This is a genomic window from Halovulum sp. GXIMD14793 (assembly GCF_054457435.1).
This window is the reverse complement of sequence record NZ_JBTLNE010000018.1, coordinates 1-54,565: the sequence shown is the minus strand read 5'-3', so window position 1 is coordinate 54,565 and position 54,565 is coordinate 1. Positions and strand designations below refer to the sequence as shown.

The 54,565-nt window shown below is 59.1% G+C and carries 57 protein-coding genes and 1 pseudogene (1 of these 58 cut by a window edge); 21 read left to right on the top strand and 37 right to left on the bottom strand.

What is annotated here, in order from left to right:
• The 9 genes and pseudogenes from ACW9UQ_RS06960 to ACW9UQ_RS06920 form a co-directional block, all read left to right on the top strand.
• Window positions 1-67 carry the final stretch of a rcc01693 family protein gene (locus ACW9UQ_RS06960; protein WP_458930282.1) on the top strand. The gene continues 134 nt to the left of window position 1, outside the view, so only the last 67 of its 201 coding nucleotides appear in the window; its start codon lies off the left edge, out of view; it ends in the stop codon at window positions 65-67.
• Between the two features lies 1 nt (window position 68).
• Window positions 69-728, top strand: a complete 660-nt coding sequence (locus ACW9UQ_RS06955; protein WP_458930281.1) for a phage tail tape measure protein — start codon at window positions 69-71, stop codon at window positions 726-728.
• Window positions 729-749: 21 nt separating this feature from the next.
• On the top strand, window positions 750-1,382 hold the full coding sequence (locus tag ACW9UQ_RS06950) for a phage distal tail protein, Rcc01695 family (protein ID WP_458930280.1): 633 nt from the start codon (window positions 750-752) through the stop codon (window positions 1,380-1,382).
• The gene (locus tag ACW9UQ_RS06945; RefSeq protein ID WP_458930279.1) at window positions 1,379-2,284 is read left to right on the top strand and encodes a DUF2163 domain-containing protein; all 906 of its coding nucleotides are present in this window, start codon (window positions 1,379-1,381) and stop codon (window positions 2,282-2,284) included. The genes ACW9UQ_RS06950 and ACW9UQ_RS06945 overlap by 4 nt, the downstream gene beginning before the upstream one ends.
• On the top strand, window positions 2,274-2,711 hold the full coding sequence (locus ACW9UQ_RS06940; RefSeq protein ID WP_458930278.1) for an NlpC/P60 family protein: 438 nt from the start codon (window positions 2,274-2,276) through the stop codon (window positions 2,709-2,711). The genes ACW9UQ_RS06945 and ACW9UQ_RS06940 overlap by 11 nt, the downstream gene beginning before the upstream one ends.
• Window positions 2,711-6,621, top strand: a pseudogene (locus tag ACW9UQ_RS06935) (baseplate multidomain protein megatron). Before ACW9UQ_RS06940 ends, ACW9UQ_RS06935 begins: the two are co-directional and overlap by 1 nt.
• A complete protein-coding gene (locus ACW9UQ_RS06930) occupies window positions 6,614-7,327 on the top strand; it encodes a DUF2793 domain-containing protein (RefSeq protein ID WP_458930277.1) in 714 nt (237 codons plus the stop codon). Before ACW9UQ_RS06935 ends, ACW9UQ_RS06930 begins: the two are co-directional and overlap by 8 nt.
• 334 nt (window positions 7,328-7,661) lie before the next feature.
• Window positions 7,662-8,465, top strand: coding sequence for a serine O-acetyltransferase (gene cysE / locus ACW9UQ_RS06925; RefSeq protein WP_458930276.1), 804 nt, complete (start codon window positions 7,662-7,664; stop codon window positions 8,463-8,465).
• Window positions 8,466-8,559: 94 nt separating this feature from the next.
• Window positions 8,560-10,038, top strand: coding sequence for a DUF2125 domain-containing protein (locus ACW9UQ_RS06920; RefSeq protein WP_458930275.1), 1,479 nt, complete (start codon window positions 8,560-8,562; stop codon window positions 10,036-10,038).
• A 235-nt stretch (window positions 10,039-10,273) separates the two neighbouring features.
• On the opposite strand, the gene ppk2 is transcribed toward ACW9UQ_RS06920, so the two are convergent.
• The 14 genes from ppk2 to tkt form a co-directional block, all read right to left on the bottom strand.
• Window positions 10,274-11,149, bottom strand: coding sequence for a polyphosphate kinase 2 (gene ppk2 / locus ACW9UQ_RS06915; RefSeq protein ID WP_458930293.1), 876 nt, complete (start codon window positions 11,147-11,149; stop codon window positions 10,274-10,276).
• Between the two features lie 365 nt (window positions 11,150-11,514).
• Window positions 11,515-12,813: a pyruvate dehydrogenase complex dihydrolipoamide acetyltransferase gene (locus tag ACW9UQ_RS06910; RefSeq protein WP_458930274.1), complete on the bottom strand. Its 1,299-nt coding sequence runs from the start codon at window positions 12,811-12,813 to the stop codon at window positions 11,515-11,517.
• 12 nt (window positions 12,814-12,825) lie between these two features.
• Complete coding sequence (locus tag ACW9UQ_RS06905) at window positions 12,826-14,199, bottom strand: pyruvate dehydrogenase complex E1 component subunit beta (protein WP_458930273.1); 1,374 nt, start codon at window positions 14,197-14,199, stop codon at window positions 12,826-12,828.
• Between the two features lies 1 nt (window position 14,200).
• Window positions 14,201-14,590, bottom strand: coding sequence for a VOC family protein (locus tag ACW9UQ_RS06900; protein WP_458930272.1), 390 nt, complete (start codon window positions 14,588-14,590; stop codon window positions 14,201-14,203).
• An 81-nt stretch (window positions 14,591-14,671) separates the two neighbouring features.
• Window positions 14,672-15,220: a hypothetical protein gene (locus tag ACW9UQ_RS06895; protein ID WP_458930271.1), complete on the bottom strand. Its 549-nt coding sequence runs from the start codon at window positions 15,218-15,220 to the stop codon at window positions 14,672-14,674.
• Window positions 15,217-16,242: a pyruvate dehydrogenase (acetyl-transferring) E1 component subunit alpha gene (pdhA, locus tag ACW9UQ_RS06890; protein WP_458930270.1), complete on the bottom strand. Its 1,026-nt coding sequence runs from the start codon at window positions 16,240-16,242 to the stop codon at window positions 15,217-15,219. Before pdhA ends, ACW9UQ_RS06895 begins: the two co-directional genes overlap by 4 nt.
• A 143-nt stretch (window positions 16,243-16,385) precedes the next feature.
• Window positions 16,386-16,691 (bottom strand): FtsB family cell division protein, encoded by a 306-nt coding sequence (locus ACW9UQ_RS06885; RefSeq protein WP_458930269.1) that lies wholly within the window; start codon window positions 16,689-16,691, stop codon window positions 16,386-16,388.
• Between the two features lie 103 nt (window positions 16,692-16,794).
• A complete protein-coding gene (locus tag ACW9UQ_RS06880; RefSeq protein WP_458930268.1) occupies window positions 16,795-18,138 on the bottom strand; it encodes a phenylacetate--CoA ligase family protein in 1,344 nt (447 codons plus the stop codon).
• Between the two features lie 4 nt (window positions 18,139-18,142).
• Window positions 18,143-18,832: a GNAT family N-acetyltransferase gene (locus tag ACW9UQ_RS06875; protein WP_458930267.1), complete on the bottom strand. Its 690-nt coding sequence runs from the start codon at window positions 18,830-18,832 to the stop codon at window positions 18,143-18,145.
• Window positions 18,829-19,758, bottom strand: a complete 930-nt coding sequence (locus tag ACW9UQ_RS06870) for a class I fructose-bisphosphate aldolase (protein WP_458930266.1) — start codon at window positions 19,756-19,758, stop codon at window positions 18,829-18,831. Before ACW9UQ_RS06870 ends, ACW9UQ_RS06875 begins: the two co-directional genes overlap by 4 nt.
• A 148-nt stretch (window positions 19,759-19,906) precedes the next feature.
• Entirely contained in the window at window positions 19,907-20,686 is a 780-nt protein-coding gene (locus ACW9UQ_RS06865; RefSeq protein ID WP_458930265.1) for an SDR family NAD(P)-dependent oxidoreductase, read from the bottom strand.
• A gap of 67 nt (window positions 20,687-20,753) precedes the next feature.
• Window positions 20,754-21,944: a phosphoglycerate kinase gene (locus ACW9UQ_RS06860; protein ID WP_458930264.1), complete on the bottom strand. Its 1,191-nt coding sequence runs from the start codon at window positions 21,942-21,944 to the stop codon at window positions 20,754-20,756.
• A gap of 9 nt (window positions 21,945-21,953) precedes the next feature.
• Window positions 21,954-22,097 carry a glyceraldehyde-3-phosphate dehydrogenase gene (locus ACW9UQ_RS06855; RefSeq protein ID WP_458930263.1) on the bottom strand — a complete coding sequence of 48 codons (144 nt, stop codon included), beginning with the start codon at window positions 22,095-22,097 and terminating at the stop codon, window positions 21,954-21,956.
• A gap of 6 nt (window positions 22,098-22,103) precedes the next feature.
• Window positions 22,104-24,122 carry a transketolase gene (tkt, locus tag ACW9UQ_RS06850; RefSeq protein WP_458930262.1) on the bottom strand — a complete coding sequence of 673 codons (2,019 nt, stop codon included), beginning with the start codon at window positions 24,120-24,122 and terminating at the stop codon, window positions 22,104-22,106.
• Window positions 24,123-24,336: 214 nt separating this feature from the next.
• Here tkt and ACW9UQ_RS06845 point away from each other — a divergent pair, with 214 nt between their 5' ends.
• Window positions 24,337-24,576, top strand: coding sequence for a hypothetical protein (locus ACW9UQ_RS06845; RefSeq protein WP_458930261.1), 240 nt, complete (start codon window positions 24,337-24,339; stop codon window positions 24,574-24,576).
• The gene (locus tag ACW9UQ_RS06840) at window positions 24,576-24,962 is read left to right on the top strand and encodes a cell division protein ZapA (RefSeq protein WP_458930260.1); all 387 of its coding nucleotides are present in this window, start codon (window positions 24,576-24,578) and stop codon (window positions 24,960-24,962) included. Before ACW9UQ_RS06845 ends, ACW9UQ_RS06840 begins: the two co-directional genes overlap by 1 nt.
• Here the strand turns inward: ACW9UQ_RS06840 and grxD are convergent.
• Genes grxD through ACW9UQ_RS06825 form a run of 3 tightly spaced genes read right to left on the bottom strand, consistent with a single transcriptional unit; the run spans window position 24,950 to window position 25,792 of the window.
• The gene (gene grxD / locus ACW9UQ_RS06835) at window positions 24,950-25,321 is read right to left on the bottom strand and encodes a Grx4 family monothiol glutaredoxin (RefSeq protein ID WP_458930259.1); all 372 of its coding nucleotides are present in this window, start codon (window positions 25,319-25,321) and stop codon (window positions 24,950-24,952) included. The genes ACW9UQ_RS06840 and grxD overlap by 13 nt on opposite strands.
• 55 nt (window positions 25,322-25,376) lie before the next feature.
• Window positions 25,377-25,550 carry a hypothetical protein gene (locus ACW9UQ_RS06830; protein ID WP_458930258.1) on the bottom strand — a complete coding sequence of 58 codons (174 nt, stop codon included), beginning with the start codon at window positions 25,548-25,550 and terminating at the stop codon, window positions 25,377-25,379.
• Window positions 25,547-25,792 carry a BolA/IbaG family iron-sulfur metabolism protein gene (locus ACW9UQ_RS06825; protein WP_458930257.1) on the bottom strand — a complete coding sequence of 82 codons (246 nt, stop codon included), beginning with the start codon at window positions 25,790-25,792 and terminating at the stop codon, window positions 25,547-25,549. The genes ACW9UQ_RS06830 and ACW9UQ_RS06825 overlap by 4 nt, the downstream gene beginning before the upstream one ends.
• Window positions 25,793-26,001: 209 nt before the next feature.
• Between ACW9UQ_RS06825 and ACW9UQ_RS06820 the strand changes: the two genes are divergently transcribed.
• A complete protein-coding gene (locus ACW9UQ_RS06820; protein ID WP_458930256.1) occupies window positions 26,002-26,214 on the top strand; it encodes a MerR family transcriptional regulator in 213 nt (70 codons plus the stop codon).
• Window positions 26,215-26,460: 246 nt separating this feature from the next.
• Here ACW9UQ_RS06820 and purL read toward each other — a convergent pair whose 3' ends face one another.
• Window positions 26,461-28,641, bottom strand: a complete 2,181-nt coding sequence (purL, locus tag ACW9UQ_RS06815; protein ID WP_458930255.1) for a phosphoribosylformylglycinamidine synthase subunit PurL — start codon at window positions 28,639-28,641, stop codon at window positions 26,461-26,463.
• Between the two features lie 65 nt (window positions 28,642-28,706).
• The gene (locus ACW9UQ_RS06810) at window positions 28,707-28,841 is read right to left on the bottom strand and encodes a hypothetical protein (protein WP_458930254.1); all 135 of its coding nucleotides are present in this window, start codon (window positions 28,839-28,841) and stop codon (window positions 28,707-28,709) included.
• A 226-nt stretch (window positions 28,842-29,067) separates the two neighbouring features.
• On the opposite strand from ACW9UQ_RS06810, the gene ACW9UQ_RS06805 reads away from it, so the two are divergent.
• Window positions 29,068-29,976: a LysR family transcriptional regulator gene (locus ACW9UQ_RS06805; protein WP_458930253.1), complete on the top strand. Its 909-nt coding sequence runs from the start codon at window positions 29,068-29,070 to the stop codon at window positions 29,974-29,976.
• Window positions 29,977-30,106: 130 nt separating this feature from the next.
• Here ACW9UQ_RS06805 and ACW9UQ_RS06800 read toward each other — a convergent pair whose 3' ends face one another.
• Window positions 30,107-31,021 carry a LysR family transcriptional regulator gene (locus ACW9UQ_RS06800; protein ID WP_458930292.1) on the bottom strand — a complete coding sequence of 305 codons (915 nt, stop codon included), beginning with the start codon at window positions 31,019-31,021 and terminating at the stop codon, window positions 30,107-30,109.
• A gap of 198 nt (window positions 31,022-31,219) precedes the next feature.
• Here ACW9UQ_RS06800 and ACW9UQ_RS06795 point away from each other — a divergent pair, with 198 nt between their 5' ends.
• Window positions 31,220-34,636, top strand: coding sequence for an indolepyruvate ferredoxin oxidoreductase family protein (locus ACW9UQ_RS06795; protein WP_458930252.1), 3,417 nt, complete (start codon window positions 31,220-31,222; stop codon window positions 34,634-34,636).
• Between the two features lie 140 nt (window positions 34,637-34,776).
• On the top strand, window positions 34,777-35,580 hold the full coding sequence (locus ACW9UQ_RS06790; RefSeq protein ID WP_458930251.1) for a cyclin family protein: 804 nt from the start codon (window positions 34,777-34,779) through the stop codon (window positions 35,578-35,580).
• A 100-nt stretch (window positions 35,581-35,680) separates the two neighbouring features.
• Here the strand turns inward: ACW9UQ_RS06790 and ACW9UQ_RS06785 are convergent, their stop codons facing one another.
• A complete protein-coding gene (locus ACW9UQ_RS06785) occupies window positions 35,681-35,914 on the bottom strand; it encodes a sulfurtransferase TusA family protein (protein WP_458930250.1) in 234 nt (77 codons plus the stop codon).
• A 117-nt stretch (window positions 35,915-36,031) separates the two neighbouring features.
• Here ACW9UQ_RS06785 and ACW9UQ_RS06780 point away from each other — a divergent pair, with 117 nt between their 5' ends.
• Genes ACW9UQ_RS06780 through ACW9UQ_RS06770 form a run of 3 tightly spaced genes read left to right on the top strand, consistent with a single transcriptional unit; the run spans window position 36,032 to window position 39,417 of the window.
• Window positions 36,032-36,775, top strand: coding sequence for a cytochrome c biogenesis CcdA family protein (locus ACW9UQ_RS06780; RefSeq protein ID WP_458930249.1), 744 nt, complete (start codon window positions 36,032-36,034; stop codon window positions 36,773-36,775).
• Between the two features lie 57 nt (window positions 36,776-36,832).
• Window positions 36,833-38,047, top strand: coding sequence for a hypothetical protein (locus ACW9UQ_RS06775; protein WP_458930248.1), 1,215 nt, complete (start codon window positions 36,833-36,835; stop codon window positions 38,045-38,047).
• The gene (locus ACW9UQ_RS06770; protein ID WP_458930247.1) at window positions 38,044-39,417 is read left to right on the top strand and encodes a cytochrome P450; all 1,374 of its coding nucleotides are present in this window, start codon (window positions 38,044-38,046) and stop codon (window positions 39,415-39,417) included. Before ACW9UQ_RS06775 ends, ACW9UQ_RS06770 begins: the two co-directional genes overlap by 4 nt.
• A gap of 30 nt (window positions 39,418-39,447) precedes the next feature.
• Here the strand turns inward: ACW9UQ_RS06770 and ACW9UQ_RS06765 are convergent, their stop codons facing one another.
• The 9 genes from ACW9UQ_RS06765 to ACW9UQ_RS06725 form a co-directional block, all read right to left on the bottom strand.
• Window positions 39,448-39,717: a ribbon-helix-helix domain-containing protein gene (locus ACW9UQ_RS06765; protein WP_458930246.1), complete on the bottom strand. Its 270-nt coding sequence runs from the start codon at window positions 39,715-39,717 to the stop codon at window positions 39,448-39,450.
• Window positions 39,695-39,871 carry a DUF4169 family protein gene (locus ACW9UQ_RS06760; RefSeq protein ID WP_458930245.1) on the bottom strand — a complete coding sequence of 59 codons (177 nt, stop codon included), beginning with the start codon at window positions 39,869-39,871 and terminating at the stop codon, window positions 39,695-39,697. The genes ACW9UQ_RS06765 and ACW9UQ_RS06760 overlap by 23 nt, the downstream gene beginning before the upstream one ends.
• Window positions 39,871-41,265 (bottom strand): class II fumarate hydratase, encoded by a 1,395-nt coding sequence (gene fumC / locus ACW9UQ_RS06755; RefSeq protein WP_458930244.1) that lies wholly within the window; start codon window positions 41,263-41,265, stop codon window positions 39,871-39,873. The genes ACW9UQ_RS06760 and fumC overlap by 1 nt, the downstream gene beginning before the upstream one ends.
• A gap of 59 nt (window positions 41,266-41,324) precedes the next feature.
• The gene (locus ACW9UQ_RS06750) at window positions 41,325-41,879 is read right to left on the bottom strand and encodes a class I SAM-dependent methyltransferase (RefSeq protein WP_458930243.1); all 555 of its coding nucleotides are present in this window, start codon (window positions 41,877-41,879) and stop codon (window positions 41,325-41,327) included.
• Between the two features lie 9 nt (window positions 41,880-41,888).
• Window positions 41,889-42,353: an SspB family protein gene (locus tag ACW9UQ_RS06745; RefSeq protein WP_458930242.1), complete on the bottom strand. Its 465-nt coding sequence runs from the start codon at window positions 42,351-42,353 to the stop codon at window positions 41,889-41,891.
• Between the two features lie 195 nt (window positions 42,354-42,548).
• Window positions 42,549-43,157 carry a LysE/ArgO family amino acid transporter gene (locus ACW9UQ_RS06740; protein ID WP_458930241.1) on the bottom strand — a complete coding sequence of 203 codons (609 nt, stop codon included), beginning with the start codon at window positions 43,155-43,157 and terminating at the stop codon, window positions 42,549-42,551.
• The gene (locus ACW9UQ_RS06735) at window positions 43,157-43,870 is read right to left on the bottom strand and encodes a DUF502 domain-containing protein (RefSeq protein WP_458930240.1); all 714 of its coding nucleotides are present in this window, start codon (window positions 43,868-43,870) and stop codon (window positions 43,157-43,159) included. The genes ACW9UQ_RS06740 and ACW9UQ_RS06735 overlap by 1 nt, the downstream gene beginning before the upstream one ends.
• 34 nt (window positions 43,871-43,904) lie before the next feature.
• A complete protein-coding gene (locus ACW9UQ_RS06730; protein ID WP_458930239.1) occupies window positions 43,905-44,843 on the bottom strand; it encodes a pseudouridine-5'-phosphate glycosidase in 939 nt (312 codons plus the stop codon).
• Window positions 44,840-45,727: a PfkB family carbohydrate kinase gene (locus tag ACW9UQ_RS06725; RefSeq protein ID WP_458930238.1), complete on the bottom strand. Its 888-nt coding sequence runs from the start codon at window positions 45,725-45,727 to the stop codon at window positions 44,840-44,842. The genes ACW9UQ_RS06730 and ACW9UQ_RS06725 overlap by 4 nt, the downstream gene beginning before the upstream one ends.
• 198 nt (window positions 45,728-45,925) lie before the next feature.
• On the opposite strand from ACW9UQ_RS06725, the gene rpsB reads away from it, so the two are divergent.
• Both rpsB and tsf read left to right on the top strand, forming a co-directional pair.
• On the top strand, window positions 45,926-46,753 hold the full coding sequence (rpsB, locus tag ACW9UQ_RS06720; protein ID WP_458930237.1) for a 30S ribosomal protein S2: 828 nt from the start codon (window positions 45,926-45,928) through the stop codon (window positions 46,751-46,753).
• A gap of 106 nt (window positions 46,754-46,859) precedes the next feature.
• Window positions 46,860-47,735, top strand: coding sequence for a translation elongation factor Ts (gene tsf, locus ACW9UQ_RS06715; RefSeq protein ID WP_458930236.1), 876 nt, complete (start codon window positions 46,860-46,862; stop codon window positions 47,733-47,735).
• A 234-nt stretch (window positions 47,736-47,969) separates the two neighbouring features.
• On the opposite strand, the gene upp is transcribed toward tsf, so the two are convergent.
• Genes upp through ACW9UQ_RS06680 form a run of 7 tightly spaced genes read right to left on the bottom strand, consistent with a single transcriptional unit; the run spans window position 47,970 to window position 53,855 of the window.
• Window positions 47,970-48,602 carry a uracil phosphoribosyltransferase gene (gene upp, locus ACW9UQ_RS06710; protein WP_458930235.1) on the bottom strand — a complete coding sequence of 211 codons (633 nt, stop codon included), beginning with the start codon at window positions 48,600-48,602 and terminating at the stop codon, window positions 47,970-47,972.
• Window positions 48,599-49,594: an adenosine deaminase gene (locus ACW9UQ_RS06705; protein WP_458930234.1), complete on the bottom strand. Its 996-nt coding sequence runs from the start codon at window positions 49,592-49,594 to the stop codon at window positions 48,599-48,601. Before ACW9UQ_RS06705 ends, upp begins: the two co-directional genes overlap by 4 nt.
• Complete coding sequence (locus tag ACW9UQ_RS06700; RefSeq protein WP_458930233.1) at window positions 49,591-50,790, bottom strand: phosphopentomutase; 1,200 nt, start codon at window positions 50,788-50,790, stop codon at window positions 49,591-49,593. Before ACW9UQ_RS06700 ends, ACW9UQ_RS06705 begins: the two co-directional genes overlap by 4 nt.
• Window positions 50,787-51,374: a hypothetical protein gene (locus tag ACW9UQ_RS06695; RefSeq protein WP_458930232.1), complete on the bottom strand. Its 588-nt coding sequence runs from the start codon at window positions 51,372-51,374 to the stop codon at window positions 50,787-50,789. Before ACW9UQ_RS06695 ends, ACW9UQ_RS06700 begins: the two co-directional genes overlap by 4 nt.
• A gap of 24 nt (window positions 51,375-51,398) precedes the next feature.
• A complete protein-coding gene (deoA, locus tag ACW9UQ_RS06690; protein ID WP_458930231.1) occupies window positions 51,399-52,706 on the bottom strand; it encodes a thymidine phosphorylase in 1,308 nt (435 codons plus the stop codon).
• The gene (gene deoC, locus ACW9UQ_RS06685) at window positions 52,706-53,464 is read right to left on the bottom strand and encodes a deoxyribose-phosphate aldolase (RefSeq protein ID WP_458930230.1); all 759 of its coding nucleotides are present in this window, start codon (window positions 53,462-53,464) and stop codon (window positions 52,706-52,708) included. The genes deoA and deoC overlap by 1 nt, the downstream gene beginning before the upstream one ends.
• On the bottom strand, window positions 53,457-53,855 hold the full coding sequence (locus tag ACW9UQ_RS06680) for a cytidine deaminase (RefSeq protein WP_458930229.1): 399 nt from the start codon (window positions 53,853-53,855) through the stop codon (window positions 53,457-53,459). Before ACW9UQ_RS06680 ends, deoC begins: the two co-directional genes overlap by 8 nt.
• 89 nt (window positions 53,856-53,944) lie before the next feature.
• Here ACW9UQ_RS06680 and ACW9UQ_RS06675 point away from each other — a divergent pair.
• A partial coding sequence (locus ACW9UQ_RS06675) for a hypothetical protein (RefSeq protein ID WP_458930294.1) occupies window positions 53,945-54,565 on the top strand: 621 nt, incomplete at its 3' end.

Here is a 54,565-nt window from a genome sequence, read left to right as displayed (position 1 = left end):
CCTGAGCCGATCCGGATTGGATGATTTGATGGCGCGTTTTCCCGATGCGCCGAAGGGAGACGGCTGAGATGGCTGATATCGAAACCGATTTCGAGGTTCTGGACCAACGTCTGGCAGAGCTGGAAAGCAGCGTGCAGGGCGCGCAGACGATGACGGCAGTTTTTACGACCGAGATGACGGAAGCTGCGGGTGCGATGCGGTCCGCTTCGCGCGATGCGTCGGGGCTGTCGCGGTCGCTGGGGTCGAGCTTAAAGGGCGCGTTTGATGACCTGATCTTTGATGGCGCGCGGCTGTCGGATGTGCTGGGCCAGGTGGGGCGCAGCATTGCCGGCAGCGTGTTCAATTCGGCCATTCGCCCGGTGACCAATGCGCTGGGCGGGCTGCTGACCGAAGGGATCGGCGGGCTGTTCAGTGGTGTCTTTGGGAAGGGGGCTGCCTTTAGTCAGGGCAAGGTTACGCCGTTTGCCAATGGCGGGATCGTGAACAGCCCTACGAGCTTTCCTATGCGTGGTGGCATGGGGCTGATGGGCGAGGCGGGGCCAGAGGCGATTATGCCGCTGACACGCGGGGCCGATGGCCGCTTGGGTGTGCAGGCGCAGGGCGGCGGACGCGCGGTGAATGTGACGATGAACATCACGACGCCGGATGTGGCCGGGTTCAGCCGGTCGCGCAGCCAGATCGCGGCACAGGTCAGCCGGGCGCTGAGCCGCGGTAATCGTAATCTTTGATCAGGCGGGCGGAGGAAGCAGATGAATTTTCATGAAGTACAGTTCCCGACGAACCTGTCCTTCGGCTCGGTCGGTGGACCGGAGCGACGGACAGAGATTGTCACCCTGTCCAACGGGCATGAGGAACGCAACTCCCCCTGGGCGCATTCGCGGCGGCGGTTTGATGCCGGGTTGGGGATGCGGTCGTTAGACGATCTGGAGGTGCTGATTGCGTTTTTTGAGGCGCGCAATGGGCAGCTGTTCGGGTTCCGCTGGAAGGACTGGACGGATTTCAAATCCTGCGTGCCTTCGGACGAGGTGCATGAAACGGATCAGGTCTTGGCTATTGGCGATGGGGAGACAACGGAGTTTCAGTTGTCCAAGACTTACCGGTCAGGTGAGTATACCTATCAGCGGCCCGTTACCAAGCCGGTGGATGGCACAGTGCGGGTGGCGATTTCCGGCGATATCAAAACCGAGGGTGCGGAATACACGATTGACCATGCGACGGGGCTGATCAGCTTTGTTTCACCGCCGCCGCAGGATGCGCAGGTAGAGGCCGGGTTTGAGTTTGATGTGCCGGTGCGGTTTGAGACGGACCGGATTGAAACATCGGTCGCGGGGTTCTCGGTCGGCGAGGCTCCGTCGGTTCCGGTGGTGGAGATCCGGGTATGATCTCAGAGGACTTTCAGGCGGTTCTTGATACCGGGGCGACGCGGTTGTGCCGCTGCTGGCGGTTGACGCGCGAGGATGGGGTCGTGTTCGGGTTTACCGATCACGACCAGGGCTTGCAGTTTGATGGAACGGAGTTTCTGGCGCGCACCGGCATGACGGCGAGTGCGATTGAAAGCTCGACGGGCCTCAGCGTTGACAATGCGCAGGCGGTAGGGGCGCTGACCTCGGACACGTTGCGCGATGATGACATTCTGGCCGGGCGCTTTGATGGCGCAACGGTGGAGCAATGGCTGGTGCATTGGGAAGTGCCGGAGAACCGGGTGCTGCTGTTTCGCGGCTATCTGGGGGAAATCCGGCAGTCGAATGCGACGTTCGAGGTGGAGTTGCGGGGTTTGGCGGAAAAGCTGAACCGACCATTGGGGCGTGCCTATGTGAAGACCTGTGATCGGGAGCTTGGCGATGGGAAATGCGGGGTGGATTTGTCCGGTCCGGCGTTCTTGACGCTTAGCACTGTTGCAGAGGTGCGCGACAACGGGCTGTTCGTGCCGGGTGATCTGAGCGGGTATGCAGAGGGGTGGTTCACCAATGGGAGTGTTGCTTGGCAGAGTGGGGCGAATGCCGGGTTGATTGGCCTGGTGAAGCAGGACGTGACGCTGAATGGGGTTCGGCGGATTGAGCTGTGGCAGGAAGCGCCGTTTGATGTTGCCGCTGGTGATGAGCTTCGTTTGGTTGCCGGGTGCGACAAGAGTGCGGCGGCTTGCAAGACGAAGTTTGATAATTTTCTGAACTTTCGGGGCTTTCCGCATATGCCGGGTGAGGATTGGGTGACGGCCTATCCGCGCCGGGGCGAGGTGCATGACGGGTCCTCGGTCGGGTTTCTGGATCATTTCGATGAGTTCTGAGATCGTTGAGGTAGCGCGTCGCTGGATCGGCACGGCCTATGTGCATCAGGCGTCGTCGCCTGCGGGTACGGATTGTCTGGGGCTTTTGCGGGCAATCTGGCGGGAGCTTTATGGCAGAGGGCCTGAGACGGTGCCGGCCTATTCGCCGGATTGGTCTGAGACGGACGGCCAGGAAAGGCTTTTGGAAGCGGCGGCGCGCCATATGGAGCCTGTCGAGCCAGCGGCCATACAGCCTGGCGATGCGCTGGTCTTTCGTATGCGCGATGGCAGTGTTGGCAAGCATCTGGGCATTCTGGCCCGCGCGCCCCAGGGGCATTTCACATTCATTCATGCCTATTCCCGGCACGGCGTTGTCGAGTCGCCGCTGACTGAGGCTTGGGCGCGCCGGATTGCCGGTGTTTTCAGATTTCCTGACAGGAGTTCCTGATGGCAACAGTTGTACTGGCAGCGGCGGGCGCGGCTGTCGGATCCTCAATCGGTGGGGCGGTGCTGGGGGTGTCCAGTGCCGTGATTGGCAAGGCAGTCGGTGCCACGCTGGGCCGGGTTCTGGACCGCAAGCTGATGGGCAGCGGGGCTGCCCCGGTGGAGGTTGGCCGGGTCGATCGCTTCCGAGTGATGGGATCGCGCGAGGGCACCCCTATTCCGCGCTTGTACGGGCAGATGCGGCTGTCGGGTCAGGTTATCTGGTCCAGTCGGTTTCTGGAAAGCGTCTCGACCAGCGGGGGCGGCAAAGGTGCGCCGCCGACGCCCAGGACCAACACGTATAGCTACTCGATCAGCTTTGCCGTGGCCTTGTGCGAGGGCGAGATTGCGCGGGTTAACCGCATCTGGGCGGATGGCAAACTGATGAGCCTGAAGGGCGTGCAGTACCGGGTTTATCGTGGCACGGAAGATCAGTTGCCTGATCCGCTGATTGCGGCCCTGGTTCCAGGTGGTGATGCGCCAGCCTATCGTGACACGGCCTATGTGGTGTTCGAGGATCTGGACTTGGCCGCCTTTGGCAATCGGATCCCGCAGATGAGCTTTGAGGTGATGCGTAAGGCGGGGGCTGGCACGGGCATTGCCGTGGATGACCCGACGGCGAATATTGCCGGGGTCGCTTTGGTGCCGGGGACGGGGGAGTACGCGCTGGCGACAGAGCCGGTGAAGTTCGTTCGGGGCAAGGGCGTCTCGCATCTGGCGAATGTGAATAATGATCGGGAGGTGCCGGATCTGGTTGCCTCTCTTGGTCAGTTGCAAACCGACTTGCCGCAAGCCGAGGCGGTTTCGCTTGTGGCTACTTGGTTCGGTGATGATCTGCGCGCGCCGTTTTGTCAGATCAGGCCGAAGGTCGAGCAGGAGCAGACTGATGCGGATATGCCCTGGCGGGTTTCCGGGCAAACGCGTGGAACGGCGGATGTTGTGTCTTATGTCGATGGGCGTCCAGGCTTTGGCGGGACGCCGACGGATCAGTCGGTGATCCAGGCCATTCAGGCGCTGCAAGCGGCGGGCAAACATGTCATGTTTTATCCGTTTATTCTGATGGATATCCGGGCCGGGAATGGGTTGGTCGATCCCTATACCGGCGCGGCGGAACAGCCGCCTGTGCCATGGCGCGGGCGGATCACGACGGGGCTTGCGCCGGGGATGCCGGGCAGTGCGGATAAGACCACGGCTGCGGTGGCTGAGGTTGGTGCGTTTTTTGGTGCGGCTGCGGTTGGTGATTTTGCAGGGGCCGGGGATACCGTGGGGTATTCGGGGCCAGCGGAATGGTCGTATCGACACTTTATTCTGCATTATGCGCATCTTTGTGCATTGGCTGGTGGCGTGGAAGCGTTCTGTATCGGCAGCGAGATGCGCGGGCTGACGCAGGTTCGCAGCGGGCCCGAGGACTTCCCGGCAGTGGATCAGCTGATCGCACTGGCCGATGATGTGCGGGCCATTCTGGGGCCTGAGACGAAGATCGGCTATGCGGCGGATTGGTCTGAGTATTTCGGCTATCACCCAAGCGACGGTTCGGGCGATGTGCTGTATCACCTTGATCCGCTTTGGGCGCACCCGGAGATCGATTTTGTCGGGATCGATAATTACGTGCCGCTGTCTGACTGGCGCGAAGGTGATGATCATGCGGATACCGGGGCCGGGTCGATCTATAACATTGATTACCTCAAATCAAACATTGAGGGGGGCGAGGGCTATGACTGGTATTACGCCAATCAGGCGGCCCGCGATGCCCAGCTTCGTTTGCCGATAGAGGATGGCGCTTATGATGACCCTTGGGTTTTCCGCTACAAGGATATCCGAAACTGGTGGGCCCGCCCGCATTGGAACCGGGTCGGTGGTGTCCGAAACGCCGACACCACACCCTGGGTGCCGGAGGGCAAGCCGATCTGGTTTACGGAATTTGGTTGCCCGGCTGTGGACAAGGGGACCAATCAGCCGAATGTGTTTGCGGATCCGCAAAGTTCGGAAAATGCGGTGCCGTATTATTCAACCGGTGGGCAGGATGATTTCATTCAGTCGCGCTATCTTCAGGCGGTAACGGAGTATTGGGCTGATCCGGAGAACAATCCGGTCTCGTTCCTTTATGACGCGTCGATGATCGACATGACAAAGGCGCATGTCTGGGCCTGGGACAGTCGGCCCTGGCCAGATTTTCCGCAGCGGCTGGAAACCTGGGCCGATGGGGTGAATTATGGGCGGGGTCACTGGATCTCGGGCCGGACGCATTTGGTGCCATTGGCGGATGTGGTGACAGAGGTCGCACAAGAATCTGGTGCTGAGTGGTTGGATGTAAGCGGTCTGGATGGCGCGCTGAAGGGCTTTGCCATTGGGGATACGGAGACCGCGCGGCAGAGTTTGCAGGCGCTGATGCTGGCCTATGGCTTCGATAGTTTTGAGCGTGAGGGTGCGCTGACATTCCGCACGCGTACGGGCCGGTCCGAATATCTGCTGGACCGCGATTGGATGGCGGTTGAGGTCGGTGAGACAGAGAGTGCCGTTCTGACCCGAGAGCCGGATGCCGAAGTGCCGGAGCGGGTGCGTGTTGAGTTTGTGGCCCCTGATCAGGACTATCAGGCAGTGGCGGCTGAGGCCGCATACCCTGGCGGCGATCGATTGAACACGGCCATTTCGGATCTGCCGATTGCGCTGGGGCCGAAGGAGGGGCAGGCGGTTGCGGAACGCTGGCTGACAGAGACCAGTGTTGCGCGGGACAGCATGAGTTTCTCTTTGCCTCGTTCGGATCAGTCGATTGGTGTCGGGGATGTCGTTGAGTTGCGTCAGAGCGGGCGCGACATGGTGTTTCGTATCGACCGGGTTGAGGAAACCGAGGCACGAGCCTTTGAGGCTGTGCGGATCGAGCCGGGGGTTTACCGACCCAAGGTGCGTCTGCCTGATCTGGTGCGTAGGCCGGTCGTGCGGCCAGCCTCGGGGGTCTATGCAGAATTCATGGACCTGCCGCTTTTGACCGGCAATGAGCTAGAGGATGCGCCGCATGTAGCCGTGGCCGCAGACCCATGGCCCGGGCCTGTGGCTGTCTATGCCGCCAATCAGGACGCGAACTATCAGTTGAACGGGCAGGTTTTGCGGCCTTCGATCATGGGGGAAACGATGACCTCGTTGGCGGCGGCAATGCCTTCGCTTTGGTCGCGGGCGACCTTGCGTGTGAGAATTGATGCGGGGGAGCTTCAGTCGGCCCCCAGGATTGATGTGCTGAACGGTATGAATGCGGCGGCTTTGCGCCAGGGGGCAGGTGACTGGGAGGTGATCCAGTTCGAGGCTGCAACGCTTGTGGCGCAAGGTGAATATGAATTGACCGGGCTGTTGCGCGGGCAGGCTGGAACGGACGCAGTGATGCCGCCAGTCTGGCCCGTCGGCACGGATTTTGTGCTGCTGGATGGAGCGGCGCAACAGATCAGCCTGCCGTCTTCGGCCCGGGGGCTGGAGCGGCACTACCGGGTGGGGCCTGCGCATCTGTCTTATGACGATGCAGCCTTTTTGCATCAGGTGCAGGCGTTTGACGGGGTCGGGTTGCGGCCCTATGCGCCTGCGCATCTGCGGGCGGTCCGCAAGCCGAACGGCGATATTGAGATCGGCTGGATCAGGCGCACCCGCATCGATGGTGATGCCTGGCGCGAGGCGGAGGTGCCCCTGGGTGAGGCGTCAGAGCGCTATGAGCTGAGGATTATCAGCGGACCGACCGTGATCCGGGTGTTCAGCCCGGATGCCCCATGGTGACTTACACCGCGGCAGAGCAGGCGACGGATGGTGTGCCGCCAACATTTGAAATTGAAGCAGCGCAGGTTTCGGACCGGTTTGGGTCTGGGCCTTATACGAGGATCACATTTGATGGTTGAGACATATCAGTTTGGCCTGCCACTGATGCAGGCGGCACAGGCGCAGAAGCATGTGACGGTCAATGAAGCGCTGGCGCGACTGGATGCTATGGCGCAGTTGCGGGTGGTGTCATCGGCGTTAACCACGCCGCCGGGTGGGGCGGTGGATGGTGCGGCTTATGTCGTGGCTGGCGGCGGTTCAGGCGATTGGGCCGGGCACGGAGGCGAAATTGCGATCTGGGTCAATGGCGGCTGGGCCTTCATTTCACCCAAGCTGGGCTGGCGGCTATGGGATGAGGCGGCTGGAGTAACAGCCATGTTCGATGGTCAGGGCTGGGTAAGGGATACGGTTGCGCTATCACCCGGCGGGGCGGCAACGCAGCAAAGAGTTGTCGAGATTGATCACCTGCTGTCTGCCGGGGCAAGTTCAACGGTTGTCGGAGCGATACCGCCTTTTGCTCAGGTAACTGGTGTGACAGGGCGGGTTTTGCAGGCTGTCACAGGCACATTGACGGGGTGGCGGCTGGGTGTGTTGGGGGCGGAGGACCGCTATGGCTCTGGTTTGGGTTTGGGCGTTAACAGCTATGTTCTGGGGGTGAGTGGGACACCTGTGACTTACTACGGTGCGACGGACCTTTTACTGACAAGCGAGGCAGGAGACTTTGCGGGGGGTGAGATCCGGCTAGCAATCCATGTCACCATGTTGCGCCCGCCGGTCGCCGTTTGATGATGTATCTTTGGGTCTTGTTGACAGGCATTGTTGGCGGTCTGGCAGCCACCGCCATCTTCGGATTGTTGCGCGCACGGGTGTTGGCGCGGCGATCTGGGTCTCAGGCTATTCGGCGTATTGTTCCACGCTGAGAACCCGATAGGTGGGTTTCACCCACCCTACCACATGCGCACCGTAGGGTGGGTGAAACCCACCATGGATTCCTATCAGTTTGCGGTATTTTATATGAAGAATGTACGATTGCAGTTGTCTGGTCGGCTAATCTGCTTGAAATTGTCAAGGAACAAACCATCTCGACGCCTAAGCATCGGGATCAGACCGGAGAGCCGTTTTGGCAAAAGGTGAATCGCATTTAGCAGAGCTTGATCCGCTATGGTCGCAATTGCGGGCGGAAGCTGAACAGATCTCCATTGATGAGCCGCTCATGGCGTCTATGGTGCATGCTGGCGTGCTTTATCATTCTGATCTTGCCGGTGTTTTGAGTTTCCGCCTTGCGCAAAAACTTCAGTCCGAAGAGATGTCACAGCTTATCTTGCGTGAAATCCTCGACGATGCGTATACCGCTTCAGATGGCCTGGTGGCTGCTGCCCGAGCGGACATGCTGGCCACGCTCGACCGTGATCCGGCCTGCCACCGGCTGATCCAGCCACTGCTTTTTTTTAAAGGGTTTCAGGCGCTACAAGCTTATCGAATAGCGCATCATCTTTGGCAGCATGGACGTCGGGATTTGGCATCTTTTTTGCAGATGCGTTGCTCAGAGTGCTTTGGCATCGACATTCATCCCGGCGCGCGGATCGGTGTCGGTATCATGATCGACCATGCCCATTCCATTGTGATCGGAGAAACCGCGGTTGTGGGCGACAACGTATCCATGTTGCATTCAGTTACCCTTGGCGGGACCGGCAAGCAGGAGGAAGACCGCCACCCGAAGATCGGCGATGGCGTTATGATTGGTGCAGGTGCTAAAATACTCGGCAATATTCGGATCGGTGACTGCAGCCGCATCGCTGCAGGGTCTGTGGTTCTACAGCATGTGCCCCCCTGCAAGACCGTCGCCGGGGTGCCTGCCAAGATCGTGGGAGAGGCTGGTTGTGCGGAGCCGTCGCTTTCGATGGACCAGCTTCTGAACAGTTAGGACTGGGCAGAAACAACCTGGCTTTGGCCTTGAAAATCTGACCCTTATATCCCACATTCAGCCTGTCTTTGATCCCAGAAGAGGCTTGAAAATCATGTATGCTTCGCTGAGGGCGGCCAGCCTGACCGTCTGCATTACCACCGCATCCGTTTGTTCAGCACAGACTACGCCGGCTGAACTTTATCAGGAATTGCAGAATTTCTATGAAATGAGCGGCATGTCGCTCGTTGCGGACAGCACCGAGATGGACGGTGACACGCTGGTCCTGAAGGGGCTGACGTTGGATGCCAGTCAGCCTGAGGTGGAGATCAGCGTCAAGATGGGCGACTACAAGATCATGCCGATCGATGATCCGGACTTTGATCTGGAACTTGTGATGCCAGAAACAATGCCGATCTCGATCTTGTTCGATGTCGTTGGGCGGGACGATATATCGGGGTCTGTCGGCGGCGTGATAAAGATGAATGGTCGAACGCGCTTCGGTGGCACGGCCGAGCAACGGGTTATTCAGTCTGATGTAGAGAGCTTCAGCTTTAGTCTGGATACCGTTGACATTCCTGAACTGGACATACCGCCCTTCGACTTGGTCATGTCGGGTAGCAATGTGGGCGCACGCTACGAGCTGTTACCAACACAGAAATCCTATAACTATACCAGCAATATCGGTGACTTCTCGATTTCCGGTAAGATGACTGTCGAGGGAACTACCTTTGATCTGGCCCTGACAGAACGTAACATTAAATCGAATGGTTCTGGCCCGATTGTCGATAACCGCGATGCTGCAGCGGTCTTTGGAAACGATAAACTGACAGTTATCGAAGCCACCGATGAAGGGGTCGAGATGACATTGACCGGGTCCGGTGAGGTTCCGTTTTCTGTCGTGATGAAAAGCGAGTCCGGTTCTTTCGACATGGCGTTTGGACAGGGCGGAATGGACTTTTCCGGTGTTCTCAAAGCTTATAGCACGACCGTAAGCTCTGCGGCCATGCCCATCCCACCTGTAGATATGGCTGCGGATACCTATGGATTTAGATTGGCGTTTCCCTTGGTTCCATATGACGCCCCGGGTTTGACCGCGCTACGGCTGGACCTTGATGGGCTTACGGTATCGGAAAGCCTCTGGTCACTGATTGATCCGGGACAGGAAATTCCGCGCGATCCGGCCGCAGCGCGGATTGATATCACCAGCAAGTCAAATGCTCTGTACGATATCACCGATCCCGATGCAGCGATGGCTGCGCGTGGCATGCCATTCCGATTTGACGATGTGAAGCTGAACGATCTGACATTGCGTATCGGCGGTGCTGAGATCACAGGTAGCGGCGAGGCCGAGATTAATAATGACGGTCCGTTCCCCATGCCTGTTGGCGGTGCTGATTTCCGTATTGTTGGGGTCAACGGTCTGATCGAGAAACTGATTGGCATTGATCTTTTGCAGCCCGAGCAGGCGATGCCCGTGCAGATGATGATGGGCATGTTCGCAAAGCCGGGTGATGAGCCGGATGTTTTCACCAGCCGTGTGGAGATGACCGCAGATGGTTCCATCACTGCCAATGGTGTGCCCCTGCAGTAGTTCGTCTACTTGATCGTACTAAAGCCCCGCCGTCTGGCGGGGCTTTTTCGTTATACGGTTTCCTATTGATCTGAGCCGCACGTCCCGAGGTCGTCAAACTACGCCCCAATTGAGTGCATTTCCGACGCAACGGCACCGAGGGTAAAGAGAAGCGTAGTTTTGACCGGGGTGCAGAAGGTCGCGGCACTGCTTTCTAATGTCGCATGGCGAGTTGAATCCCTATCGGCGCGTGGCTTTATTTTCTAAGCCCTATATCGGGATGCAGTGGGCGTCCCAGGATACGCTCTGAATTGCCGATCACGGCCGCACTTGAGCCAAGGATCAGTGGATCCGGCGGGCGGACAACATGTGTGTCTTTGTTCGGATATGGGAGCGACCAGAGAAAGTGGCGCATACAAGCTAAGCGAGCGCGCTTCTTGTCATTGGATTTCACCACCGTCCAGGGAGCGTCGGCGGTGTCTGTGTAAAAGAACATGGCTTCCTTCGCCTCGGTATAGTCGTCCCACTTGTCAAGCGATTGCTTGTCAATCGGTGACAGTTTCCATTTCTTCAGCGGCTGAAGCTTGCGCGATTCAAACCGGCGGCGCTGCTCGTCCTGAGTTACAGAGAACCAATATTTAAACAGCAGAATGCCAGAGCGGACCAGCATACGTTCGAAGTCCGGGGTTTGGCGCATGAACTCGAGATATTCCTGCGGGTTGCAGAACCCCATGACCCTTTCGACACCGGACCGATTGTACCAGGATCGGTCAAACAGAACGATTTCACCAGCAGCCGGTAAATGCTGGATGTAACGCTGATAGTACCATTGCGAGCGTTCTCTTTCGCTGGGCTTGTCCAAGGCCACAACCTTGGCGCCACGCGGATTGAGATGCTCCATGAAACGCTTGATGGTGCCACCCTTGCCGGCGGCATCACGGCCCTCAAAAATGATGACAACTTTCTTACCCTGTGCTTTGACCCAATCCTGAAGTTTCAGAAGTTCTATCTGCAATTCGGCCTTGTGTGTTTCATAACTGCGACCATCAATCTTGGTTTTGTAGGGATATTCGCCGGTCTCAAAAACTTCGCGGATTGCTTCGGGGTCATGGCGGCGCTCAGACAGGGACATGTGCTGGTGTTCTGTCGTCGGCGATTGAGTCTCAACCTCAGCCTCCGCTTTGGTGACTGCAGTTGGCTTTTTGGCTTCAGAATTGGACGCCGACGGTAATGTTGTCACGGAGGAACTCTCTTCTTGTTTCGGGAGAGTGTGCGGCATTTTGATCTTATGTGCATTGATCCGGATCAACTGCTGAATGGCCCATTCAGGCCATGCCTCCGGCGGGGATATTTGGGGAACAATGAAGGGGAGGTGCCGTCCCCATCTTCACTGTTCTTCAAATATCCGCCCCCGGCAGGGCCGCCCCGGAGGGGGCCGCCGGCAGGCTCGGGCCGAAGGCCACTGACTGTCTTGCCGCCGCTAGGCGGCGCATTTTATCAGGCCAGCATCGTCATTGGATTGGTTATGTAGGCACCAAAGGCCTGCAGCAGCTCTGCGCCCAGTGCACCGTCGATTGCCCGGTGGTCGACAGAGAGGGTGACGGACATCATCGTGGCAACAGCGACAGCACCGTCAGCGTTTACGAGTGGTCTTTTGATACCTGCGCCGACGGCAAGGATCGAGGCGTGTGGCGGGTTTATGACGGCGTCGAAATTCTCGATGCCCATCATGCCGAGGTTGGAGACTGCTGTTGCACCGCCCTGATATTCATGTGGGGCAAGTTTGCGGTCGCGGGCGCGGGCGGCGAGGTCTTTCATCTCGGCGGAGATGGTTGACAGGGTTTTGCTGTCTGCATCGCGGATCACTGGCGTGAAGAGGCCACCTTCGATGGCGACGGCAACAGCGACATCGGAGGCGTTGAACTTAAGCAGTCGGTCGCCCGCCCAGACCACGTTGCAGTCAGGGACATCCTGCAGTGCCATGGCCATGGCCTTGATGATGAAATCGTTGACTGAGAGTTTGACGCCGCGTGTTTCCAACCCTTTGTTGAGCTGGGCGCGGAAGGCGAGCAGGTCGTCCAGGGCAAATTCGCGCCGCAGGTAGAAATGCGGGATGGTTTGTTTGGCTTCCTGCAGGCGTGCCGCGATGGTTTTGCGCATACCGTCAAGAGAAACTTCCTCGTGGGTGCGGTCTGCGTAGAGCTTCCTGACGGTTTCTGTTGTGGGGCCTGTCGGTGCGGTAGCCGGAGTGGCGGTGCTGCTGGCCGGGGCGGCACCCGGCTGGGCGTTCTCGACATCTGCCTTGACGATGCGGCCTTTGGGGCCTGAGCCTTTGATGGTGCTGAGATCGATACCCTTGTCCTTGGCGATGCGCCGGGCCAGGGGGGATGCGAAGACGCGGTCGCCTGGATTGACCGTGGGTGCAGATGGCGTCGGCGTCGGTGTTTGGGGGGCAGGGGCGGGCGCCTCGGCGCCCCCGCTGGGGGCCACCTCGTTATCTGCGGCGGCTGGGGCCGCCGGGATGGGGGTGTCGCTGATATCGTCAGCGTTTTCGCCATCTTCCAACAGCACGGCGATCAGGTCGTTGACCTTCACGCCTTCGGTGCCTTCTGCGACGAGGATCTTGCCGATCACGCCTTTGTCGACGGCTTCGAACTCCATCGTTGCCTTGTCGGTTTCAATCTCGGCGATCACGTCACCGGAGGCAACGCTGTCGCCTTCCTTGACGGTCCATTTGGTCAGTGTGCCCTCTTCCATTGTGGGCGACAGGGCGGGCATCAGGATATTGATGGGCATAGTGCGCGCTCCTTACCGGTAGGTGACGGCTTTGACCGCCTCGATGACTTCAGCAGTGGTGGTCAGCGCCAGTTTTTCGAGATTGGCTGCGTAGGGCATGGGGACATCCTTGCCGGTGCAGTTGATCACCGGAGCATCCAGATAATCAAAGGCGTCCTGCATCAGCACGGCAGAGATATGGTTGCCGATGGAACAGACAGGCCAGCCTTCTTCGACCGTGACGCAGCGATTGGTTTTCTGCACACTTTTGATCACGGTATCGGTGTCCATCGGGCGGAGGGAGCGCAGGTCGATCACCTCGGCACTGATGCCCATGCCCGCCAGTTCGTCTGCCGCTTCCAGCGTGTAGGTCATGCCGATGCCAAAGCTGACAAGGGTGACATCGGTGCCTTCGCGCCAGATCTTGGCCTTGCCGATGGGCAGGGTGTAATTCTCCACCTCTGGCACGTCGAAACTGCGGCCATAGAGGATCTCATTTTCCAGGAATATCACCGGGTTGGGGTCGCGGATTGCTGCCTTTAACAATCCCTTAGCATCCGCAGCGGAATAGGGCTGGATGACCTTCAGGCCGGGGACCTGTGCATACCATGCGGCATAATCCTGCGAATGCTGCGCGCCGACCCGTGCTGCCGCGCCGTTGGGACCCCGGAACACGATGGGGGAATTCATCTGCCCGCCGGACATATAAAGCGTCTTGGCGGCAGAGTTGATGATCTGGTCAATCGCCTGCATGGCGAAATTGAATGTCATGAACTCGACAATCGGTTTGAGGCCTGCATAGGCCGCCCCGACCCCGATCCCGGCAAAACCATGTTCGGTAATCGGGGTGTCAATGACGCGTTTCTCGCCGAACTTCTCCAAGAGGCCCTGGGAAATCTTGTATGCGCCCTGATACTCGGCAACCTCTTCGCCCATCAGGAAGACATCTTCGTCGCGGGTCATTTCCTCGGCCATGGCTTCGTTCAAAGCTTCGCGGACGGTTTTCGTCACGAAGGTGGTGCCAGCGGGCAAATCTGGGTCATCTGGGGTAGCGGCGGCGGCGACCGAGGCTGCAGCCGCCGCGGCGGGCGCGGGCGCGTTTTCAGCGGGAGCCTGAGCGGTGTTGGCTGGCGGGCTGGCAACCGGCGTGTCGGTGACCTCCTCCCCTTCCTCAACCAGCACGGCGATCGGGGTGTTGACCTTCACACCTTCGCTGCCCTCGGCGATCAGGATCTTGCCCATGATGCCTTCGTCTACGGCTTCGAATTCCATGGTGGCCTTATCGGTCTCGATCTCGGCAATCACATCGCCGGAAGAGATGTTATCCCCTTCTTTGACGTTCCATTTGGCAAGCGTGCCTTCCTCCATAGTAGGAGACAGCGCGGGCATGAGTATTTGTGTTGCCATATCAAGCACCTTCCTGTTCGGGTGTGATCATCCCGACGATATTTCCTTGTCCGTCCTCCACATAGGCACACCGGCCAATGCCTGGATAATCCTGCGGGGGGAGGGCTTCGCTGCCGCCATTGGACAGCGCCCAGTTGTAGCGTTCATCACAATCGGAAACCTCGAATGTCATGGTTCCACCACGGACGGGTGCCCCGGGCTGGGGCGCTGGTCCCATGCGGGCCATCAGACCACCTGTCAGGGGCTGAGAGCCACCGATCTGATCGCCCTGGATCAGGTGGTATTGCGCATCTTCGGCACCTTGCATCGGTGTGAACTGCCAGCCGAACAGGCCAGCGTAAAAGGCCTTGGCCTGCTCTACATCCACGGCGTGGATTTCGAAATGTGGCATATCTGGATCTCCTTACGCGTAGATGTTCGTTCAGAGTTTTTGTCTTTTGCGTCTTTGTGTACGCGGCCGGCCTTATGAGCTTTATTCCTGACACAGACCTTCGAGAGTCTTGATTGCTTCGATAACAACAAGTTGTCGATCATCTGAAATCACACCAAGACTGGTGGATGAAGTGTAATAGGTCGTTTTGTTCAATTCGCATTTTTCTTCGTCGCAGCTAATATTCTCAGGCTCATCTTTTGCCGATGCACGGATTTGATCCAAAAGCGGTCCTGAGCCGGAGGCCTGAGCAACTGTAAGGATGGTTTTTCTATCTTCCTTCGTTTTGAACCGGAAGATAAGGCCGTTCGAGGGTTCAGCATACTCTAGCGTTTGCAGATCGATATCCTTGAAGGGGACCGTCATTTGTCCTTTCAGCAACACGCCGTCGATCTCGCCCATTGCATCAAAGGTAAAAGTACATCCGTTAGGCACCAGCGTTATGCTGGTCAAGCCGTCAAGGTTGCTGCTGCTTTCGCCCTGCCAGTCAAACGCCTCTTTCAACGTAACAAGCGTTTCATCGACGGTTTGTGCGTTGAGGCCAGAGGCAACAACGCAAAGAACTGCGGCGTGTGCGAAGAGTGTTTTCATGCGCTTTTCTCCTGCGAGGCTGTGTCCATATAAATATCTGTCCAAAGTTCTGCAGGGGCCGGTTCCGGGCTTTCCTGTGCGAACTGGGCGGCGTCGTTGACCTGTGCCTTGATCTCTTTGTCGATCTGCTTGAGGTCATCTTCCGTGGCATGTTTGCCGACAAGCAGCAGGTCGCGCACGTGGTTGATTGGGTCGCGCTCGTCCCGCATTTTCTGGACTTCTTCGCGGGTCCGATATTTGGCCGGATCGGACATGGAGTGGCCGCGATAGCGGTAGGTCATCACCTCCAGGATGTAGGGGCCTTTGCCAGCCCGGCAGTGTTTCACTGCCTTTTCGCCAGCCGCTTTCACCGCCAGTACATCCATGCCGTCAACCTGTTCGCCGGGAATGCCATAGGCGATGCCGCGTTCATAAAGCGTCTTGGACTTGGTGGCGCGCTTGGTCGAGGTGCCCATGGCGTATTGGTTGTTTTCGATCACGAAAACAACGGGCAAATCCCACAGCTCGGCCATGTTATACGTCTCATACACCTGGCCCTGGTTGGCTGCGCCATCGCCGAAATAGGTAAAGCAGACATTGTCATTGCCGCGGTACTTATTGGCAAAGGCAATCCCTGCGCCAAGCGGCACATTGGCCCCGACGATGCCGTGGCCGCCATAGAACTCTTTCTCCTTCGAGAACATGTGCATCGAGCCACCCTTACCGCGAGAATACCCCCCCTCGCGGCCGGTCAGTTCGGCCATCACGCCTTTGGGGTCCATGCCGCAGGCCAGCATATGGCCGTGGTCGCGATACGTGGTGATGCGCTGATCACCCTCTTTGACGCTGGCCTCCAGCCCGACGACGACGGCCTCTTGCCCAATATAAAGGTGGCAGAACCCGCCGATTAGACCCATGCCATAAAGCTGGCCGGCCTTTTCCTCGAACCGGCGAATTTGGAGCATCTGACGGTAGAAGCGCAGCAGTTCTTCGGCGGAAAGATTCTTTTTCGAGGCGGCTTTGCGCCTTGTGCTGGTGGCCATTCTGTCCTCCTCGGCAGAGATAGTTTAATACTTAACTTATAGTATACACTATGATTTTCAGAATGGCACGCCGGAATTGAATTTAGTGATATTTGAAAGCGCTGACTTACATGCAGCCTGTGTTCAGGCGCTGTTTGGGCAGATCAGCGAATGATGATCTCGTCGCCGCGTGCCAGACCCAGAACCTTGCGGGCCTGTTCGTCCAGAAGGTCGAGGTCCAGATAATCCGTCGACAGTCGCCGCGCCTTGTTCGCAATCACGGCCCGTTCGGCGCGTAGTACGGCCAGGTCCTGCTCAAGCATTTCTTCCTGCGCTTCGACCTGAATCAGGCGGAACAGCCCATAGTTCCCCTGAATGGCCGCATAGGTGAAATAGCATATCATCGCGATAACGAAGATTGCGAAAGCGGCCCCGAAAAGGCCCGAACGTGGGGTTTGGTCTGCGTACATTTACCTGCCTCTTTCCGCTCTGTCGGCGGTTTTGAGGCAGTATGACAGAGGTGATTCGCGCTGTGAATCCCCTAATTTGCGATTTTTGCAATAAATGTTGCCTTCAGGACTCCAGCGGGATGAAACGACGTAGTTTGCCGCTGATTTCGGTGCTGATTTCTGGCGCGGTCTCGACGCGGACATCAACTGCCGGACTGACACCTATTTTGGTCAGTTCATCGCGTAGCGCAGAGCGGATGCTGTTAACCTCTGCGCCCTGATCCGGCACAATGGTCAGGTGCAGCACCTCGCGCGACCATCCCAGTTGCCAGGTCAGCACGCCGCGCCCGTAAAGCGCGCGCTGTACTTGCCAGGCCAGCACCGGCACATCGCCTGCCACACCCGGAAGGCGGATCAGATCCGCGCTGCGACCACTCACATCCTCGATCAGTGGAAAGGGCAGGGCACAGCCGCAAGGCGCGTCGGCCATCCGCAGCCGATCGGTGACCTCATACCGGATCAAAGGCAGGGTCCGGGACCACAGGACGGTGATCAGGACCCGGGCACCTTCCGCGCCGGGGCGCACAGGCTGCCCAGTTTCATCGACGCATTCGACCAATGTCATGTCATCGGCCAGATGCAGTCCGCTGCGCCGCGCACAGGTTGCGGCCAGCACGCCGCATTCGGTCATTGCGTAACCGTTATGCGGTCGGCAGCCAAAGGCGCGTTCGACCAGAAGGGCGGTTTCTGTCGACAGGACCTCGGCCGATGAGTTTATGCTCTGTAAGGACAGTGCCAGCTCGCCGCGCACCTGCGCCTCGGCCAGCAGGATCAGGGTGGAGGGGAAGCTGGACAGCGCGTCCGGTTGCAGCCTGTTCAGCTCTGCGATGATGTCGGGCAGGGGGCGGGACTGGTCGATCACAGCGATGCTATGGCCCAGGTCTTTTAGGCTATGAGCAAAGGCCCAGGACATTGGCGCCCCCGCGTTGGAGCCTTCGGCAGAGTTGACGACAGAGACCAGCCTTTTGCCGGTTGCCCTCAGCCCGCCGCGCCAATGAGCCAGCCGCGCGACGCTCGCCATCACATGCGCCCATTCGGCCTCGCTGTAGACAAAGGGCATCCGCGCGCCGGTGGAGCCAGAGGTGGCCATTGCCCGATATCGCCCAAGCAACCGGGCTTGCGGCGGCGGGGCGTCTGACAGAAACGCAAACACGCCGTCACGGGTAAGGCGGCGATCCGTGACGATCTTGTCCCAGTTGGTGCTGAGCGTTTCGCGGGTCAGAACCGGCAGCTCTGCCAACGGAGCATCTTGCAGGCCCTTGTAATACTCGGACCGGGCGCTGGCATAGGTGACCAACCGGCGGAGCGCCTGCTTCTGATAGGTTTCGATTTGGCCGCGTGGCCAGCGATTTCGACGTCGTGCAGCGATGATCTTGGGGATCATGCGCAGTTTCAGCGCCAGCGACAAAGCGTCAGCCCTGTATCACGTCGTTCAGGCGCGTTTTTTGTCTGCCATTGGCATCGAAATTCTCTGGCGACAGCCATGTTTTCAAGGCGCGGGAAATAGCAGGCCATTCGGCATCGGTGATCGAATACCAGGCGGTGTCCCGGTTGCGCCCCTTGACCACACCCGCATTGCGGAATGTGCCCTCATAGGTAAAGCCCAACAGCTCCGCAGCGTTACAGGACGGTTTGTTCAGCGCATTGCATTTCCATTCCAGACGCCGATAGCCCCAATCATCCATAGCCCGCATCATCATCAGGGCCAACGCCTCAGTAGCCGCCGTGTGGCGTTGCAGGGCGGGGGACAGGTGAATATGACCGATCTCGATCGTGCCGGGCTCTGGCGCGATGCGCAGATAGCTGGCCATGCCGATGGCGCGGCCGCCCGGGTCGAGGATAGCGAAGAACAGCGGATCAGTGCTGCCCGTTAGTCCGGCCAGCCAATCGCTGAATGCGCTAAGCTCATCGAACGGCCCATAAGGCAGATAGGTCCAGTTGCGCCCCTCGGTATCCAGCGTGAAAGCGTTGAACAGATCCTCAGCATGGGCGGCTTCCAACGGCACAAGGCGGCAGGTGCGGCCCTGCATCGGGGCCGGTTGGGCCGGCGTTGCGCCGGCCCAGTTTGGCACGGGTGCGCCAAGGGGCAGTTGGTCGCTCATTCGCGGCCCTTATAGATGTCGATCAGCTTGCCCAGCATTTCCAGCGCTTCGCCGCGTTCCCGCTGGAACGTGTTGCGCCCGATGATGGAGCCGTTGCCGCCGCCGTCGCGGATGGCGCGGGCGTCGTCATAGACGGAATTCGTGCCCTTCTTGGACCCGCCAGAGAAAACAACGATCCGGCGCCCTTCAAAGGCAGAGCGCATGACGTCAGCAACGCGGGCGGCCTGGCTGGAAATGTCGATCTTTTCGTCCTGATAGACCTTTTTCGCCTCAGCCAGGGACAGGTGATCGGTGGACAGTTTGACCTTGATGATATGCGCGCCCAAGAGGGCCGCGATCTGTGCTGCATAGGCCGAGATATCGGCGGCTGTCTCGCCATCCTTGTCCAGCGCTTCGCCGCGCGGATAGGACCAGATCACCGTCGCGATGCCTTTGGCAGCCGCTTCGCGTCGCATCTCGGCAATGTCCGAGAACATATCAAGCGCCATGGACGACCCGGGATAAACCGTGAAGCCAATCGCCGCACAGCCCAGCCGCAGGGCGTCATCGACGCTGGCAGTGATTGCTTGCGTTTTGGGGGCCTCTTTCGGGATCAGCGAGTTTGCAGAGTTTACCTTCAGGATCGTCGGCACCTGTCCGGCAAAGGTATCCGCCCCTGCTTCAATCATGCCCAATGGGGCGGCATAGGCATTCAGCCCCGCGTCAATCGCCAGCTTGTAATGGTAATGCGGATCATAGGCGGGCGGGTTCGGGGCAAAGCTGCGGGCGGGGCCGTGTTCGAACCCCTGATCGACGGGCAGGATGATCATCTTGCCGGTGCCGCCCAGCTTGCCGGTCATTAGGATGCGGTTAAGATTGGCTTTGACGCCGGGCGTCTCGCCTTCGTAATTGGCAAGGATCTTTTTGACGATCTGAGAGGATTTCATTAAGCCACCTGTCCTGTTGAAAAAGGTGGCCTTGCGATAGCGAAGCGGTGGCGTATGGTCAACTCGGCGCGATGCCGGTTCGTGTTAGAAAACCGACAATCAGCCTGTATCTTGTCCGATCTTCAGGCACATTTCTTGGCTTTTCGACCTACTGTGTGCCCATCTGTCCTTTTGCAATCTTTGCCATCCACCCCGTTGGCAGAACGCTTGAGGCGGCATAAGCGATTGAGTTCAGCGTGCCCTCCACGACGACGGGGCGACCGCGCATGGCCGCGAAATAGCCGCGTTCTGCGACTTTGCGGGGCGTGGCATGTTTGCCTTTTTTGACCATCTGCAGGTCGGTCATTTGCGCGCCCTGGAAAAACTCCGTAGATGTGGGGCCGGGGCAAAGGGTGGTGACAGTGATGTTCTGATCCGCCACTTCGGCCCGCAGCGCGTTAGAGAAATGCAGGACGTAAGCCTTGGTCGCACCGTAAACCGCCATATCCGGGCAGGTCAGGGTGGCCGCGACAGAGGCGACATTCAGGATACGCCCACCCTCCTGGTCGGCCATGTGCTGGACGCCCAACTGACACAGACGGGTCAGGGCGATGACGTTGACCTCAATCGACAGCCGTTCGCGGTCCCAGTCGGATTGGGCAAGCGGGGCGTAGCTGCCCAGACCGGCATTGTTGATCAGGAAGTTGATCTTGCGGTCCTGGCTGGCCTTGGACCACAGTCGGTCGACATCCGCCGGTTTCGACAGGTCGGCCGGTATCACTTCGACCGTGCCGCCTTTTGCGCGCAGGCTTTCGGCCAATGCCTCCAGCTTGTCGGTGGAGCGGGCGGTCAGGATGACCTTGCGGCCCCGTTCGACGACCAGTTCGGCCATGGCCGCCCCAATGCCGCTTGATGCCCCTGTAATCAGAACCCATCCGCCGGTTGCCATGGTCGAATCCTCCGTTTCAGCCCCTTTCTATGCTATGTAAAGGACAGGGGCGTTCGAGCAAGAGGTTTCAGGTCTGTAGTGCAGCGACACCGGGCAGGGTCTTGCCCTCCAGCCATTCCAGAAACGCACCGCCAGCGGTCGAGATATAGGAAAAGTCTTCGGCCGCGCCCGAACCGTTAAGAGCCGCAACCGTGTCCCCACCGCCCGCCACGCTTAGCAATTTGCCATCACGGGTCAGGGCGGCCGCTGCCAGGGCTGCAGCATTCGTCGCCGCATCGAAGGGTTTGATCTCAAACGCCCCGAGGGGACCATTCCAGACCAGGGTGCGCGATGCTTCAAAGGCCGCGACAATCCGCTCAACCGATTTTGGCCCGGCATCGAGGATTATCTTATCTGCCGGGCAGGCATCGGTCGCGACGATTTCCGAGGGTGCACCGGCCTCAAACTTATCGGCCACAACGACATCCACGGGCAGGATCAATTCGCAATGCGCGGCTTTCGCATCCGCGGCGATCTGACGGGCCGTGTCCAGCAGGTCATGCTCGCAAAGGGATGTGCCGATTTCGACGCCATCCGCGGCCAGAAACGTATTGGCCATGCCGCCACCGATCACGATGCGGTCAACCCGGTCGATCAGATTGCCCAGAAGGTCCAGCTTGGTCGAAACCTTGGCCCCGCCGACCACTGCGATCACCGGGCGCTCCGGGTTGGCCAGTGCTTTTTGCAGGGCCTCCAACTCCGCCTGCATCAGGCGTCCGGCACAGGACGGCAACAGATGGGCGATGCCTTCGGTCGAGGCATGGGCGCGATGCGCGGCGGAAAAGGCGTCATTGCAATAGATATCGCCAAGCGCCGCCAGAGCCTTGACAAAGCCCGGATCGTTGGCTTCCTCTCCGGGATGAAAACGGGTGTTTTCCAGCAGAACGACCTGACCCGACGTGGCGGCCTCAATCGCGGCCTCGGCCACCTCGCCGATACAATCATCGGCAAAAACTACCTCCGCCGCCAGCGCATGCGCCAAGGCAGAGCGGGTGACCTCAAGGCTCATATCCGGCACCACCTTGCCCTTGGGGCGTCCGAAATGCGCCAGCAGCACCGGCTTGCCGCCCGCCGCCAGGATAGAGCGCACGGTGGGCACGATCCGGTCGATCCGGGTGGTATCGGTAACCTCACCCTCCTTGATCGGCACATTGATATCGACCCGGGTCAGGACGGTCTTGCCATCCAGTTCCATGTCATCCAGCGTTTTGAACCCCATATGCCCCTCCTATCGCCAGAACCGTATCCAGTCGGTAATGCGAACCAGTTGCTTGCCCAGAAACGTTACCGCCTGAGCGTCCCAATAGTAATAATCCAGCGCTGCCAGACCACCGACCAGGGCCACGACGACAAGGGCGGTGATCAGGCGCATGACCGGTTAAAGCAGCTCTTTGACCTTGGCGGCAACGGCCTCGGCGGTGATGCCAAAATGCTGGTACAGGTCGTTTATCGGGGCCGAGGCACCAAAGCTGTCCATACCGACAAACCCGGCCTTGTGATCGCGTCCCCGCTCGCCCAGCAGCCAGCGATCCCAGCCTTGCCGGATGCCCGCTTCAACCGCGACCCGCACCGGGCCACGCGGCAGAACGCGCATGCGGTAGGCCTCGGGCTGTTCTGCAAACAACTCCATCGACGGTACAGAGACAACGCGCGTGCCGATCCCTTGCTTTTGCAGCAGATCGCGCGCGGCCATGGCGATTTCCACCTCGGACCCGGTGGCCAGCAGCACCGCCTGACGCTTTCCATCGGCCTCTGCCAGGATATAGGCACCGCGTTCCGACAGGTTCTGCGGCTTGTATTCGGTCCGCAAGGTCGGCAATCCTTGACGGGTCAGGGCCAGAACACTTGGCCTGTCAGGCGAACGGATCGCCAGTTCCCAGGCCTCGGCGGTTTCCACCGTATCGGCGGGGCGGAAGACCTGGAGGTTCGGAATGGCGCGAAGCGCGGCCAGATGCTCCACCGGTTGGTGGGTCGGGCCATCTTCGCCCAGACCAATGCTGTCATGGGTCATAACATAGATGGCGCGCACGCCCATCAGGGCAGACAGACGCATGGCCGGTCGCGCGTAGTCGGTAAAGACCATGAAGGTCCCACCATAAGGCAACACACCGCCATGCAGGGCCATGCCGTTCATTGCAGCGGCCATGCCATGTTCGCGGATGCCGTAGTATACATAGCGACCCTTGCGCGAACCGGTGTCGAACACACCCAGCCCATCGGTCAGCGTGTTGTTCGACCCGGTCAGATCAGCGGAACCGCCAATCGTCGTGGGCAGGACCTTGTTCACTACCTCAAGCACCATTTCCGAGGATTTGCGTGTGGCAACCTTGGGGGCATCTTCCGCGATCTGCTTGCGGAAGCTGCGCAGGGCAGTGCGCAGCTTGTTTGGCACCTCGCCTGAGATAGCTTGTTCAAAGGCCTTGCTTTTGCGGTCCGAGGCTTCCGAAAGCCGTGCCATCCAGTCCGCGCGGTCTGCAGAGCCTTTGCTGCCGATCTTTTCCCATTCGGTTTTCAGCTTGGCAGGGATGTCAAACGCGCCGTGCTCCCAGCCATAAGCCTTGCGCACGGCAGCGATTTCCTCATCCCCCAGCGGCGCACCATGGGCCTTGGGGCTGTCCTGTTTGGTCGGTGCGCCATAGCCGATATGGGTGCGGCAGGAAATCAGCGTGGGCCGGGTCGAGGTTTTTGCCTCGGCCAATGCGGCATCAATTGCCTCTGGGTCGTGGCCGTCAATGTCGATGGTTTTCCAGCCCGAGGCCTTGAAACGCTTGATCTGATCTGTGGCGTCGGAAATCTCAACAGTGCCGTCGATGGTGATGTTGTTGTTATCCCACAGCACGATCAGCTTTTTCAGCTTTTGTCGCCCGGCAAAGGAAATCGCCTCCTGGCTGATGCCCTCCATCAGGCAGCCGTCCCCGGCGATCACATAGGTATAGTGATCGACCAGCGGCTTGCCGAAACGTGCCGCCATGGAGGTTTCAGCCATAGCCATGCCAACCGCAGTGGCCAGCCCCTGACCCAGCGGGCCGGTTGTCGTCTCGATCCCCGGGGCATGGCCATATTCCGGGTGACCTGCGGTGATTGAGCCAAGCTGGCGGAAGTTTTTTAACTGATCCAGCGTCATTTCCGGATAGCCGGTAAGGTGCAGTAGCCCATAAAGCAGCATAGAGCCATGTCCAGCGGACAGCACGAACCGGTCGCGATCCGGCCAATCCGGGGCGCTTGCGTCGAATTTCAGGTGCTTCTCAAACAGAACCGTTGCCACATCCGCCATCCCCATTGGCATTCCGGGGTGGCCGGATTTTGCTGCCTGCACGGCATCCATGGCCAGCACGCGCAGGGCGGCGGCACGTTGCCAGTGGTCGGGGTGCTGGGTACGAAGCTCATCAATTTTCACGGGGCAGGATCCTTTGAAATCGGCGCGGGGCGGGCCCGCTGGCTAGGTCACCGGCACTGATACGCATCAACAGGCAGGGGTCAAGGCGCTTGGGCGGGCAAAACGCGCCACTGACCGCGATTTTTGGCGAAGAAACGGTGCAATTCATGCCTGTGTCAGTTTTGCGTTGATCTTCTGCGGTGGATACGGTTTTCTGGCGCTGAAAGGGTCAGATATGAGCGAATTGAGTGCTTTAGAGGAAAGACTTGAGGCCGCACTAGCGGCCATCCAGACAGCATTAGCAAAGAAAAGCTCTGCCAGTGGCGCTGAGGACCCGAAAACCGCGGCTCTGAGCGCAGAAAATGCGAAGCTGAGCAAAGACCTTAACGCGCTGCAAGCCAAGCGGGATCAGGATATGGCCGATCTGGATGCCCTGTTGCGCCAGCTTGAGCCGCTGATCGAGGAAGTAAACTGATGCCCAGCGTTACGTTAAAGGTCGGCGGTCGCAATTTTGATGTCATGTGCGATGCCGGACAAGAGGCGCATCTGGAACGCGCGGCGCAAATTCTGGATGTAGAGGCATCGAAGCTGGCCGATAACCGTCTGCCGGAATCGCGTCTGTTGCTGCTGACCGGTCTTATGCTGGCTGACAAACTGACCGAGGCCGAGCAAAGCGCGCGGTTGCGCGATCAGCGCATCGAAAAGCTTGAAGCACAACTGGCTGAAGGCGAGGCGGTGTCCGTCGATGATGGCGCATTAAAAACCGCGCAGGAGGATGCCCGCGCGGCGCATGATTTGTTGGAACGGGTGACCAGCGTGCTGGAAGAGATCGCCAAACGCGCGAGCGCTCAGGCAGGCTGATTGGCCTCGCGGATTTTGGCCGCGGCGTCCTTGTCAAAAGCGACGCCCTTGATGTCCAGCATTTCGTCCAATTCGCCGGACAAGGTCATCTCAACCACGATATCGCAGCCGCCGACGAATTCGCCTTTGACATAAAGCTGCGGGATGGTGGGCCAGTCAGAAAATGATTTGATGCCGTTGCGCATCTCTTCATCCGCCAGCACGTTCACGTCTTTATAGGGCACGCCCATATAGTTCAGGATGCCTGCAACCTTGGCGGAGAACCCGCATTGCGGCATCGCAGATGTGCCCTTCATGAAAAGGACCACGTCATTGGCGTCGATATCGGCCTGAATGGCCTGCTGCGTGTCTGTGCTCATATCTGAATATCCGTGTTTCGATCTGATCCCGCATATGGTATGATTGCATGCCAGGTCAATCTTCGTCGACCTGGCCCTTTTTGACCACCGGCCCATCCTCGCTATCACCGATGATGATCTCGTTCTCTTTGGTCCTTGGGGTGGTGCGGTTCTGTGTGCGCTTCAAAAGATAAAGGGCGACGATCACCGCACATATGCCAAAAACAAGGGAAAGTACCCAGTAATTCATGGTTCCACCGCCTTGGTTGTCAGTGCCAGAGCATGCAATTCGCCCGCCGATCCGTCCATTTTACCTTTCAGAGCGACATAGACCATCTGATGCTGCTTCACCCGGGTCAGTCCGGCGAACTCCGTCGCCTCGACCGTGGCGGCATAGTGGTTGCCGTCGCCAGCAAGATCCGTGATCTCAACCCGGGCGGTTGGAAATGCATCGCGGATCAGTTTTTCGATTTCGGCGGCCTGCATCGCCATGGTCAGCTTCCTTTTCCTTGTTTTCTAAAGGTATGGCAGCGGGGGAGGTTCTTCAAGTGGACATAGCACTTGACCCTATAGCGTCTCGCGAAATACCTGAGGCATCACGTATCATCTAACGCGTTGAAATCTCTGATTTCAGGCAGCGTTAGATGATTCAGGTTTTTCGCATGACGCTCTAACGCTTCGTAAGGCTCGATGAAGGAACCATGACGAAACGAATCGAGGCATATTCCGTCGGTGATCTGGCCAAGGCCGCCGGTGTTACGGTGCGCACGCTGCATCACTACGATGCCATCGGCTTGCTGAAACCGGCAGGTACAGCCCTGAATGGTTATCGCGTTTACCGGGCGGAGGAGGCGTTGCGGCTGCAGGAAATCCTGCTTTACTGCCAGATTGGCCTGCCTTTGTCCAAAATCTGATCTTTGCTTGAAGGGGATGACAGGCTGTTGCGGCTGGCGGCGCATCGCGTCCTGGTCGCGGCAGAGGGCGTCAGAGGCTGCAGCGCGTAGTTGGTGTGCAATATGAAGGTCTATGCGGGCAGGCTGGAGGCTTAAAGCGTTTCGAGTTTACCTTGAGACATCACATAAAATCGAAACGCGTACACCATATAGGCTTATCACTGCGTTTCAGGATAATCTTTTGTCTCAGGTTTATCCCGAAACGCTTTAGGTAAACAGCTTCGGCAGTGCGTCCGCATGGGTTTGGCGAAGGGTTTTCAGAGATACGGACTGGGCGCTACTGCCCAGGACGATCTCCGTGCCTTCGAACCGCCCGGCAGAGGTCGCGGCGACGTTGCGTTGCTCACATAGGCTTAGAACCTCCGCCGCCTTGCCCGCAGCGCAGGCCAGCAGGTAGCGGCCCTGATCTTCGCCAAACAAGGTGCCGATATCCTCAGCCCCGATGACAACGCCGGTATCGCCGGCCAACGCCATCTCGGCAGCGGCGACGGCCAGACCGCCATCGTTGATGTCATGTGCCGCTCGGATCAGACCGGCATCGCGCAGGGCCAACACGGCCTCACCGTTGCGGCGTTCTGCGTCCAGATCGACGGGCGGCGCATCGCCCTCGGCCCGGCCATGGCACTCCGCCAGATAGGCGGACTGGCCAAGGTGGCGGGCCGTTTTGCCGATCATAATCAGAACATCGCCCTGCTCCGGGGCGGTGCGTAGCACCTGCGAGATATCCGACAGCAGGCCAACCGCGCCGATGGTTGGCGTCGGCAGGATCGCGGCACCATCGGTTTCATTGTAAAGGCTGACATTTCCCGAAACGATGGGCATATCCAGCGCGGAACAGGCCGCGCCAATGCCGTTGATGCAGCCCACAAACTGGCCCATGATCTCGGGCTTTTCGGGATTGCCAAAATTCAGATTGTCGGTAGTCGCCAAGGGTTTGGCCCCGGTGGCGATCAGGTTGCGATAGGCTTCCGCGACGGCTTGCTTGCCACCCTCGACCGGGTTGGCCTTGCAGTAGCGCGGGGTGACATCCGCGGTAAAGGCCAGCGCCTTTTGGGTGCCATGCACCCGCACGACACCGGCATCCGCACCGGGCAGAACCACGGTATCAGCACCAACGGTCATGTCATATTGCTGGTACACCCATGCGCGCGATCCATAGTTGGGGCTGCCCATGATGGTCAGCAATGCCTCTGCCGCGCTTACATGATTGATCGGGCCAAGCGGATCGGCGGCGGGTGTCGGTTCCCAGGGCCGGTCATATTCCGGGGCGGTGCCGGACAAGGCTTTCAGCGGCAGGTCGGCTTTGATCGCGCCGTTATGCATGATCAGAAAACGGTCCTCTGCGATGGTCTCGCCGACAATGGCGAAATCCAGATCCCACTTGTCGAACACCGCCTTCGCCTCGGCCTCTTTTTCCGGGCGCAGGACCATCAGCATGCGTTCCTGGCTTTCGGACAGCATCATTTCATAGGCGGTCATGTTCTCTTCGCGGACGGGAACGTTTTCCAGATCCAGCCGCACGCCCAGATTGCCCTTGTCGCCCATTTCCACAGCCGAACAGGTCAGGCCCGCAGCCCCCATATCCTGGATGGAGATAACAGCACCCGTAGCCATCAACTCCAACGTGGCCTCCATCAGGCGCTTTTCGGTGAAAGGATCGCCAACCTGAACGGTGGGGCGCTTTTCTTCAATCGTGTCGTCAAACTCGGCCGAGGCCATGGTCGCCCCGCCAACGCCGTCGCGCCCGGTTTTTGCGCCCAGATAAACCACCGGCATGCCGACGCCCGAGGCGGCGGAATAGAAAATCTTGTCGGCATCCGCCAAGCCTGCTGCAAAGGCATTGACCAGACAATTGCCGTTATAGGCGGGATCAAAGCGCAGCTCGCCCCCGACGGTGGGCACGCCGAAGCAGTTGCCATATCCGCCAATCCCCTCGACCACGCCAGCCAGCAGGCGACGGGTCTTTGGGTGACCCACCGCGCCAAAGCTAAGGGCATTCATCGCGGCAATCGGGCGCGCGCCCATGGTGAACACATCGCGCAGAATGCCGCCCACACCGGTGGCTGCCCCCTGATAAGGTTCGATATAGGAGGGGTGGTTGTGGCTCTCCATCTTGAACACCACCGCCTGACCATCGCCAATATCGACGACACCAGCATTCTCGCCCGGGCCGCAAATCACTTGCGGGCCTTCGGTCGGCAAGGTGCGCAGCCATTTCTTGGACGACTTATAAGAGCAATGCTCGTTCCACATCGCCGAGAAAATGCCGAGTTCGGTGAAGCTCGGCTTCCGGTTCAAAAGGCGGATGATCTGGGCGTATTCGTCGGGGCTGAGGCCATGGGCGGCAATCAGGTCATCCGTAATGTCGGGGGTGATCTCGGGGTTCATGCCGCCCTCATCGCTGTCAGGTTGCGACCTGTTAGCGCGGCGCGCCCGGCGAATGCAAGCGACAGTTATCGCTGGTCCGACTTACACGCCTGCGGGTGCCAGCGGTGCCTGCGCTGATCTTCCGGGCGGGCCGGGGTATCGCGCCCGGTGGGCTTAACCCGTGTGGCCGTGAACATGACGTCTGACAGAATACCTAACATGTCTGGTCCTTTCTGGTAGGGCGGTTGCTGCGCCGTTGTGGTGGGGCCGGGCGAAAGGCCGCCTGACGCTCTTTTTCCAGCGCATCAAAGCGTGAGGCGGTGCGCAGGGCGCAAAAGAAAAGGTGTAGCATGGCTTTTAACTTTGCTGTTTGATATGCCTCAATATGCCTGTATGGTTGAGAAAATCGAGCAAACTAAATTTTCAAAATATTAGCTGAGGTAACATATGAATTGGAGTCAAATGCCCCCGCTGGCCGCGTTGCGCGCCTTTGAGGCAGCGGCCCGTTTACAAAGTTTCTCAGCCGCCGCACGGGAACTGAATGTGACGCCGGCCGCGGTCAGCCAGCAGGTGCGCGGGCTGGAGCGTGATCTTACGACCCGACTGGTGGAGCGTCAGGGCAGGGGCGTGCGCGTGCTGCCGGACGGGTTAGAACTGGCCGCCACGCTCAGCCGCAGCTTTGATGCCATTGCGGATGCCGTGACCACCATGACCCATCGCAGGGCCGTGCGACCATTGCAGGTGACCATGACGCCGAATTTTGCAACTCATTGGTTCATGCCGCGTTTTGGCAGTTATCTGGCGCAAAGCCCCGATGCTGATATCGTGCTGAACCCGACCGGGGCGTTGGTCAGTCTTGAGGATGGGGCGTGCGATATTGCAATCCGTTACGGTGCAGGCAACTGGCCGGGGCTTGAGGCTGAAATGCTTTTACCCGCCGAGCATGTGATTGTCGGCGCCCCTTTGCTGGTGGGGGACCCGCCGCCCGAGGATGCTGCCGCGCTGGCCCGGTATCGCTGGCTTGAAGAAGAAGGCTCGGACGAGGTCAGCAGATGGCTTGCCACGCTGGGTGTGGACAAGACAGCGCGGGGCGCGGTGACAGCGATGCCCGGAAATCTGATTCTGCCAGCGCTGTTGGATGGCTATGGCATTGCTGCGGTGACAACGGAGTTTATTCGCCCACATCTTGACAGCCGAGCCCTGGTCATTTTGCGGAGCAGCGAAGAAATGGGTCAGGGATACTACCTTGTTACCAGGCCAGGACCGCAGCGTTCCGCGGCCAAAGACTTCATCCGCTGGCTAAAACGCGAAAAAAAGGCCGAGCGGATGCTCGGCCTAAGTCCAACAGGGAGGTGAAAGCGCATCAGCGCCTTCGAGACTGAAAATAGGTAATGGTTGCTGTCGCTGCAAGCGCTAACATGCCAGAAATGCTGCATACCCGTTATCTGCTGAGCGCATAGCTGCAAAAAGGCCACAGATTATGGACTTATTGCGGCGTCAGCTCTGGATCGAATGCATTGTCTTTCTTGAATGTGGCGATTTCCTGAACAACAAAGTCACGAAATGCCGCAACGCGCCGCGATTGCCTTAATTCCTCGGGGTAGGCGAGGTAGACGGGAATCGGCTGGCTGCTTTCTTGTGGCAGCACGTGCACCATATCGGGGAAGTCCGCGGCGACGTAATGCGGCAGAACCCCGATACCTAAGTTGTTGATCACCGCCTGCAGCACGCCGAAATAGTTGTTCACCTTTAGATGGCTCTTGGTCGCCTTTGACAGGAACGGCTCAATCCATTGCAGGCCCGCGCTGACCTGCGGTGAATTTACGCTTTGAGAGATCAGGCGATGCTCTGTCAGATCTTCGGCGGTTTTCGGCACGCCGTTCTGGTCCAGATAGCTTTGCATGGCGTAAAAACGCAGTGACACTTCCATCAGGCGGCGACGGATCAGATCGGCCTGACTTGGCTCTTTCATGCGGATGGCGACATCGGCCTCACGCATGGGCAGATCCATGACGCGTTCCTCAAGAATCAGGTCGATTTTCAGGTTCGGATAGCTGTCATAAAGCTTGTTCAGCCGCGGGGCCAGCCAAAGCGTGCCGAAACCGATGGTCGTGGTGACCCGCAATTCCCCCATGATCTTGTCAGATGTGTCGCGGATCTGTGCTGTGGTTGCGGCCAGTTGCTTGCGCATTTTCTGGGTCGCATCCAGCAGCAACTCGCCCTGTTCGGTCAGGAGCAGGCCGCGGGCATGGCGGTGGAACAGAATGACATCAAGGCTTTCTTCCAGCGCGCGGATCTGGCGGGACACAGCGGACTGGCTAAGATGCAGGGTTTCGCCTGCATGGGTCAGGGAGCCGGCTTCGGCCACGGCATGAAAAATTCTCAGCTTGTCCCAGTCCATGCCGCTTGGCATTGGCGTCTCCCTTGTTGGATGTCACGGAATTTCGTTATCCGCATTGCCTGCTGATTCAGCACGGAATTGCGCGGGGCGCAACAATCCCGTGCAATCATTGCTTTTTGTAGCGCAGGCCCCAAATTTACTTGGAGGCGGTATCGCTCGGCCCTAGGATTTTCAGCAACCATAAAACAGGGGGATGAATTGGGACTGCAATCGGTATCACTGTCCGACCGCTACGACCTTGAAAAAGATCATGTGCTGCTAAGTGGCACGCAGGCGTTGGTGCGGCTGATGCTGATGCAAAAGGCACGGGATACCGCCGCAGGGCACAATACGGCCGGATATGTCAGTGGATACCGCGGCTCCCCCCTTGGGGCCGTTGATTTGCAGATGGCACGGGCGCAAAAGCAGCTGTCTGCCAGCGATGTCGTGCTTAATCCCGGCCTGAATGAGGATCTTGCCGCAACGGCCCTATGGGGCACGCAGCAGGCGCATTTGCGCGGCGAAGGAACGCATGACGGGGTTTACGGCCTTTGGTACGGCAAGGGGCCGGGCGTTGACCGCACAGGCGATGTGTTTCGCCATGCCAATATGGCTGGGACCGCCGATCTGGGCGGTGTTCTGGTGGCCATGGGCGATGACCATACCGGGGAAAGCTCGACCGTTCTGCACCACTCGGAATTTGCGCTTGTTGATGCGCTGATGCCGATCCTCAGCCCTGCCGGTGTGCAGGAGTTGCTGGATTACGGTGTTTTGGGGTGGGAACTATCCCGCTATTCCGGGTGTTGGGTCGGGCTGAAATGCGTCAAGGACACGATCGAAGTGACCGAGGTTGTCGACGGTCGCCCGGACCGGATGCAGATCGTCCAGCCAACTGATTTTGAGATGCCCCCTGGCGGCCTGAATATCCGCCTTGCCGATACCCCGGTTGTGCAGGAGGCGCGGCTCCATGATCACAAGCGGTTCGCGGCCGAGGCGTTTGGCCGGGCCAATCGCATCGACAAGCGGATGCATGGCAAGTCCGGCGCGAAGATCGGGATTGTTTCGGCGGGCAAAAGCTGGCTCGACACCGCACATGCGTTGCAGCTTTTGGGGCTGGATGCGGCAGAATGCGCGCGTCTGGGCGTGACCACTTACAAGGTTGGCATGGTCTGGCCGCTGGACATGACCAGTTTCCGCGAATGGGCCGAAGGTCTGGACCTGATCATCGTCGTCGAAGAAAAGCGCAAGCTGATCGAGGTACAGATCAAGGAAGCCCTCTTTGATGACAGACAGGGCCGCCGGGTCATCGGCTGGAAGCATGAGAATGGCGAGGTTCTGTTCACGGTCAAGGGTGCGCTGGACCCGGTTCTTGTCGCGGACCGTTTGGGCGGGCTGCTTGAGGCTGAGGGCATTGCAACGGACACCCTGCGCGCCAAACACGCCGCCCTGCAGGAAGCGCGGCTGAACGACAACGCAGAAGAGATTGCGACCCGCACCCCCTGGTTCTGTTCGGGCTGTCCGCATAATTTCTCGACCAAGCTGCCGGATGGGTCCCGCGCCTATGCCGGGATTGGCTGTCATTATATGGTACAGTGGATGGACCGCGACACCCAGGGTTTCACCCATATGGGCGGAGAGGGGGCCAACTGGATCGGCGAGGCGCCGTTTTCCAAGCGCGGTCATGTGTTCCAGAATTTGGGCGACGGGACCTATAACCATTCCGGCGTTTTGGCGATCCGGGCGGCCATCGCTGCGGGCACCACCATTACCTACAAGATCCTGTTCAACGATGCGGTGGCCATGACCGGTGGTCAGGAAAATGAGGGCGAGCTGACCCCGCAGCAAATTGCCGCTGAACTGGTGGCGATGGGGGTTAAAACCGTTGTCGGGGTTTATGACGAAAAGGAAGACGTCGATCTGAGCGCCTTCCCCCCTGCTGTGAAACTGCACACGCGGGACAAGCTGATGACGGTGCAGGAAAAGCTGGCCGAGACGTCCGGCGTTTCTGCGTTGATCTATATCCAGACGTGTGCCGCGGAAAAGCGGCGACGTCGCAAGCGCGGTCTGTTTCCGGACCCGGACAAGCGGATCTTTATCAATCCAGCAGTGTGCGAAGGATGCGGCGATTGCGGGGTTCAGTCCAATTGCGTCTCAGTCCTGCCGCTGGAAACGCCTTTGGGCCGCAAGCGCCGGATTGATCAATCCTCCTGCAACAAGGATTTTTCCTGTGTGAACGGGTTTTGCCCCAGTTTTGTTACCGTTCAGGGCGCTGTTGTGCGCAAGGCCGAGGCAAAGGCGATGGATCTGCCGGATCTGCCAGAGCCTGCGCTGCCCGCAATCAATGGGACGCATAATGTCGTGGTGACCGGGGTAGGCGGCACCGGTGTTGTCACCGTTGGGGCGCTGATCGGCATGGCCGCGCATCTTGAGGGCAAAGGCTCTGGCGTGATGGAGATGGCGGGTTTGGCGCAAAAGGGCGGTGCCGTGCATATCCATTGTCGGATCGCGGAAAAGCCCGAGGATATCTCAGCCATTCGCGTGGCGGTAGGAGAGGCCGACGCCGTGATTGGCGGGGATCTGGTGGTGACGGCCGGGGCAAAGACGCTGGGTTTGATGGCACGTGGACGGACCCGGGCCGTGGTCAACTCGCACGAGATCATCACCGGTGACTTTACCCGCGATGGCGCGTTCCAGTTGCCCACGGACCGGCTGGCACTGTCGGTCCGGGCGCGTGTTGGCGAAGATGCCGTTTCCCTGCTGGAGGCGACACGGCTGGCTGAAAAGCTGCTGGGCGATGCGATATATGCCAATGTGACCATGCTGGGCGCGGCCTGGCAGGCGGGGCTGTTGCCGCTTAGCCGGGAGGCGCTGGAACAAGCGATCCGGCTGAATGGGGCAGGGGTTGAGGGGAACCTTGATGCCTTTGCGCTGGGGCGCTGGTCGGTGGCCTTCCCCGACCAGGCGGCAGCTGCCTTGGTTGAGGAGCAGGCAAAGCCGGAAACGCCAGAGGCCTTGTTGGACCGGTTTGCGGAGCATCTGACCGAATACCAGAACGAAGATCTTACCGCCCGCTTCCGCGCCCGCGTGGCCCACGCCACCGCCGTGGATGCGGAATTTGGGCAGGCGCTGGCCAAAGGCTATCATAAGCTGCTGACCTATAAGGATGAATATGAGGTGGCACGGCTGCATCTGGCGCATCTGGAGGATGGCCTGAATGCGCAATTCAGCCAGCATGGAAAGGTGTCGTTCCATCTGGCCCCACCAATGCCGGGCGGCAAGGATGCCAATGGCCGCCCTAAGAAGCGTGCGTTTGGCCCATGGGTTTTGCCCCTGTTCCGTATGCTGGCGAAGATGAAGCGCCTGCGCGGAACGGGGTTTGATATCTTTGGGCGAACCGCCGAGCGGAAGATGGAGCGCGCGCTGATCACAGAGTTTGAACGCGATATGGATGAGGTCGAGGCCGCCCTGACTTCGGAAACGCATGATCTTTGTATTGCCCTTGCCGAACTGCCGTTGGAAATCAAAGGTTTCGGACCGGTCAAAGAGGCGCATGCAGACGCAGCGGCAAAGCGGCGTGCTGAACTATTGGAAGCGATCCGGCAGGGCGGCACACCACAAGCTGCCGCTGCTGAATAGATGTGCAGGATGCAAGCGGTTTTGTGTTCGCCGCAGCAACCGCATAACTTGAGCATATAGAGAAAAATCAAACTGCTGTAAGTCAAGGCGACGAGGCAAGGACAAAAATGCGACCAAGTGATTTTATGATACGTTGCCTAGTGCCGCTCTGCCTGACAGTATTTGGTGCTGCTGCGCAGGCTGATGACGCGGATGATGCGGCGCTTCTGGCCTTTTATGCAGATCAGGGATGCGCGATCGGACCCGCGACCAATGCGGCGGCCAAAGATGCGGGGTTTTCCATCGAACAGATCGATCGCTTTGCGGATGCGGCCAGAAACAATCCAACCAACACGACAACCGGCGATTGGGTTGTCCTGTCCCCTGCGATTTGCCGGATTGAACTGCCTAAGATTGTCAGCCAGATATCTATGTCCGACCCTGAAGTGGTTGAAGGCCTTTCAAAAATAGCTGAATTCGCGCCGGAAGACCCGGGATGTTTTATTGAAAGCAGCATTTTATTCAAACAGCTGCAGGAGCGCTGCGGCTGGTCCAAAGATCAGGTCAATCACGAGTACCTGCGTTTCCTCGTCGCATCTATTCTATCTGGTGAGCTTTCGTTTTTTTCCGATAGCCCACTGAGAACGCCGCCGGGCATAATCTACACGCAAGGGGAATGTGCCGATGTTGCGCAAATCCCGGTGATCCTTGCTGAGCATGCCTTATGGACGAAGCATTTTGATGCGCTCATCCGGGCCAATGCCAAGCACATCAAGTGTGAACCTGGGGCGAGTGGGTTAACGCCTGCGTTGCCCGAGATCACCAGCACAACCTATGCCCAGCAGACTCAAAACGCCTGGTTGGGTATTGAACTACAGTTTGTTGCCATGGGGGCAGGATGGTTCGGGGAGGGCGATCTTTCTCGCAACTCTGTGCCGCGCCCGCCGTTTTGCCATTTCGATTGATGTCGTGTGGGATACGCTGCGGGGCAGATTTGTCTCGAAGCATGATGTGGATCCGCGACGAATGATCTGGCCGGTAATAGCCCAATGTCGACGGGTAGAGTTATTTACTGTGCCGGATCAGCCAGATTTGACGCGGGAATCCTTCCTCCTCCTGCGCCAGTATCTCATGGCCTTGTTCGGCACAGAAATGCGGCACATCCACCAAAGCGGCCGGGTCGTCGGTGATCAGGCGCATGACTTGACCAGCGGTTAATCCCTCAAGCCGCTTGCGCAGCTTCAGGACGGGCAGGGGGCACAAAAGCCCGGTGGCATCAAGTTCAGCATCCCAGTTCATATGCGTTGGCTATCCATGATTGTTACGCCTGTCCACGTGAATGTGACAGATTGTCGGGTGACCGCCGCAGGCCTGCGCTATAGACAGGTTTGACCAATGCTATGAAAAAAGGTCTGCATGTTCGGTATCGACGTCTTTGACGCCTCACTTCTGCCTGCGCTGTTTGTTGCGCTGATGGCAGGCATTGTCAGCTTTTTGTCGCCCTGCGTCCTGCCGATCGTGCCGCCTTATCTGGCCTATATGGCTGGTACCAATATCAAGGCAGAGGGGGCGGGCCGCCGCAGTGTGATTGCTGCGGCACTTTTCTTTGTGCTGGGGCTGTCGACCGTCTTTCTGTTTCTGGGTTTCACCGCGTCCTTTCTGGGCCAGATGTTTATGCAGTACCAACGAGAGTTTTCGATCGTTGCCGGGGTCATGATCATTGTTTTTGGTCTGCATTTTCTCGGCATCCTGCGTATCCCGTTGCTCTATCGTGAGGCGCGGATTGATGCCGGTGACCGGTCTGGCAGCATCTTTGGCGCCTATGTTCTTGGCCTTGCTTTTGCATTCGGCTGGACGCCCTGCATTGGACCGATCCTGGGGGCGATCATATCTTTGGCAGCGCAGGAAACCTCTGTCGGGCGGGGGGTGGCGCTGATGGCGAGCTATGCAGTGGGATTGGGTGTGCCGTTTTTGCTGGCCGCGATTTTTCTGGATCGGTTCATGTCTGCGATGACACGGTTCCGCCAGCATATGGGCAAGGTGGAAAAGGCCATGGGTCTGATGCTGCTGATCGTTGGTCTGATGATGGCCTTTGGCGTCTTTACCTGGATCTCAAACTGGCTGCTGGATACCTTCCCCGGATTGACCACATTAGGCTGACGCTTTCCCTTTGCAGTCCGAGCGCTTAGATTGCCCCAAACGCAAATCCGAAGTGTCATGACCGATCGCGCAGTCCAGGTGCACCGCCGCCACGTTTTTTACATCCCCGGTTTCGATCCGGTGGCCCCTCGCAAGTATCGCGAGCTCTACCGGGCCGAGGCGGAATTGCAAGCCGGGATCAGCGGCTACCAGATCAGTGTGGAGGCGGCCAATCGGCAGGCGGGCAATTATGCCTGGTCTGTCAGCACCCATATTGATGGCCAGCAGACCGAAACTTTGGTCGAGGTTCTGGACTGGTCCGATCTGGTCCGCAAAGCGATGGGGCAATCGACACCCCGGGCGATCTGGATCATGCTGTCAACGCTTTGGTTCGGCTTTGCCTCGGGCGCGGTGCGGGCATGGTATCGGGCGCGGCCGCAGATCATTATCGCCACACTTTACCCCTATGCTGCTTTGTTGGCGCAACTTGTCCTCGGGCTCTGGCTTGGTGCGGCGCTTGGGGGCGGTGTGGCGCGCCTGTTCGGTCAACCAGGATGGGCCGGGGCCGTGCCCGGGGCGCTGGCGCTGACATTGGGTGGGATGGTCTGGCTTAGACGCTATGATCTGCGCACTATGATCTATTATCTTCTGTTCATCGGCGCGTTCGGTATCACCCGCGGGCGCAGCAAGCCGAACGTCTATAAAGAGCGCGAACAGCAATTCGCCCACAGGATCGCCGAGGTGATGTCGGCAGGAGAGGTCGATGAGGTGCTGGTCGTGGCGCATTCAGCTGGCACCTGCCTATCGATCCCGGTGGTGGCCGAGGCCTTGCGGCGCGCCCCGAACCAGAAACTATCCCTGCTGACCCTGGCGCAGGTCATCCCATATGAGAGCTTTCACGCCGGTGCCAGGCAGATGCGCAGCGATCTGAATTTCATGGCACTGCACCCGCATCTGGACTGGCTGGATGTCAGCGCGCCTTCAGATGGGGCCTGTTTCGCGCTTTGTGATCCGGTGGCGCAAAGCGGTGTGGCCCCGCCTGCACAGCGCAATCCCAAGGTCGTCTCAGCTGCCTTTAGCCAGACGCTGTCGCGCAAGCAGCGCAACAGCCCAAGGCATTCCTATTTCCGGAGGCATTTTCAGTATCTCTATGCCTTTGACCAGCCGCGGCACTATGACTATTTCCAGATCACGGCAGGGCCGGTGACCCTCGCGGCCCGCTACGCCGATATCCAGCCCAGTAAGCAAATGCGCAACTCCATTGCCTCCCGCCACACGGACCGCGCGCCATGACCGAGAAAAAGCTCTTTACCCCGGCGATGCCAGAGAGCCGACCGGACAAGGCCGGGGCCTGGTATCGGTTGCGGGCGGCCCGGCAGGATATGTTCTCATCCCTGCCGCATCGGCTTTACAGCGCCTGGATGGCACAGCAGCGCTTTGTTCTGTTTGACAGCTTCCTGATCAATGATCCCAAGCTGGTCAAACTGGTGCTGGAGGAACGGACCGATGATTTCCCCAAAACTTCGATCATCCATGACACGCTGTTTCTGCTGCTGGGTAATTCGGTTTTCGTGACCAATGGGGAGGTTTGGAAACGTCAACGCCGGATCATCGACCCGGCTTTTGAAGGAGGCAAGCTGCGCGACAGTTTTGCCGCGATGGTGGCGGCAGGGGAAAGTTGTTTGGCGCGGCTGAAGGCGCAATCGGGGCAGGTCGAGATGGAGTTTGAGACCAGCCATTGCGCGGCAGACGTGATCTTCCGTACTTTGTTTTCCCGGCCGATTGAGGATGAAAAGGCCAAGGCGGTGTTCGATGCCTTTCGCGCTTATCAATCCTCGCAACCCCTGATCAACATCCTGTCGCTTTTGAAACTACCCCGATGGGTGCCGCGTTGGCGATCGGGGGCGTCGCGGCGGAATGCGCGAGTGATCCGGGAGCTGATCACAAGGATGACCGAGGCGCGACAGGCTGAGATCGCGGCGGGGACCGCGCCGAACGATCTGACGACCAAAATCATGACCACTGCTGATCCGGTGACAGGGCAGGTGTTCGATACCGCCGAGATGGTGGATCAGGTGGCGATTTTCTTTCTGGCCGGGCACGAAACCTCGGCAGCGGCACTGTCCTGGACGCTTTACATGTTGGCGGAATGCCCGGAAGTGCAGGTGCGGGCGGCGGCAGAGGCGCGGGCGGCGTGGGAGGGGACGCCCGATTTCAGTGTGCTGCGGAAGCTACCGTTCGTGCGGGATGTATTTCGCGAAGCGCTGCGGCTCTACCCGCCAGTACCGATGCTGCCCCGCGAGGCAATTGCGCCCGAAAAGTTTCGCCAGCGCAAGGTCCGAAAAGGGTCCTTGCTGATTGTGTCGCCCTGGCATCTGCAGCGCCATGAACGCATCTGGGATAACCCACATCAGTTCGATCCGGAGCGCTGGACGCGTCCCGAAACCAAGGAAGTGGCAAGGCAGGCCTATCTGCCTTTCTCGTCCGGCAGCCGGGTTTGTCCAGGGGCGGGATTTGCTATGGCCGAAGGGGTGATCTTGCTGGCAATCCTGCTGCGCGAGCTGGAGTTTGCACCGGTCAAGGAGCGAAAACCACAGCCGGTGCATCATCTGACCGTTAGAGCAAAAGACGGTATCTGGCTGAAGGTCGCACCGCGTGGGTAGGAAGGATGGTGGGTTTCACCCCCCCTACATTTACGGCAGGTCTGTAGGGTGGGTGAAACCCACCATCTTCTGAAGGTCCGCCAGCACGAACAGCCTTATAGCCGAGGCGAGACCGCATTCGGTACCGCGGGCGGCGTCAATCTCGGCTGCTAGGTCGTTGATCGCGCGGTTTTCGCGCTTGGCGATCTCGAGAAAGGCGCGCCAGAACGCATCCTCCAGCGAGACAGACGTACGGTGCCCCCGCAGGGTCAGCGAATGCTTGACCGGGCGTTGTGGATCAATCTTCGTGGCGGTGGCCATCGTGATCCCGCTCTATGCGGAGTTTTTCCGCCGCCAGCCGTTTGCGTTCGGACAGATCGAGCCGCGTCACCGGTTCCGCCGCCGCAGCCTTGTCACGGCGCTCCTGCCGGGCCCTGTCTTTGCGGGCCCGGCGCAGATTGACCAGTTTGGCCATCAGGCCTTGGGTCCGATCATTTTTTCGGGCCGCACCACCCGGTCGAAGGTTTTCTCATCGACAAAGCCCAGCCGGATCGCCTCTTCCTTTAACGTTGTGCGGTTCTTATGGGCTGTCTTGGCAACCTTGGTGGCATTGTCGTAGCCGATCTCGGGCGCCAGAGCCGTCACCAGCATCAAGCTTTCCCACATCAGTTTGGAGATCCGGTCTTCATCCGCCTCGATCCCCACAACACAATTGTCGGTGAAGGCCACCGACGCATCGCCCAGCAACTGCATCGATTGCAACACGTTATAGGCCATCATCGGCTTATAGACATTCAGCTCAAAATGCCCCTGCGATCCGGCAAAACCGACGGCGGCGTCATTGCCCATCACCTGGGCGCAGACCTGGGTCAAAGCCTCGCACTGGGTCGGGTTGACCTTGCCGGGCATGATCGAACTGCCAGGTTCATTCTCGGGCAGCATCAATTCACCAAGGCCGCAGCGCGGGCCGGAGCCCAGCAGGCGGATATCGTTGGCAATCTTGAACAGGCTTGCAGCCACGGTCTTGAGCGCGCCAGACATTTCGACCAAGGCGTCATGCGCGGCCAGTGCTTCGAACTTATTCGGGGCGGTCTTGAAGGGCAGGCCGGTGATCTTGGCGACCTCGGCAGCGAAGGCCTTATCAAAGCCTCTCTTGGTGTTCAGGCCGGTGCCAACGGCGGTGCCGCCTTGGGCCAGCGGATAGATGTTCTTCAGCGCCTGTTCAACGCGGGCAATGCCCTGTTTCACCTGATAGGCATAGCCGCCGAATTCCTGGCCAAGTGTCAGAGGCGTCGCATCCTGCGTATGGGTGCGGCCGATCTTGATGATCTTGGCAAAATCCTTCGCCTTAGCCGCCAGCGCCTCGTGCAGTTTGCGCAGGCCGGGCAGGGTCACTTCTGCCGCCATCATCGCAATGGCGATATGCATGGCTGTGGGGAAAGTGTCGTTGGACGACTGGGACATATTGACGTGATCGTTTGGATGCACCGGGTCCTTTGATCCGATTTCACCGCCCAGTATTTCGATGGCGCGGTTGGCGATCACCTCATTGGAATTCATGTTCGACTGCGTGCCAGAGCCTGTCTGCCAGACCACCAGCGGAAAGTTGTTGTCAAGTTTGCCCTTATAAACCTCGCCCGCTGCCTTGACGATCGCGCGTCCCAGCTTCTTCGGCAGTTTCCCCTGATCCATATTGACCACGGCTGCGGCCTGCTTGATTGCACCAAGCGCGCGGACGATAGCGACCGGCTGGGTCTCCCAACCGATGGGGAAGTTCTTGAGGCTGCGCTGCGTCTGCGCACCCCAGTATTTCTCTGCAGGAACTTTCAGCGGTCCGAAACTATCGGTTTCGGTGCGGGTCTCGGTCATCTGGGCCTCCGTCATGATGTTTGCGCTGCTATAGCGCGCTCTGCGACGGGTGGCGAGTCTCAGGCGGACTGACGGAAGACAAACACCGTGGCAGGGGGCATGTTCAGAAAGACTCGCCGCCGCTTTTCGACGCTTAGGCCGAACTCTTCGATGAAACGGGCAGGGATCGGCGGCTTGGTCGCATAGGTGAACTGCACCATCGGCGCACCTTTCGGCAGGGCCGTGAAGGTGGCGCTGAGGATTTCATGCTGCAACTCCCGCGAAAAGGACAAGAGCGGCAGGGAGGAAACGACGGTATCAACCTGATCAAACGGAGCTTGTGCGATGTGCTGCGCTGGCAGGTCGCGGATATCCAGGGTCGGGAACCGTTGGTTCAGACGCTTGAGCAAAACCGGATCAATTTCGAAGACACACAGGTTTTCAGGTTTGACGCCGCGATCCACGAGGGCTTGGGTGATTGTACCTGTGCCCGCCCCGTATTCAACGATATTGCCGCTATCGGGTTCCAGCCCCTCGGCCATCGCCCTGCCCAAAGCTTTGCCCGATGGAGCTACCGCGCCGATCCGGGTTGGACGCCGCGCCATGCGGCCAAGAAAAATCAGATTGTCACGCATGAAGTGCCGTCAATGTTTGCGGAATTTATCGAGGCTGACGACATCGCCACCTTCATCATCCGGCGGTGTTTCGTCGGTCTCGTCGTCATCCTCGGCCACCTCACCCTCATCATAGGTATCTTCCATCCCGTCAAAGCGCAGGCCGAACTCAACGGATGGATCGACAAAGGTCTTCATAGCATCAAACGGCACAACCAATACCTCAGGCACATCCCCGAAATTCAGCGTGACCGTGAACCGATCTGGCATGACGGCCAGCCCGTCGAACCAGTGTTGCAGGACGATGGTCATTTCCTCGGGGTACTTTTCGCGCAGTGCATCGGACATATCGACGCCGGGATGGCGGGTGTCAAAGGCGATAAAGAAATGGTGTTCGCCCGGCAGGCCATGTTCAGCAACTTCGCCCAAAACTTCGGCGACAAGGCTCTGCATCGCCTTGTGCATCAGATGTCCGTAGTGGAATCGCTTTGTCATGCGCCGTCCTTATCCATGCGTCACCATAGCACCTTGTGGCCCCGTGAAAAGGACCCTCTGCAACCGGTATTACCGGGTTTGCTTACAAGGTGCTGCTGACAGATCAAACCGAGACCAAAGTGGCCGGATTGCGCAGCCGCCGTTGAGGGGCTTGATCCCTGAGGGTCCTTACATGACGCTTTCAGCACCCCGAAACTACAGCACACTTCGGATCAGGACGATCGCGAGGATCCACATCAGGATACCAATGCCAATATCCAGCCAGCGCCATGCGGTTTCCGAGCGCATCACCGGTGCCAGCAACCGCGCACCATAACCTAAGGCGAAGAAGAAGCTGAACGAGGCGGCGACCGCCGCGCAACCGAAGACAAGCTTTTCAGTGCCGATGAACTTGGTCGAAACCGCGCCGATCAGACCCAGCGTATCCAGATAGACATGCGGGTTCAGCCAGGTCATCGCAAGACACATGGCAACCGCGCGGGCCAAGGGCTCAGGTGGACCGCCGGCCTCTAGAGTTTCGCCGCCGCGCCAGGCCGCGTGAAAACGCAATGCACCATAGGCAAACAAAAAAATCGCGCCCGCCCAGGCCATATAGACGGGCAGTTTGGGCCAAAGTGCGGTCATCGCACCAAAGCCCGCGACACCTGCGGTGATCAGAAGGGCATCTGATAATGCGCAGATCAGGCAGACGATAAAAACATGCGACTGCCGCAGCCCCTGACGCAGCACAAATGCGTTCTGCGCACCGATTGCAAGGATCAGCGATATCGTTGTTGCATAGCCTGTAACGGCAGCGCCCAGCATCAGCCGAGACTCGCCGGGGCAGGGCGGCGGCCCGCCTTGATCTCTTCCTCGGTTGGCGGCACGACCAGACCGGCGGAGATGACCAGCTTCGCCGCCTCTTCCGTGCTCATATCCAGCACGACGATATCGCGCCTTGGCACGAACAGCAGAAAGCCAGAGGTCGGGTTTGGTGTGGTCGGCAGAAAGACCGAGACCATATCGGCCTCCCCCGCTTTGCCGGGAATTTCGCCAGAGGTATCAGTCGAAACAAAAGCGATGGCCCAAATCCCCTTGCGTGGATATTCCACCAGACAGGCTTGTTTGAACGAGGAATTGGATTGGCTCAGGATCGTTTCGACGATCTGCTTCACCCCGTTATAGATGGAGCGGATGATCGGCGTGCGGTCAAAAATGCTCTCGCCCCAACGGATCAACTGCCGCCCGAACAGCCCCTTGGTCAGCGCCCCGACAAAGGCGGTGAACACAACGAAAATCACAACACCTGCGCCGACAATATTACGGCCAATATAAGTCGCCGGATTGTAGATTGATGGCACCAGCGGCAACACGCGCGCATCGACGAAATTGACCAGGGTCCAGACCAACCAGATGGTCAGGAAGATCGGCACAACGATGACCAGCCCGGTGAAGAAATTTGTCCGGAACCGCTGGAACACCGTCGGCTTGGTGCTTCGTTTTTTCTTACGCGCCTTGGGCGCAGGGCGCTTGGCCATTTTGGGGTACCTTTAGCAAGGATCAGCGGAAAACCTAGGTTGCTGCTGACGAAGGTGCAACCGGCAACTTGTTCAAGGCAATCGCAATTTCAGCGGCAAGTCGCGCATTGTTGCGGATCAGGGCAACATTTGCTTCCAGTGATTTACCTTTGGTCAGTTCGAATATGCGCCGCAGCAAGTAGGGGGTGACATCCTTGGACGCGATGCCGCGTCGTTTCGCCTCAGCCAGGGCAACCTCGACATTCGGCACCATCACATCCCGCGGAATTTCATCGGCTTGGGGCACCGGATTGGCGATCAGCTGCCCGCCCGGCAGACCCAAAGCGGCCCGCATCCGATGCGCTTTCGCGATCTCATCCACATTATCCAGTCGCAGCGGGGCCTTCAGCCCGCTGTCGCGTGACCAGAATGCTGGCAAGTTGTCCTGTCCCGCGCTGATCACCGGCACGCCAAGAGTTTCCAGAACCTCAAGCGTTTTAGGCAGATCCAGAATGGCCTTGGGCCCGGCGCAGACCACAGATACCCGCGTCTGCGCCAGTTCCTGCAGATCGGCCGAGATATCAAAACTCTGCTCCGCGCCGCGGTGCACACCGCCGATCCCGCCGGTGGCAAACACCTCAATTCCGGCCAAATGTGCGGCAATCATCGTCGCGGCCACCGTGGTTGACCCGGTGATCCCGCGCGCCATCGCCACCGCCAAATCGGCGCGCGACAGTTTGGCCGCCCTGTCGGTCTGTGCCAACGCCTCCAGTTGGTCCGAGGTCAGGCCGACATGAAGCTGACCATCGATCACAACGATGGTGGCAGGCACGGCGCCCTGGTCGCGCACCTCACCCTCGACGGCCACGGCGGTGATCAGGTTCTGCGGGTAGGGCATGCCGTGGGTGATAATGGTGCTTTCAAGCGCGACCAGCGGCAAACCTTTGGCGCGCGCGTCAGCGACTTCGGGGGAAAAGGTCATCGGTAGGGTCATGATATATCCCGGCTAATATGAGCGGCAGCCGTTGCGATAGCGGCCTCAAGACAGGCCGCGTTGCCTTCGCCTGCGATGCTGGCGGCGACAAACCCGGCAAGAAAAGCGTCCCCTGCGCCCGTGACAGAGGTGACGGAAACATCTGGGGGCGTTCTGGAGATAACCTGATCGCCGTTCGCATAGGTCGCGGCGCGCGCGCTGTCAGTGATGATTGCCGCCGCGCCGAGGGCGTTGATGCCAAGTGCCGCGGCCTTGCTGTCGGCAAAGCTCTGCCCGCACAGGATTTCAGCCTCGATCCGATTGGCAAACAGCGTGCCATCAACCTGTTGAAGGCAGGATTTCAACCTTGCTGCCTTGCCGGGGCTTGCGGGTACGAAATAGCAGTCGGCGGCTTTGCTGTCGCGGAAATCGACAAAGCTGCGCAAGGTGGCCTCGGACAGGTTGCCATCGACAATCATGGTGCGCCCGAACGGCATTGAGGCTTCGCCCAGGCGGCCATCGCGCAAGGGGGACAAAACGGTATCGCCCGCCGCCTCCAATGAATGACAGTCAGCGACTGCGCCAAACACTTCGCCGTCCTGACATTCCAGCACCAGATAGTTGTCGGTTGGATACGTCCCGCGCGCGACATAGCGGCAGTCGATGCCATGCGTCGTCGTGGCGGCTAGCAGCGCATCGCCATCCGTGTCGCGCCCTACGGCACTTAGGATCGCCACGTTGACGTCCCTGGCCGCAAGCGCCATCGCCACATTCAACGCAACCCCGCCGGGCTGTCGCGCAATACGGCCGGGCACATCGCCGCCGGGGGCTAGCGGATCGGAAGCACGGGCAATCGTGTCCCAAAGGGCCGAGCCGATACAAAGGGTCTGAGGCAGGTTTTCCATGGCGCTACTCATGACCAAAGCGCTGCCGGTCGTCAATCTGTGCGAAACAGGGTTGCAACCTGACCCGAAACCGCCTAAACGCCCCTCACTTAATCCACAGGCGGGGTCGCGGCCATTGGGGGAGACATCCTCAAAAGGTCCACCGGTTGGGCGAAAGCCTTACTCCCCGCTGAGGCAAAACCGGAAAGGAAAACGAAGATGGCTCTTCCTGAGTTCACTTTGCGCCAGCTGTTGGAAGCCGGCGTTCACTTTGGCCACCAGACACATCGCTGGAACCCGCGCATGGGTCAGTATATCTATGGTGATCGCAATGGCATTCATATCATCGACCTGACCCAGACCGTCCCACTGCTGGACGCGGCGCTGAACGTGGTTCGTGAAACTGTGGCCAAGGGTGGGCGTATCCTGTTCGTCGGCACCAAACGTCAGGCGCAGAAAGCGATTTCCGAGGCCGCTGAACGGTCGGCTCAGTACTACATGAACCACCGCTGGCTCGGTGGCACACTGACCAACTGGAAAACCGTGTCCGCCTCCATCAGCCGTCTGAAAAATATCGATGAGCAGATGGAGCACGGGGCCGAAGGCCTGACCAAGAAAGAGCGCCTGAACATGGAGCGCGAGCAGACCAAACTGCAGGCATCCCTGGGCGGGATTGCTGAAATGGGCGGCGTGCCGGATCTGATGTTCGTAGTCGACGTCAACAAAGAGGCGCTGGCTGTGGCCGAGGCGAAAAAGCTGGGTATCCCGGTGATCGCGGTTCTCGACACCAACTGCTCGCCGGACGATATCGATTATCCGATCCCGGGCAATGACGATGCCGCCCGCGCCATCGCGCTCTATTGCGATCTGATCGCTTTGGCGGCGATTGACGGCATGGCTGCGCAGCTGGGTGCTGCCGGTGTCGATCTGGGCGAAATGGAAGCAGCCCCTGAAGAGGCGCTTGCCGCCGAGCCAGAGGCCGTGACCGAAGAGACACCCGCGACCGAAGCCGCCCCGGCAGAAGCCGAAGCCGCCAAGGCTGAGTAATCGGTTCCGTCACACAAGCGTCGCGGTTCCGCATTACGCGGAACCCGACAATGATTCTGAACGAGCAGGTGCCGGAATACCGGTGCCATAACGATAGGAGGCGATGATGGCTATCACCGCAGCTCAGGTAAAGGAACTGCGCGAAGTTTCCGGCGCAGGGATGATGGACGCAAAGAAAGCGCTGACAGAAACCGGCGGCGATATGGAAGCCGCCATTGACTGGCTGCGCACCAAGGGTCTGGCAACTGCGGCCAAGAAATCCGGGCGCACAGCAGCCGAAGGTTTGGTTGGTGTTGCCGTCGATGGCGGCAAAGGTGTTGCGGTTGAGGTCAACTCCGAGACGGATTTCGTTGCTAAAAATGCTGATTTTCAGGCCATGGTTGCTGCTATAACCAAGGCCGCTTTGGGCGTTTCAAGCGTTGAGGACCTTTTGGAAGCGTCGCTGGACGGCAAGCAGGTCAAAGACGTTGTTACTGACAAGATCGCGACTATCGGCGAAAACATGTCCGTGCGGCGTATGGAAGTGATCGAGGCCGACAGCGTGGCCTCGTATGTCCATAACGCGGCTGCAGAAGACATGGGCAAGATCGGCGTTCTGGTCGGTATGAAGGGCAGTGATAATGGCATCGGCAAGCAGATTGCCATGCATATTGCCGCGACCAACCCCGCCTCCCTGTCCGAGCATGACCTTGATCAGGCACTGGTCGAGCGCGAAAAGAACGTCCTGACCGAACAGGCCCGTGAAAGCGGCAAGCCTGATGCAATCATCGAAAAGATGATCGTCGGCCGGATGAAAAAATACTATGAGGAAGTCACTCTGCTGAACCAGAGCTTCGTCATCAACCCCGACGTGACCGTCGGCGAAGCTGCCAAAGAAGCCGACGTAGAAGTGACCGGTTTCGTTCGCCTGGCCGTTGGCGAAGGCATCGAGAAAGAGGAAGAGGACTTCGCAGCCGAGGTCGCCAAGACCATGGGCGGCTAAGTATCTCTCGATAGCTTGAGAAAAGGCGGACTCCGTTGGGTTCGCCTTTTCTATTTGAATGGCCCTTTCGGGCCATGCCTCCGGCGGGGATATTTTGAGAACAATGAAGGAGAGGAATGGCTCTTCAACCTTCATTGTTCCACAAATATCCGCCCCCGGCAGGGCCGCCCCGGAGGGGGCCGCCGGCAGGCTCGGGCCGAAGGCCAAAGGACGTCTTGCCGCCGGAAGGCGGCGCTATTTGGTTCCGAACATGCGGTCGCCGGCATCGCCGAGGCCGGGGACGATATAGCCGAGTTCGTTCAGTTTCTCGTCCAGTGCGGCGGTGACAATTCGGACATCCGGATGTGCTTCTTTCATGCGGGCAACACCTTCGGGGGCCGCCAGCAGGCAGAGAAAACGGATATCTGTGGCCCCTGATTTTTTCAAAAGATCGATCGCCGCGACCGAGGAATTGCCGGTGGCCAGCATTGGATCGACGGCAATTACGACGCGGTTGTCCATCTCGGCCGGTACTTTGTAGTAGTATTGCACCGGCTGCAGGGTTTCTTCGTCCCGGTAAAGGCCGACAAAGCCGACGCGGGCCGATGGGATCAGTTCCAGCACACCATCAAGCAGCCCGTTCCCGGCGCGCAGGATGGAGATCAGTGCAAGCTTTTTGCCCTTCAGGGTCGGAGCTTCCATCTCGGTCAGCGGCGTGTCGATATCCTTGGTCGTCATCGGCAGATCGCGGGTGACCTCATAGGCCAGCAGGTGGCTGATCTCGCGCAGCAGCTGCCGGAAGACAGCGGTGGAGGTCGCCTTTTCGCGCATCAGCGTCAGTTTGTGCTGCACCAGCGGGTGATCGACGATGGTCAGGTGATCTTTCATGAATAGGCCTCTTTCAGTCGGGCGATCAGCTGCGCGCGAGTGTCCGCGTCGCAAAAGGCAGCTTCGGCGGCGGTCAGGTTGATATCAAGAAACTCTGCCGAACCCCAGCCGAATGTTTCGGACAGTTTGCGATATTCGCGTGGCATGTCGGTATGAAAATAGGGCGGGTCATCGGTAGAGACGGTGACCTTGCAGCCCGCAGCGCGCAACTTGTCGATAGAATGGTCCCGCCAGCTATCGAAGACGCTGAGTGAGATGTTGGAGCCCGGATTGACCTCCAGCACCACGCCCTCGTCGGCGATGCGCCGCACCAGTTCGGGGTCCTCGATTGCTCGCACGCCATGCCCGATGCGATCGACCTGCAGGTGATCCAGAGTGTCCCGCACGCTTTGCGGCCCGCAGAGCTCTCCGGCGTGGCTGGTGATGCCGAGCCCTGCTTCGGCGGCCAGGGCAAAGGCAGGGGCGAAATCGGCAGCTGTGAAATCACGTTCCTCGCCGCCCATGCCAAAGCCGGTCAGCATAGCGGATTTCGTCTCTGCCGTGATATGGGCCGCATTCAGCGCCTTTTCGGGGCCGAGATTGCGAATGGCGGTTGAGACAAAGCGGCTTTCGATGCCGTGCGCCGCCCTGGCATTGGCTGCCCCTTGCAGAATGGCGGCAAGATAGTCCTTCCAGGCCTCTGCATCGCCTTCGCCGCAGATATCGGGGGAGATGAAAAGCTCGGTATAGATCACCCCGTCGATGGCGGATTTTTCCAGCACGGCCTCGGTCAGGCGGCGGAACTCTTCCGGGCCGGTTAGGACGGAACAGGCCTTGTGATAGGTTTGCAGAAACTCGGCGAAATTCGACCAGGCATAGTTGCCCTGATCGTCAAAGACACCGTCCAGCGTGATGCCTTTTTCTGCGGCCATCTGCCGGATGAAGTCGGGCGGTGCAGCCCCTTCGAGATGCAGGTGTAACTCCAGTTTGGGCAGGGCGTTCCAATTGGTCATAGCAAAGTCTTTCCATGTTTGCCGGGTGCAAGTCCCAGATGCGCCGCAACCGTTTCCCCGACATCGGCGAAACCGCAATGTCCGAAACTGCCGGTGCCAGCCCCGGCCATCAGAACCGGGACGCGTTCCCTTGTGTGGTCATTGCCTTTCCATGTCGGATCGTTGCCGTGATCAGCGGTCAGGATCATCAGATCGCCCTCGCGCATTTTGCCCAGTAGCTCCGGCATTCTTGCATCGAAGGCCTCAAGATGCCGTGCATAGCCAGCAACATCGCGGGGGTGGCCGTATTTGCTGTCAAATTCGACATAGTTGGCAAAGATCAGGTCGCCGTCTTCAGCTTCGTCCATGGCCACGAGCGTCTGGTCAACCAGCGCCATGTCATCCTTTCCCTTCAGCACGCGGGAGATCCCCTGATGTGCAAAGATATCGCTGATCTTGCCAATGGCGTGGGTCTGGCCACCCGCAGCGACCACCCGGTCGCAGATTGTCGGCTTCGGCGGGGCAATGGCCAGATCGCGGCGGTTGGCGGTGCGTTCGAAATCCTCTGGTCCCGTGCCGATGAAGGGCCGCGCGATGACCCGGCCCACCATTATGGGATGCACCAGTTCGGCGGCGATCTCACAGACCTGCATTAGCCGATCGAGGCCGAAACTCTCTTCATGCGCCGCTATCTGAAAAACGCTGTCAATTGAGGTATAGCAGATCGGCTTTCCAGTCCGCATATGCTCTTCGCCCAATTCGCGGAGGATCGGCACGCCCGAGGCATGCTTGTTGCCCAGAATGCCCGGCAGATTGGCGCGTTCGATCAGCGTATCGGTCAGGTCTTGCGGAAAGGCAGGGATGGTTTGGGGAAAATAATGCCAATCAAAGGGCACCGGCACACCGGCCAGCTCCCAGTGGCCCGAAGGTGTGTCCTTGCCCTTCGACACCTCCGTCGCCGCCCCCCACATGCCCGTCGGCTCCGCCTGCAACCCCGGCACCATTGCGCCGGAGGCCAGCCGGATTGCCGCCCCAAGCCCTAGCGCATCCAGATGGGGCAGATGCAAAGGCCCGCTCCGCCCCTCATCCGCGCGGCCTGCCGCACAAGCCTGCACGATATGGGCCAGCGTATTGGACCCGGCATCCTTGAAATCAGCGGCATCCGGCGCACCGCCGCAGCCGACACTGTCGAGAACAAGGAGAAAGGCGCGGGTCATTGGGGGCACTCCGGTATGGTTTTGGTGTTGCTCAGTCCGGACACGATCATTCGAGCTCTCGCAAGGGCATCGCTTCTCCTGAGATCGACCTTGCATGATGACCACGCCGTCAAACCAGGTTCTATAAATGTATGGCCGTCGACGAACCCCAGTCCATTGTCCATTCGGACTTCGAAAATGCGCGTGTGAATGCTGTCGTTGATTTGATCATAGAAAGAAAATTCGACATCCTGATCTGGGTAGTTCGAAGTTATGTACTCGCGCAGTTTCTTTTCCATGTCAGGATGCCGACCGCGAAATTCTTCTAAACTTTGTATGCCTACAGAATTCGCGCCAAAGAACTGAATTTCTTCTGCTAGTTTGCAGTCAACGGACTGGTTGCGCAGAAATATGCTCACGAGCGAGAGACCGATATCGTCAAATTCCGCATGTTCTGAGGGCAAAACCACCGATACACTTGGCCGTGCCGCCAACACATTGCCAAAGCTATAACGGCACTCTGCAGCATGCGACATCACCGGGGACGCAAGCGCCAAGCCGCTTATCATTGCCATGGTTCTGGCACTGCTAAAAAAGCGCTTCATGCCTAATTGCTCCAATTGGCAGGCTCATCCTACTTTTTCCTTAACCAAACTGGCCTCTTCGGCAGGTTTGCTCGCTACTGTGTAGCCGTTCAACAACCTTGCCTTGGCCGCCGCCACATCCTCGGCCTTCGCGGCATGCACACGGGCAATCGGGGTTTCGGCATCGACGTGCCGTCCGATCTCGGCCAGCCAGTCAAGGCCGACCGCGGGGTTGATTTTGTCGGATGCGACGCGGCGACCGCCGCCCAGTTCCACGACGGCAAGGCCGACGGCTTTGGCGTCGATGGCGGTGATAAAGCCTTCGGTTTCGGCGTAGATTTCCTCGACCACCGGGGCGACGGCGAGGTGGGTTTGGTAATCTTCCAGAATATCGGGGGGGCCGCCCAAAGCATGAACCATGCGGCCGAAAATCTCAGCCGCCTGGCCGGACTGAAAGGCTTTGGTGATCTTGTCCCGACCCTCGGCCGCATCTTTGGCCAGCCCGGCGGAGGCCAGACCTTCGCCGCCCAATGCAACGGTGACATCCCAAAGGCGGTTGTCGATTTCTTCACCCTTCAGGAACTGGATTGCATTGGCCACCTCCAGCGCGTTGCCCGCAGCCGAGGCCAGCGGCTGGTTCATATCGGTGATCAGCGCGGTGGTCTTGCAGCCCGCACCATTGGCGACATCGACCAGTGATTTTGCCAGCCCCATCGCGTCCTCGGCCGTGGCCATAAAGGCCCCGGTGCCGACCTTGACGTCCAGCACCAACGCATCCAGCCCCGCGGCCAGTTTCTTGGACAGGATCGAGGCGGTGATCAGGTCGATGCTTTCCACAGTCGCGGTCACGTCGCGGATGGAATAAAAGCGTTTGTCCGCAGGTGCTATATCAGGGGTCTGGCCGACGATGGCGCAGCCGACCTCTGCCGTGACTTTGCGCAGCAGGTCCAGATCGGGGATTGTGCGATAGCCGGGGATGCTGTCGAATTTGTCGAGTGTGCCGCCGGTATGCCCCAGTCCCCGGCCCGAGATCATCGGCACATAGGCACCGCAGGCCGCAAGGGCAGGGGCCAGCATCAGGCTGACATTATCGCCAACCCCGCCGGTGGAATGCTTGTCCAGAACCGGCCCGGGCAAGTCCCATTGCAGGACTGTGCCACTGTCGCGCATCGCTTCGGTCAGGGCCACACGCTCGGCGCGGGACATGGGGTTGAAATAGGTCGCCATCGCAAAGGCGGCGACCTGTCCCTCGGACAGGCTTTTGTCCGTCAGACCGCGGACAAAGAACTGGATTTCCTTATCGGTCAGCGGTTGTTTATCGCGCCGCTTGGCCAGAACTTCTGTTGCCAGCATCAGTAACCCTCGCCTGCGTCCGGGGCGTCTGCGCCGTCCAGTGTGGCCAGCAGCGCATTCAGCACACCGGATGCGCCGATGCGGAAGGTTTCGGGCGTGGCCCAGCCAGCGCCCATGATTTCATCGCATAGGCCCAGATAGACGCCAGCGTCAGCGGTGGTCTTGACCCCGCCAGCCGGTTTGAACCCGCAAGCCTGGCCGCTGGCCTTGATTTCTTCGAGCAGAATGCGCCCGGCCTCGGGCGTGGCATTGACAGGGACCTTGCCGGTCGAGGTCTTCAGAAAATCCGCGCCGCCCTCCAGCGCCATCTTGCAGGCCTGACGGATAAGATTTTCATCCTCCAGAATGCCGGTTTCAAGGATTGCCTTGACCCGGGCGGCGCCTGCCGCCTGTTTCACCCGCTCAACACGCGAGGCAACGAATTCGGGTTTGCCCTCCATCAATTGCGTGTAGGGAACGACCAGGTCAATCTCATCCGCGCCATCGGCGACGGCTTGCTCGGTCATTGCGGTGACGCTTTCGACATCCTCATTGCCGGTCGGAAAGTTAACCACTGTGGCGATGCGGATGCCGGTTCCGCGCAGGATCGGCGCGGCATGGGAAACAAAGCGCGGCCAGATGCAAATCGCTGCTGTTGGTCCGTGGGGCGTATTGGCCCGGTCGCAAAGGGCCGAGATGTCCTCTGCCGTGCAATCATCATTCAGGTTGGTCAGGTCCAGGCAGGCCAGTGCGCGGGCGGCAATATCGCGATCAGTCATCAGTGTCCTCCAGATGATCCGGGGTAAAGGCGCCGGGTAGCAGTTCGCCGACGGTGGTGCTGGTCAACGCACCAGCAAGACCGGCCAAAGTGACCGGCACATCCGGGCCAGAGAATTCCGCCAGTTTCTGACGGCAGCCGCCGCAGGGTGAGATTGGCACCGGGCTGTCGGCGATCACCAGAACCTCGGCAATGGTGCGTTCCCCTGCAGCACACATAGCAGCAATCGCTCCGGCCTCGGCACAAGTGCCTTCGGGATAGGCGACGTTTTCGACATTGCAGCCAGTGAAGACCGCGCCTGTGCTGGTGCGGATCGCAGCGCCCACTTTGAAATTGGAATAGGGCGCATACGCCTGTTCGCGCACCGCCTTCGCCGCATCAAACAGCGACATGGTTCAGCCCTCCACCATTGGTTTGACGCGACTATCGCTGCACGGGCTGGGTGATGCAAGGGGCCGGCTCACTGCTCAAAGCGGCTTCCATGGCTCAAGACTGTCTTGCAGAGCAAACAGGCGCTCATGCCAAGCCAGGAATCGCCGAACGCGGTGTCCTTTTCGGGATTGGTTTGAAATTACGCCCGGGCAGACGAAAGATAGACGAAGTACAGATTCATCTTGTGGGGGCTATGATGTTTCGCTTTCTTCTGGTTGCTGGTGTTCTTTTTGCAACCTGCGCAACGGCCGATCGGCGTCAGTTTGCGAATGTGACTTTTGATCTGCCTGAGCATTGGTTCCTGGGCGTCGTCCGAGACGACAAGCAATTCATTCTGAACAATCATCCGGATGACCTTTGTGAGTACTGCCATATCTACATTCTCAAAAGCCTCATGGGGCAGACAAACCTCAATAAGTTTCTGAGGGGTAATCTTGATAAATATATGGATGAAGATGATCGCGGTCGGTTGGTCGTGATGATGCCGCCGAAGCTTTTTGACGTTGATAAAATGCAAATCGGCATGACTGCTGACCTGCCCCCCGAGGCTTCCTCATTCATAACGAGAGTCTGCGGGTCTGGTTTTCATATTCGTTGGTTTCGTTTTGGGCAAGCGCGCCGGGCGCGGAGCCCTCAAATTGCTCAAGCGTCCGGCGCGCTTCTGCGGGTG

What these genes read in the sequence shown, in the direction of transcription:
- ACW9UQ_RS06875 (WP_458930267.1), bottom strand. Translation starts at nt 18,832, where the DNA reads ATGAGCGACCAACTGCCCCTTGGCGCACCCGTGCCAAACTGGGCCGGC.
- ACW9UQ_RS06885 (WP_458930269.1), bottom strand. Translation starts at nt 16,691, where the DNA reads ATGTACGCAGACCAAACCCCACGTTCGGGCCTTTTCGGGGCCGCTTTC.
- ACW9UQ_RS06785 (WP_458930250.1), bottom strand. Translation starts at nt 35,914, where the DNA reads ATGAACTGGGATGCTGAACTTGATGCCACCGGGCTTTTGTGCCCCCTG.
- ACW9UQ_RS06775 (WP_458930248.1), top strand. Translation starts at nt 36,833, where the DNA reads ATGACCGATCGCGCAGTCCAGGTGCACCGCCGCCACGTTTTTTACATC.
- ACW9UQ_RS06905 (WP_458930273.1), bottom strand. Translation starts at nt 14,199, where the DNA reads ATGGCAACACAAATACTCATGCCCGCGCTGTCTCCTACTATGGAGGAA.
- fumC (WP_458930244.1), bottom strand. Translation starts at nt 41,265, where the DNA reads ATGACCGAGACCCGCACCGAAACCGATAGTTTCGGACCGCTGAAAGTT.
- ACW9UQ_RS06860 (WP_458930264.1), bottom strand. Translation starts at nt 21,944, where the DNA reads ATGGGGTTCAAAACGCTGGATGACATGGAACTGGATGGCAAGACCGTC.
- ACW9UQ_RS06745 (WP_458930242.1), bottom strand. Translation starts at nt 42,353, where the DNA reads ATGACAAAGCGATTCCACTACGGACATCTGATGCACAAGGCGATGCAG.
- ACW9UQ_RS06910 (WP_458930274.1), bottom strand. Translation starts at nt 12,813, where the DNA reads ATGCCCATCAATATCCTGATGCCCGCCCTGTCGCCCACAATGGAAGAG.
- deoC (WP_458930230.1), bottom strand. Translation starts at nt 53,464, where the DNA reads ATGACTGATCGCGATATTGCCGCCCGCGCACTGGCCTGCCTGGACCTG.
- deoA (WP_458930231.1), bottom strand. Translation starts at nt 52,706, where the DNA reads ATGCTGGCAACAGAAGTTCTGGCCAAGCGGCGCGATAAACAACCGCTG.
- tsf (WP_458930236.1), top strand. Translation starts at nt 46,860, where the DNA reads ATGGCTATCACCGCAGCTCAGGTAAAGGAACTGCGCGAAGTTTCCGGC.
- ACW9UQ_RS06680 (WP_458930229.1), bottom strand. Translation starts at nt 53,855, where the DNA reads ATGTCGCTGTTTGATGCGGCGAAGGCGGTGCGCGAACAGGCGTATGCG.
- ACW9UQ_RS06870 (WP_458930266.1), bottom strand. Translation starts at nt 19,758, where the DNA reads ATGAAATCCTCTCAGATCGTCAAAAAGATCCTTGCCAATTACGAAGGC.
- ACW9UQ_RS06810 (WP_458930254.1), bottom strand. Translation starts at nt 28,841, where the DNA reads ATGTTAGGTATTCTGTCAGACGTCATGTTCACGGCCACACGGGTTAAG.
- ACW9UQ_RS06820 (WP_458930256.1), top strand. Translation starts at nt 26,002, where the DNA reads ATGACGAAACGAATCGAGGCATATTCCGTCGGTGATCTGGCCAAGGCC.
- ACW9UQ_RS06770 (WP_458930247.1), top strand. Translation starts at nt 38,044, where the DNA reads ATGACCGAGAAAAAGCTCTTTACCCCGGCGATGCCAGAGAGCCGACCG.
- ACW9UQ_RS06765 (WP_458930246.1), bottom strand. Translation starts at nt 39,717, where the DNA reads ATGGCCACCGCCACGAAGATTGATCCACAACGCCCGGTCAAGCATTCG.
- ACW9UQ_RS06830 (WP_458930258.1), bottom strand. Translation starts at nt 25,550, where the DNA reads ATGAATTACTGGGTACTTTCCCTTGTTTTTGGCATATGTGCGGTGATC.
- ACW9UQ_RS06805 (WP_458930253.1), top strand. Translation starts at nt 29,068, where the DNA reads ATGAATTGGAGTCAAATGCCCCCGCTGGCCGCGTTGCGCGCCTTTGAG.
- ACW9UQ_RS06760 (WP_458930245.1), bottom strand. Translation starts at nt 39,871, where the DNA reads ATGGCCAAACTGGTCAATCTGCGCCGGGCCCGCAAAGACAGGGCCCGG.
- upp (WP_458930235.1), bottom strand. Translation starts at nt 48,602, where the DNA reads ATGAAAGATCACCTGACCATCGTCGATCACCCGCTGGTGCAGCACAAA.
- ACW9UQ_RS06695 (WP_458930232.1), bottom strand. Translation starts at nt 51,374, where the DNA reads ATGAAGCGCTTTTTTAGCAGTGCCAGAACCATGGCAATGATAAGCGGC.
- ACW9UQ_RS06750 (WP_458930243.1), bottom strand. Translation starts at nt 41,879, where the DNA reads ATGCGTGACAATCTGATTTTTCTTGGCCGCATGGCGCGGCGTCCAACC.
- ACW9UQ_RS06800 (WP_458930292.1), bottom strand. Translation starts at nt 31,021, where the DNA reads ATGGACTGGGACAAGCTGAGAATTTTTCATGCCGTGGCCGAAGCCGGC.
- ACW9UQ_RS06705 (WP_458930234.1), bottom strand. Translation starts at nt 49,594, where the DNA reads ATGACCAATTGGAACGCCCTGCCCAAACTGGAGTTACACCTGCATCTC.
- ACW9UQ_RS06735 (WP_458930240.1), bottom strand. Translation starts at nt 43,870, where the DNA reads ATGGCCAAGCGCCCTGCGCCCAAGGCGCGTAAGAAAAAACGAAGCACC.
- ACW9UQ_RS06725 (WP_458930238.1), bottom strand. Translation starts at nt 45,727, where the DNA reads ATGGAAAACCTGCCTCAGACCCTTTGTATCGGCTCGGCCCTTTGGGAC.
- ACW9UQ_RS06940 (WP_458930278.1), top strand. Translation starts at nt 2,274, where the DNA reads ATGAGTTCTGAGATCGTTGAGGTAGCGCGTCGCTGGATCGGCACGGCC.
- ACW9UQ_RS06945 (WP_458930279.1), top strand. Translation starts at nt 1,379, where the DNA reads ATGATCTCAGAGGACTTTCAGGCGGTTCTTGATACCGGGGCGACGCGG.
- ACW9UQ_RS06950 (WP_458930280.1), top strand. Translation starts at nt 750, where the DNA reads ATGAATTTTCATGAAGTACAGTTCCCGACGAACCTGTCCTTCGGCTCG.
- ACW9UQ_RS06845 (WP_458930261.1), top strand. Translation starts at nt 24,337, where the DNA reads ATGAGCGAATTGAGTGCTTTAGAGGAAAGACTTGAGGCCGCACTAGCG.
- purL (WP_458930255.1), bottom strand. Translation starts at nt 28,641, where the DNA reads ATGAACCCCGAGATCACCCCCGACATTACGGATGACCTGATTGCCGCC.
- ACW9UQ_RS06955 (WP_458930281.1), top strand. Translation starts at nt 69, where the DNA reads ATGGCTGATATCGAAACCGATTTCGAGGTTCTGGACCAACGTCTGGCA.
- ACW9UQ_RS06920 (WP_458930275.1), top strand. Translation starts at nt 8,560, where the DNA reads ATGTATGCTTCGCTGAGGGCGGCCAGCCTGACCGTCTGCATTACCACC.
- ACW9UQ_RS06840 (WP_458930260.1), top strand. Translation starts at nt 24,576, where the DNA reads ATGCCCAGCGTTACGTTAAAGGTCGGCGGTCGCAATTTTGATGTCATG.
- ACW9UQ_RS06825 (WP_458930257.1), bottom strand. Translation starts at nt 25,792, where the DNA reads ATGGCGATGCAGGCCGCCGAAATCGAAAAACTGATCCGCGATGCATTT.
- grxD (WP_458930259.1), bottom strand. Translation starts at nt 25,321, where the DNA reads ATGAGCACAGACACGCAGCAGGCCATTCAGGCCGATATCGACGCCAAT.
- ACW9UQ_RS06930 (WP_458930277.1), top strand. Translation starts at nt 6,614, where the DNA reads ATGGTTGAGACATATCAGTTTGGCCTGCCACTGATGCAGGCGGCACAG.
- rpsB (WP_458930237.1), top strand. Translation starts at nt 45,926, where the DNA reads ATGGCTCTTCCTGAGTTCACTTTGCGCCAGCTGTTGGAAGCCGGCGTT.
- ACW9UQ_RS06900 (WP_458930272.1), bottom strand. Translation starts at nt 14,590, where the DNA reads ATGCCACATTTCGAAATCCACGCCGTGGATGTAGAGCAGGCCAAGGCC.
- ACW9UQ_RS06780 (WP_458930249.1), top strand. Translation starts at nt 36,032, where the DNA reads ATGTTCGGTATCGACGTCTTTGACGCCTCACTTCTGCCTGCGCTGTTT.
- pdhA (WP_458930270.1), bottom strand. Translation starts at nt 16,242, where the DNA reads ATGGCCACCAGCACAAGGCGCAAAGCCGCCTCGAAAAAGAATCTTTCC.
- ACW9UQ_RS06855 (WP_458930263.1), bottom strand. Translation starts at nt 22,097, where the DNA reads ATGCGCCTGATCACCGCCCTTGTCGTCGTGGCCCTGGTCGGTGGTCTG.
- ACW9UQ_RS06895 (WP_458930271.1), bottom strand. Translation starts at nt 15,220, where the DNA reads ATGAAAACACTCTTCGCACACGCCGCAGTTCTTTGCGTTGTTGCCTCT.
- ACW9UQ_RS06700 (WP_458930233.1), bottom strand. Translation starts at nt 50,790, where the DNA reads ATGACCCGCGCCTTTCTCCTTGTTCTCGACAGTGTCGGCTGCGGCGGT.
- ACW9UQ_RS06865 (WP_458930265.1), bottom strand. Translation starts at nt 20,686, where the DNA reads ATGGCAACCGGCGGATGGGTTCTGATTACAGGGGCATCAAGCGGCATT.
- ppk2 (WP_458930293.1), bottom strand. Translation starts at nt 11,149, where the DNA reads ATGTCCCTGTCTGAGCGCCGCCATGACCCCGAAGCAATCCGCGAAGTT.
- ACW9UQ_RS06740 (WP_458930241.1), bottom strand. Translation starts at nt 43,157, where the DNA reads ATGCTGGGCGCTGCCGTTACAGGCTATGCAACAACGATATCGCTGATC.
- ACW9UQ_RS06730 (WP_458930239.1), bottom strand. Translation starts at nt 44,843, where the DNA reads ATGACCCTACCGATGACCTTTTCCCCCGAAGTCGCTGACGCGCGCGCC.